Here is a 57671-nt window from a genome sequence, read left to right on the forward strand (position 1 = left end):
CTCGGCGCTGCTGGACACGCTGCCCGAGCTGGCCGCGACCGACGGATTCACCCGTGGCGAACCGGTGCGTGCCGCCGCCCACCATCTGGTGCGCACCGCCGCGCTCGCCGATCTGTCCCGCGCACAACGGGATAGCGCGCGCGCCGCGGCACTTGACCATGCCGCCGCGCGCGGTGTCGTCGCGGTCCACGAATGCGCGGGCCCGGAGATCGCCGGCCGCAACGACGTTCGCGAACTGCTCGAGTTCGAACACGGCGTCGAGGTCAGGGCCTATTGGGGCGAGGCGGTGCGCAGCGCCGAACAGGCCCGCGCCCTGATCGAAGAACTCGGCGTACATGCCCTCGGCGGCGACCTGTTCGTGGACGGGTCCTTCGGTTCGCACACCGCATGGTTGCGCACGCCCTATGCCGACGAGACCGGTTGCGGTCGAAGCTATCTCGACGCCGATGCGATCACCGACCACGTCCGTGCCTGCACCGTCGCCGGTATCCAGGCCGGATTCCACGTGATCGGCGACGCCGCCATGGACGCGGTCGTCGCCGGTGTCGAACGGGTGGCCGCCGAACTCGGCGGCCCCGCGGTCGCGGCGCTCGGGCACCGGGTCGAACACGCCGAGCTGATCGACGGTGAGCACATCGCGCAACTCGCGCGCTGGGGTGTGATCGCCAGTGTGCAACCGGGATTCGACGCGGCGTGGGGCGGACCGGACGGCATGTACGCCGCGCGCCTCGGCGCCGAGCGCGCCGCCGCGCTGAATCCGTTCGCCGCCATGGCTTCCGCGGGCGTCGCCTTGGCGATCGGTTCCGACGCTCCGGTCACCGCGCTGGATCCCTGGGCGGCGGTGCGGGCGGCGGCCAACCATCGCACGCCAGGACACGGTTTGTCCCCCCGCGCGGCCTTCGCCGCGGCCACCCGGGGCGCATGGCGTGCGGGCGGAGTCCGCGACGGGATGGCGGGCACCCTCGTGCCCGGCGCCCCCGCGTCCTATGCGATCTGGGACGCGGCCGAACTCGTCGTCGCCGCGGCCGCCGACTCGGTGCAGCGCTGGTCCACCGACCCGCGGTCGCGGGTACCCGGACTGCCCGCGCTGGGACCGGATGCGCCGCTGCCAACCTGCCTGCGCACCGTGCACCGGGGAGCGACGATCTATGCGAAGTGAGCGAGCGCTCGCCGGGCCGAGCGCGGCTCGCGACCGTCTCGTGCCCGGCATTCGGGTGCGCCGGGACATGCGTGATCGGCTCGCCGCGTGCTTGCCAGCGGCCCGACGCCGTCCGAGCTCGGGTCGCCACTCCAGCCGGGGTACGGGGAGTTCTCATGACGGGCTGCTCTCGGCCGCCGACCTTCCGCAGCGCCGTTCGATGCTCGGATATCGGATCGTGTCCGGGCGGATCGCGACCGGCTGGTTACCTGCCACCGCGCGTCCATGGGCCCGACCGGACCCCGCCACAGACCCCGGGCGCCCGGACTCGCGTGGGCCGAATGGGTGCTCGCCCACGGCCGAGGCTCGTTCTGCTGGGAGTCGCGGGGCGGCCGGACGACGGGAATCGAGCCTCCCTCCGACGATGGCCAGACGATCGAACTCGGGGGCGCAAGCGCTTGTGGGCGGCAACCGGCGCACTCGGGGTCTGCGCGACGGCGCACGTCTTCCGCGGGCGGTAACCAGGTTTCTCAGGTGTGATCGCGGGGCAGCTAGGTGCGAGCGCGGGGCGCCGACGGGTGCGTCGGCAGCGGGGGAGCCCAGGATGTGCCGTCTGTCCGTTGCGACGAAATCGTCGTGCGGCCGGACTCGCACGGTCTGGTGGCGCGCCAACGCGGAGGGGCATCCGGCCCCCGGATCATCGATATCGCGGCCGAGACGTCACGCCCGAAGGCGGACTTCCGCGCCGGTCCGAACGACTGCCGTAGAGAGGATTACGGTACGGCGGCGCACGGCGTGCGGCCGGCGGACGCCGTGCGATTCGCTCCCCGCCGCCCCACGGAACTCGGCCTGCCGAATGTCCGCCGAGGCGTGGCACCGTACGACCGCGAGTGGCGAAGTGGCACTGCGTGCCAGTGTGGAAGAGCCGGGCAGCGGCGGCGGATGCGCGGCCGATCGGCTGACGTTGCCGCCGTGGCGAATGCCTGCTGAGCACCGAATCACGGCGCCGCGGCAGTGCGATGCCGATCGGGTAACGGCGGGACTATTCCGTGCTGCCTGCTGGCATCCACTGTGGTGTGCGTCCGTCGCGTGCTGGGCGGAGCGGCAGCATTTTGCGGCCGGGCGGTTGGATCGCCCAGCGCGGTCGCGGGGCACCGGTTCGCTGATTGCGGCCGCGCGGTGCCGGTTTGCCCGGCGGAGGCCGGGCGCGGAGCCGAGATCGTGCAGGCGGCAGTTAACGATCCGATGGCGAGCGGCGATGAACGAGTGGACACCGGATGACTCGTTCACGGCAGAGGCGCGCGGTCTTCTGTGCCGCGCCTTCGCCGAGCCGGTCGTGCGGCGTGAACTCGCCACTCGGTCGATGCGGTTCGACCGGTGCGCCGAGGCTTCCGCGCGCATGCGGGCTTTGGCGGCCTTGATGTTCCATGTGACGAACGTCATCGCACCGAGCGCGAGGTACGTCGAGTGGCGGACCCGCGCTCGCTCGCGTCCGATGCCTGCGTCGGGTCGATCGGCGCGGTCAGGGGCCGACTGGCGGTGGCCGGTCCGATGGCGGACAGTGGCCGAGTGATGGTGCGAGAGCGGGTGCGCGAGGTGATGCGGCAGGTGTCCGCGGCGGTCCGCGGCCATCCCGTGGCGGCGCGTGCGGCGTCTGCGATCTGCGCGGGCCTGCTGCTGTTCGGCAGCTTTCCGCCTCGGCCGTGGTGGTTTCTCGCGCCGCTGGGCGTTGCGGCGCTGACCCTCACCGTACGCGGTGACGGTCGTCTGCGGGCGGGCTTCGGATACGGATTCCTGGCCGGGCTGGCATTTTTCGTCCCGCTGCTGCCGTGGACCGGCATCTATGTCGGGCCGGCGCCGTGGCTGGCGCTGTCCACCGCCTGTGCGCTGCACCTGGGCCTGTTCGGCCTGCTCGCCCGGCTCCTCGGCGCGCTGCCCGGCTGGCCGCTGTGGGTGGCCTCGGCCTGGACCGCGGCCGAGTGGGGCAGGTCCAGCTTCCCGTTCGGTGGATTTCCCTGGGGCCGTTTGGCCTTCGGTCAAGCAGACGGCTGGTTCTTGTCGCTGGCGGCGGTGGGCGGCGCCCCGCTGGTCGGGTTCGCCGTCGCGCTCACCGGAACCGGAGCGGCGGCGTTGGCCTGCCTGCTGTGGTCTTCTCGCGCCCCCGGTGACGGGCCTCGAACCGCCGATCCCGAGGCGGGCAGTCCCGGACCGGCCGCTGCGAGCGGGCGCACCCCCGTGACCCGACTCGGGTACGCCGCTGTGGCTTTCACCCTGCTCGTCATGCCGCTCGCCGGTCTGCTGCTCCGGTCCGCGCTACCAGATCCGGACAAAGGCGACAGAACGGTCACGGTCGCGGCGATCCAGGGCAGCGTGCCGCGTCTCGGGCTGGATTTCAACGCGCAGCGACGGGCCGTGCTGGACAACCACGTCCGGCGCACCGAAGAACTGGCCGCCGAGGTGGCCGCAGGCCGCGCGCCGCGCCCCGATGTGGTGATCTGGCCGGAGAACTCTTCGGACATCGACCCGTTGCGCAACGCCGACGCCGCCGCCCTGATCACCGCGGCCTCCGAGCGGATCGGCGCGCCCATCCTGGTCGGCGCGGTGCTGATCAACTCGGATCGCACCACGACCAACTCGGTGATGGTGTGGAACGGCGCCGCGGGCCCCGGTGAACGGCACGACAAGAAGATCATCCAGCCGTTCGGCGAATATCTGCCGATGCGGAGTTTCTTCCGGCTTTTCTCCGAATACGCCGATCGTGCGGGGTATTTCGTGCCGGGGAATGGTGACGGTGTGGTACGGGCAGCGGGTATCGACATCGGTGTCGCAACGTGCTATGAAGTGGCCTTCGACCGGTCGTTCGAAGACGCGATGCGAGCCGGTGCCCAACTGCTCACGGTACCGACGAACAACGCGACCTTCGGCGACAGCGAGATGACCTATCAGCAGCTGGCCATGTCCCGCATCCGTGCCGTCGAGCACGGCAGAGCGCTGGTTGTCGCGGCCACGTCGGGTGTCAGCGCCATTATCGCCGCCGACGGCAGCGTGCGGCAGGAAACCGCGTTATTCGTCCCAGCCGCTCTGGTCGCGGAGCTTCCGCTGCGCGACGACACCACTCTCGCAACACGAATAGGCCCTGCGCCGGAGCGGATTTTCGTTATTCTGACGGCGGCCGCCGCGCTGGTCGCGGTCATCCGGCGACGATCGGCGCGCACGGACGCGCGAACCGGCCGTCGAGCCGTCGGCGGCCGATAGCTGCCGAATCTCGATAAACGAACATTCGGTATGTTCTTGCCCCCTCCGCCCCGAAAGTAAAGGTGCGGAATTGAGTTGCGCACTGTTCGCTTGACAACGGGAGTGATCTGCGGCCTACCATCGAACAGTCTGGTCAGGACCCGTTTTGCTTCGGTTCGACCCAGTTGAGTCGCAATGTTTGCGGAAATGTAACCAACCAAAGTGGCCTTCTGCCAAGGACGTTGGATGTGAAACAAATCCAAAACGTCGGCAATCCGGCTGATGCGACGCTCCGAATCATAGGGCGTGGATCACGTCCTCCGGCTGGCGCGCGTGCGCTTGCTGGAGCGGTGCTCGGGGAGTTGCGTCAACAGCGGCAGAACGGAGTGATTGATGAGTTCATTGGCCACGGATCGCGTCGACCAATGTTCATCCGGCGAATTTTCGGCACAACCGTTTGCTCTGTCACCCGCGCAGACAGCTCTCTGGTACGCGCAGCGCATTCGTCCCGACGTACCGTTGACGATCTCCCAGTACGTGGAGATCCACGGTGACCTGGACGAGGGACGGCTGCTGTACGCGATCGAGCGTTTCGGTGCCGAGACCCAGGTGGGTCAGGTTCGCCTGGTGGAGGAGGATGGCACTCCGTATCAGATCGTGGATCCGGTCCACCGGCCGGGCTGGGTCCGCATCGATCTGCGCGGCGAGACCGATCCGTACGCCGCGGCGCTGCGCTGGATGCACGAGCACACGAGTGCGCCGATCGACCTGGAACGCGATCCGCTGACCTCCAACGCCGTCCTGCGGATCGGCGACTCCGACTACATCTGGTATTCGTACGCCCACCACATCGTCATCGACGGCTATGGCGCGATGAACGCGCTCACCCGTACCGCGGAGATCTACTCCGCGCTGGAGAACAAGACCGAGCCGGTCGCCTCGCGGGCGACGCCGCTGGCCGAGATCTACGCCGACGAGGCGCGCTACCACGACTCGAGCCGCTTCCAGAACGATCGCGAGTACTGGCTCGGGCAGCTCTCGGGTGTGGGCGAGCCGGTTAGCCTGGGCGGCGCCCGGCTCGGCGCGGCCACCCACGACGCGGGCCGCAGGCTGGCCACCGCCGTGCTGGACGACGCACAGCATGCCGCGATCGACGCGGCGACCAGCGCGTGGAACACCACCGACTCGGCGATGTTCGTCGCGGCGCTGGCCGCCTACGTGCGGTCGGTGACGGGCAACTCCGACGTGGTGCTGAGCCTGCCGGTGTCGGCGCGCACCACGGTGTCGCTGCGCCGCTCGGCGGGCGTGATCTCCAACGTCGTGCCGATCCGGCTGAAGTTCGACGAGACGACCACGATCGGCGACTTGGTGAAGGCGGCCGAGCTGCAGATCACCGGGGCCTTGCGTCATCAGCGCTACCGGCACGACGACATCCGGCGCGACAGCGGCTACTCCCGCGACGCCCGCGGCTTCTTCGGCCCGATGGTCAACCTGATGCTGTTCCACGACGAGCTGCGTTTCGGCAGCCTGGTCGGCTCCATGCACGTGCTGGCCACCGGCCCGGTGGAGGACCTCTCGGTCAACGTCTACAACGGCGCGGGCGGGCGCTTACACATCGACTTCGAAGCCAACCCCCGCCTCTACGGTGAGGCGGAGGTCAGCGTGCATCACGCGCGCTACCTGGACTTCCTCGGGCGGTTCCTGGCGGCCGAGGCGACGACGCCCGCCGAATCGCTGGCCGCGATCACCGGCGCCGAGCGGGAGTGGGTGGTGGACGGCTGGAACGCCACCGAGGCGCCCCGGCAAGACGGCACGCTGGCGAGCCTGTTCGCCGAGCGGGTCGCGGCCGACCCGCACGCGGTCGCGCTGGAATTCGGCGACGAGGCGCTGACCTACGCCGAACTCGACGCGCGCGCCAACCGCCTGGCCCGGCTGCTCATCGAGCGCGGCGCCGGGCCCGACACGACGGTCGGCCTGTGCCTGCGCCGCAGCATCGAGCTGGTGGTCGGCATGTACGCGATCGTCAAGGCGGGCGCGGCCTACCTGCCGCTGGACCCCGAGCATCCCGCCGAACGGCTCGGGCAGATCGTGCGCCAGGCCCGGCCGCTGTGCGTGCTCACCGCCGCCGGCGACGAGGTCGAGCTGCCCGCGATCGCCACCCGGCTGGACATCGACACCGCGCACGTGGCGGAATTCGACGCCGCGCCGGTCACCGACGCCGACCGCAGGGCCGAATTGCGCCCCGACCATCTCGCCTATGTGATCTTCACCTCCGGATCGACCGGAACGCCCAAGGGCGTCGGCGTGCCGCACGCCGCGATCGTCAACCGCCTGCGCTGGATGCAGCACGAGTATCCCTTGGAGCGCGCCGACGCGGTGCTGCAGAAGACCCCCGCCACCTTCGACGTCTCGGTGTGGGAGTTCTTCTGGCCCTTGCAGATCGGGGCGCGCCTGGTCGTCGCCGCACCGGACGGCCACCGCGACCCGGCGTACCTCGCACGGATCATCGCCGAAAAAGGCATCACCACAGCGCATTTCGTGCCGTCCATGCTCTCGGTGTTCGTCACAGAGGCGGATCTGGGCGGCTGCGCGGGCCTGCACCGGGTGTTCTGCAGCGGCGAGGCGCTGCCCGCCGCGGCGGTGCGGGAGTTCTACGCGGCGTTACCCGCCGCCGAACTGCACAACCTGTACGGCCCGACCGAGGCCGCCGTGGACGTCACCTACTGGGCGTGCCCGCCCGACGCGAGCGCCGTGCCGATCGGCTCGCCGGTGTGGAACACCCAGACCTACGTGCTGGACGACCGATTGCAGCCCGTCCCGCCCGGCGTGGTCGGCGAATTGTACCTCGCCGGCGTGCAGCTGGCCCGTGGTTATCTGGGTCAGCCGCGGCTGACCGCGGACCGTTTCGTGGCCAACCCCTTCACCCCGGGCGCCCGCATGTATCGCACCGGTGACCTGGCGCGCTGGCAGATCGGCCGCTCCGCCGCCGAGCCGGGTGTGCTGGAATACCTGGGCCGCAGCGACTTCCAGGTCAAGATCCGTGGTCTGCGCATCGAGCTCGGTGAGGTCGAGGCCGCCCTGCTCGATGACCCGAAGATCGCTCGCGCGGTGTGCGTGGCACACACCGGACGCACCGGTGACGAGCTGGTCGCCTATGTGGTCGCGGCCAAGCACGAGGACGACGACGCCCGGCTGGACACGGCCGCGCTGCTCACCACCCTGCGCCACACGCTGCCCGGGTACATGGTGCCCTCCACGCTGATGGAACTCGACGAGCTACCACTGAGCGCCAACGGCAAGATCGATCGCAAGGCGCTGCCCGCCCCCGTGACCGGCGTGCGCTCGATCCGGCCGATCGCCGAACCGCGCACCGAGGTCGAGCGGGTACTGGCGGGCATTTTCGCCGAGGTCCTCGATACCGACGTCGGCATCGAGGACAACTTCTTCGACATGGGCGGCAATTCGCTCATCGCCGCGCGGGCGGTGGCCAGGATCAACGCCGCCCTCGGCACCGCGCTGACCATCCGGGACCTGTTCGAGGCCGCGACGATCGAGGCGCTCACCCAGCGTTTCGCGACGCAGACCGTCGACGCCTCCTCGCCCCGGCTGGTGCCCGCGGAGCGGCCCGAGCGAATTCCGCTGTCCCAGGCGCAACAGCGGCTGTGGATCCTGAACCGGTTCTCCGAACACGCCGCCGCGTACAACATGCCGCTGGCCGTCGAGGTGGAAGGGCCACTGGACGTGGCCGCGTTGCGCGCGGGCCTGGTCGACGTCATCGAGCGGCACGAGAGCCTGCGCACCACGTTTCCGGAGTCGCCGGAAGGGCCTTACCAGCTGATCCACCCGGCGCAGGCGATCCCGCTGACGCTCGACCCCATCGACGCCGCGGCCGACGACGTGGCCGGATTGGCGACCGAGTTCGCCGGCTACGGCTTCGACCTGCGCAGTCAGGCGCCCATCCGGGTGGCGCTCTACCGCACCGGTCCGCAGCGGCACGTCTTCCTCATCGTCCTGCATCACATCTGCGGTGACGGATGGTCCATCGCGCCGTTGGCCAAAGACCTGATGACGGCGGTGGCGGCGCGCGCGAAGGGTGTCGCGCCGCAGTGGACCCAGCTGCCCGTGCAGTATGCCGACTTCGCGCTCTGGCAGCGCGAATTACTCGGCGAGGAAACGGATCCGGCCAGTGCGCTCAGCCGCCAGCTGACGCACTGGCGCTCGGCGCTGGCCGGGCTTCCCGAGCAGCTCGACCTACCACTGGACCGCCCGCGCCCGCTGCACAGATCGACCGTCGGCGGCCGGGTGGAGTTCACCATTCCCGCCGAGATCCGCCGCGCCGCAATCGAACTCGCGGCCAGCCGGGGCGTGAGCATGTTCATGGTGCTGCACGCGGCGCTGGCGACGCTGCTGTCGCGGCTGTGCGCGAGCGGTGACGTCGCGATCGGCACCCCGATCGCCGGACGTTCCGATCCGGCGCTCGACGATCTCGTCGGCATGTTCGTCAACACGCTCGTGCTGCGCACCGCGGTCGACCCGGCGGCCGGCTTCGACCGGATGCTCGACGTGGTGCGGGAGACCGATCTCAACGCCTTCGCCAACGCCGACGTGCCGTTCGAGCGGCTGGTCGACGTGGTCAACCCGGAGCGTTCCCCGGCGCGCCACCCGCTGTTCCAGGTGATGCTGTCCTACGACCACGCACCGGATCTGCGGATCGATCTGCCCGGTGTGCGCGCCGAGGTGTTGCCGATCGCCTCGGACGTGGCCAAGTTCGACTTGCAGTTGGTCGTCCACGACGACTCGGGCGACGGACCGCTGTCGGCCGAATTCGGCTACACCACGGATCTTTTCGATCAGTCCACGATCCAGTCGTTCGCCCGGCGGTTCATCGCGGTGCTGGCAGGCGGCGTGGCGGCCCCCGAACTGCCGGTGGGCGACCTGCCGATCCTCGACCGCAGGGAGACCGAGAACCTGGTGCCGATCGCGGGCGCACCCGCCGAGCCGCCGATCACGCTGGCCACCTTGCTGACCGCCACCGCGCGCCGGTTACCGGAGGCGGTGGCGGTGCGCTACCTCGGCGCCGACACCACCTACCGCGAACTCGACGAGCGATCGAACGCGCTGGCGCGCGCCCTCATCGAGCACGGCGCAGGTCCCGAGACGGTCGTCGCTATCGCGTTGCCGCGCGGTCTGGACGCGATCACCGCGGTATGGGCGGTCGCCAAAACCGGTGCGGCGTATGTGCCGATCGATCCGAGCTACCCGGGTGCGCGGATCGCGCACATGATCGGCGACTCCGGCGCGATGCTCGGTCTGACCGACCCCGAATGCCTCGCCGCCATGCCCGCCTGGCCCGCCGCGCGGGGCAAACACCGCAAGGCCCAGGTCGACTGGCTGGTACTCGGCTCGGACCAGTTGACCGCCGAACTGGCGGGCCTTTCCGCGGAGCCGATCACCGACGACGAGCGCCATCACCCGATGCGGGTGAGCCACCCGGCATACCTCATCTACACCTCCGGCTCCACCGGTACACCCAAGGCGGTGGTGGTCACCCACGCGGGCATCGCCTCGCTCGCCGGTGAGCAGAACTATCTGTTCGGTATCACGGATGCGGCGCGCACGCTGCACTTCTCCTCGCCCAGCTTCGACGCGTCGGTGCTGGAGATGCTGCTCGGCTTCGCCGCGGGCGCCACGATGGTGATCGCCCCCCGGGGCATGTACGGCGGCGCCGAGCTGGCCACACTGCTGCGCGAGGAGCGAGTCACCCACGCCTTCGTCACCCCCGCCGCGCTGGCCACCGTGCCGAACGAGGGGCTCGACGAGCTGGAGACGGTCATCGTCGGCGGTGACGCCTGCTCGGAGGAACTCGTCGAGACCTGGACCACCGGGCACCGCATGCACAACATGTACGGTCCCTCGGAGGCCACCGTCGCGGCCACCGCGAGCGGTCCGATGGCGGCGGGCGGTCCGGTGCCGCTCGGTATGCCCGTCCGGGGCATGCGACTGTTCGTGCTGGACGGTCGTCTGCATCCGGTGCCGCCGGGGACACCGGGTGAGCTGTACGTGTCCGGCCCCGGCGTGGCCCGCGGCTACCACGGGCGTGTCGGCCTGACCGCGCAGCGGTTCGTGGCCAACCCGCACGGCAGGCGCGGCGAGCGGATGTACCGCACGGGCGACTTGGTCGTCATGCAGCGGTCGGGGCAGCTGCGGTTCCTCGGACGCGCGGACGACCAGATCAAGATCCGCGGGTTCCGCATCGAACTGCGCGAGATCGACAACGTGCTGCGGATGCATCCCGGCGTCCGGTTCGCGCTGACGGTGGTGCACACCGACGAGCGCGGCCAGGTGCGGCTCGCGGCGTATGTAACAGCCGACCGGCCGGTCGAGCCGCAGGACGTGCTGGAGACCGCGCGCCGGCGGTTGCCCGGTTACATGGTGCCCGCGGCGGTGGCCGTGCTCGACGAGATCCCGGTCACCCCGGCGGGCAAGCTGGACCGAAAGGCGTTGCCGGAGCCGGTGTTCGCCGCCGCCGGGTCGTCTCGCGCGCCCGGCACCGAGCTGGAGCGGAGCGTGGCGGGCGTGTTCGGCGGGGTACTCGGCCGCGCGGTCGCCGGAGCCGAGGACAGCTTCTTCGACCTCGGCGGCAACTCGCTGCTGGCCACCCGCCTCGCCGCCGCGCTGCACGCGGAGTTCGGTGTCGAGCTGCCGGTGCGGTCGATCTTCGAAGCGCCCACGGTCGCCGGGGTCGCCGCGCAACTGGATCGAGCGCCCCGGACGCGGCGGCCGGCGCTGGCGGTGCAGACCCCGCGTCCGGGACGTATCCCATTGTCGCTGCCGCAGCAGCGTTTGTGGTTCCTCAACCGATATGCGCCCGAATCGAGTGCCTACAACATCGCTTTCGTGATCCGCGTCGCCGGTGAGCTGGACGTGCCCGCACTGCGGGAAGCGCTCGCCGACGTGGTGCGGCGGCACGAAGTGCTGCGCACCGTCTTCCCGGAGGACGCGGACGGCCCTCAGCAGGTGGTGCTGCCGGTCGAGCGCGCCTTGCCGGAGCCGGCGGTGACCGACATCGATGACTCCGGCGCGAAGGCCGCGCTGGAGGCGTTGGCGCACAGCGGCTTCGATCTCACCACGCAGACGCCGGTGCGTCTGTCGCTGCTGCGCACCGCGCCGGGGCGGCACCTGCTCGGTGTGGTGGTGCATCACATCGCCGCCGACGGCTGGTCGCTCGGCCCGCTGACCAGGGATCTGGCCGCCGCTTACGCCGCACGCCACGAGGGCGGCGCGCCGTCGTGGACACCGCTTCCGGTGCAGTACGCCGACTTCGGCCTGTGGCAGCGTGCCTGCCTCGGCTCGGAAACCGATCCGGACAGCGCGGCGGCGACCCAGCTGGCGTATTGGCGCACCGCACTGGCGGACATCCCCGACCAGTTGCCGCTGCCCTACGATCGGCCGCGCCCGCTCGAGCCCACCCAGCAGGCCGGGACCGTGCGCTTCACGGTGCCGGAGCACGTGCGGCGCGGGCTCGCCGGGTTGGCCCGCGATCAGGGCGTCAGCAAGTTCATGGTGCTGCGATCGGCGTTCGCGGTGCTGCTGCGCTGCGTCACCGGCGGTCGCGACATCGTGATCGGCACCCCGGTGGCGGGCCGTAACGACACCAAGCTCGACGAGCTCGTCGGCATGTTCGTGAACACGTTGGTGCTGCGTTCGGATGTGCATCCGGATCGCAGCTTCGCCGACTTGTTGCGCACCGACCGGGACACCGAACTGGCCGCCATGGCGCATGCCGACATCCCGTTCGAGCGCATCGTGGAGGAATTCGGTTCCGAGGCACGCTCCTCGGGCCGTCACCCGCTGTTCCAGGTGGCGCTGAGCGTGCAGGACGGCCCGGCGCCGGCGCTGGAACTGCCCGGCCTCGCGCTGCGCGCGGAGCCGTTGGACATCGCGCTGGCGAAATTCGACCTGGAGCTGCGCGTCTCGAACGACGCCGTCGATCCGGGCCCGATCCCGGGCGAGCCGGACAGCATCTTCGAATTCGTCTACGCCACCGAGCTTTTCGACGCACGGACGATCGAGACGCTGGCCGACCGGTTCCTGCGCGTGCTCACCGCCGTCACCGGCGATCCGCGCGTGCTGGTCCGCGACGTCGACGCGCGCACCGATCACGAGCGCCGTACCCTCGCCCCGGCGCGTGGCGGGCAGGCGGCCCCGCCGTCCACTCTGGCGGCGTACTTCACCGCCACCGCGCAGCGGTATCCGCACAACACGGCGCTCTGCGCGGGCACGACCTCGCTCACCTACTCCGAACTCGACCGGCGCTCGAATCAGCTGGCGCGCGCGCTGATCGCGCGCGGACTCGGTCCCGGCACCCGCGTGGCGCTCGGACTCGCCCGCTCGATCGACTCGGTGGTGGCGATGCTGGCCGCGGCGAAGTCCGGCGCGGCGTTCGTGCCGGTCGACCCGAAGTACCCCGCCGACCGCATCCAGCACATGCTCGCCGACTCCGGTTGCGCGACCGGTGTCACCGTGTCGGCGCATGTGCGACAGCTGCGCGCGGGCGCCCCCGCGCAGCGCCACACCGAGTGGTTGCTGCTGGACCGCCCCGAGTTCGCCGCCGAACTCGACGGACACGACGACGCGCCGATCCACGACCACGAGCGCTCACGCACCATCCAGGTCGCCGATCTGGCCTATCTGGTCTACACCTCGGGATCCACCGGAACGCCCAAGGGCGTCGCGGTGACCCACAGTGGCCTGTCCAACCTGGCCGACGAGATCCGCGACCGCATCGGTGTGGACGAGCACTCGCGCACACTGCATTTCGCGACGCCGAGTTTCGACGCGGCGATCCTCGATCTGCTGATCGCGCTGGGCGCCGGTGCGGCGATGGTGATCTGCCCGACCGACATCTACGGCGGCGACGAACTGGCCGAGCTGATGGAGCGCGAACGGGTGTCGCACGGCTTCATGACCCCGGCCGCGCTGGCCACGATCGACCACGAACGCTGGCCGCTGCCGCACGTGCGGGCCCTCATGGTCGGCGGCGAGGCGGTGGCGCCGGATCTGGTGGCGCGCTGGGCGCCGGGACGCGTGATGGCCGATGTGTACGGGCCCACCGAGACCACGGTCGTCATCACGATCTCCGGTCCGATGCGCGCGGGCGAGCCGATCACCATCGGCAGCCTGGTGCGTGGCGCCCAGGGAGTGGTGCTCGACGAGCGGTTGCGTCCGGTGCCCGTCGGCGTCCCCGGCGAGTTGTACCTCGCGGGGCACGGCGTCGCCCGCGGTTACTTCGACCGCTTCGGGCTCACCGCCACACGATTCGTCGCCGACCCGCACGGCCCGGCGGGCGCCAGGATGTACCGGACCGGTGACGTGGTGCGCTGGACCGCCGCGGGCGAACTGGTCTACCTCGGCCGCACCGACCACCAGGTGAAGCTGCGCGGTTTCCGGGTGGAACTCGGCGAGATCACCGCCGTGCTCGGCGAACACCCGTCCGTGCGGTTCGCGCACACCGAGGTGCGCCGCATCGCGGGCGCGGACCGGATCGTCGCCTACGTCCAGCCGGCCGACCGCGCGGCCGGGGTGGACACCGACGAGCTGCGCGCCTGCGTCGCTCGCCGACTGCCCGCGCACATGGTGCCCGCCGGTATCACGGTGCTGGACGCCATCCCGCTGACGCCGGTCGGGAAGCTGGATATCAGCGCCCTGCCGGACCCGCACTTCGCGGACTCGACCGGTCGCGAGCCACGGACCGACACCGAGCGCCTGGTCGCCGCGGTGATGGGCGAGCTGGTCGCCGCGGACGACGTGCGCGCCGACGACAGCTTCTTCGACGTCGGCGGAAACTCGCTGCTGGCGACGCAGCTCGTCGCGCGGCTGGCCGCGGCGACGAACGTGCGGCTGGCCGTGCGCACCGTGTTCGCCACGCCGACGGTCGCCGGGCTCGCCGAGCTGCTGGACGCGGGCACCGAGGCCGAGGTGGACCGGCCCGCCCTGGTGCGCCGGGAGCGCCCGGAGCGTATCCCGCTGTCGGCCGCGCAGCGGCGGCTGTGGTTCCTCAACCGCTTCAACGCGGGCGGCACGTCGACCGGGGGGCAGTCCGGCGGCGCCTACAACATCCCGCTCGTACTGCGCATGACCGGCAGCCTGAACGTCGACGCGCTGGTCGACGCGCTGCACGCCGTGCAGGCCAGGCACGAAACCCTGCGCACGGTGTTCCCGGAGACCGACGGCGCACCCGCCCAGGTCGTGCTCGACCCGTCCGAGTCGGCGATCCCGCTGACGCGGGTGACGGTGCGGCCCGACGAGCTCGACGCCGTCGTACGGCGTTTCGCCGCAACGGGATTCGATCTGGCCGCCACCGTGCCGATCCGCGCGGCGCTGCTGTCGGTGTCGACCGCGAGCGACTCGGCGGCACCCGCCGAGCACGTTCTCGTCGTGGTCGTGCACCACATCGCGATGGACGGCTGGTCGCTGGAGCCGATGGCTACCGACGTCGCCGTCGCCTACCGCGCCGCGTGCGCGGGCGGCGCGCCGGAATGGGCCGAGCTCGAGGTCCAGTACGCCGACTACACATTGTGGCAGCAGGACGTGCTCGGCAGCGAGGACGACCCGGACGCCGCGGTGCGCAAGCAGCTGGACTATTGGCGGGACACCCTGGACGGGCTTCCCGAGCTGCTGACCGTACCGGCCGACCGGCCGCGTCCGCCCACCCCGTCCTACCGGGGCGGCACCGTGGAGTGCGCGGTGGACCCGGTCACCCACCGCGAACTGCAGACGATCGCGGGCAGTAACAACGTCAGCCTGTTCATGGTCCTGCACGCCGCGCTGGCGGTGCTGCTGCACCGGATGACCGCGACCGACGACATCACCGTCGGCACCCCGATCGCGGGCCGCGGGCACCCGGCGCTGGACCGGCTTGTCGGCATGTTCGTCAACACGCTGGTGCTGCGTACCCGGATCGACCCGGGCGCCCGGTTCACCGACCTGCTGCACGCGGTGCGCGAAACCGACCTCGACGCCTTCGCCCACGCGGACCTGCCGTTCGAGCGCCTGGTGGAGGTGCTCAACCCGGCCAGGTCCCAGGCGCACCATCCGATGTTCCAGGTGATGCTCTCGGTCCGCAACGAGCCGGTCGGCGGTCTCGACCTGCCGGGGCTGCGCATCGAGGCCGCTGATATCGACACCGGGGTCGCCAAGTTCGATCTCCAGTTCACCCTCACCGAAACGCAGACCGCGCAACGCGATCCGGCGGGCATCACCGTCGCGGTGAACTATGCGATGGATCTGTTCGACGAGCCGACCGCGCAGCGGCTCGGCAAGCGCCTCACCCGGCTGCTCGCCGCGATCGCCGCGAGCCCGACCACCGCCGTGGGCGACCTGGAACTGCTCGACCCCGCCGAATGGTCGGGGCTGGCCCCGGTGCGCGGTGCGAAGCCGGACCGGCCGATCACCTTCCCCGAGGTGTTCGAGCAGGCGGCCGCCGTCGATCGCGCCGCCGTCGCCCTGGTCTCCGACGGTACGGAGGTGACCTACGACGCGCTGGATCGCTGGACGAACCGGCTGGCGCGGGTGCTCATCGAGCGCGGCGTCGGCCCGGAAACGCTGGTGGCGCTGGGTATTCCGCGCTCGATCGAGTCGGTGGCGACGGTACTGGCGGTGGCCAAGGCCGGTGCGGCGTTCGTCCCGGTCGACCCGTTGTACCCGCAGCAGCGCATCGCGCACATGCTGTCGGATTCCGGTGCCGCGCTCGGCATCACGCTGGCGGGCTACCGCGCCGAGCTGCCCGAGGGCGCGGAGTGGATCGTGCTCGATGATCCGGCGTTCCGCAGGCTGGTGCTGGACGCGCCGGACGCGCCGATCGCCGACACCGAGCGTCTCGCGACGTTGCGGATCGACAACCCGGCCTACGTGATCTACACCTCCGGTTCGACCGGCACCCCGAAGGGCGTGATGGTCACGCACGGCGGCTTGTCGAACTTCGCCGCCGAGACCGCCCACCGGTTCGACGTCCAGCCGGGCTGCCGCGTCCTGCACTTCGCCACGCCGAGCTTCGACGCCGCGATGCTCGATCTGCTGCTGTCCCTCGGCGGCGCGGCGACCCTGGTGATCACGCCCACCGGCGTGGTCGGCGGCGACGAGCTGCGACAGGTCTTCGCCGGGGAGCGGATCACCCACGCGTTCATCACCACCTCCGCTCTCGGCACGGTCGACCCCACCGGCCTCACCGAGTTGCAGCACGTGCTGGTCGGCGGCGAGGCCCTGCCGCCGGACCTGGTGACCAGATGGGCGCCCGGCCGCAACCTGTACAACGTGTACGGCCCGACCGAGACCACCATCGTGACCGTCATCTCGCAGCCGATGACGCCGGGCGAGCCGATCACCATCGGCGGACCCATCCGCGGCGTCAACGCGGCGATCCTCGACGCGCGACTGCATCCGGCTCCGATCGGAGTGACCGGCGAGCTGCACCTCGCGGGTGACGCGCTGGCCCGCGGCTATCTGAACCGTCCCGGCCTCACCGCTCAGCGGTTCGTCGCCAATCCGTTCGGCAAGCCGGGGGAGCGGATGTACCGCACCGGTGATCTGGTGCGCTGGTGGGCCGGGTCGCGGGAGCACGGGTCCTCGGCGGACGGTGCGCAGGAGATCCAGTACGTCGGCCGCACCGATCATCAGGTCAAGATCCGCGGTTTCCGTATCGAACTCGGCGAGATCGACGCCGCGCTCGCCCGCCACGGCGCGGTGGCGTTCTCCACCACCATCGGGCATCGCACCCCGGCGGGCGCGACGGCGTTGGTGTCGTACGTGAAACCGCGCGACGGCGTGTCGCTCACGGCGGCGGAGCTGACCGGGCACGTGGCCGGGCTGGTGCCGAACTACATGGTGCCGCAGTCGATCATGCTGCTCGACGACGTACCGCTGAACCCGGTGGGCAAGCTGGACCGGGCTAAGCTGCCGGAGCCGGTGTTCACCGCGGGCGAGGGCTACCGCGCGCCGTCCACCCCGACGGAGGAGGCCCTGTGCGCCGCCTTCGCCGAGGTGCTCGGCGTGGAATCGGTGGGCGTGGACGACGGGTTCTTCGAACTCGGCGGCAACTCACTGCTGGCCACGAAAGTGGTTGCGCACGTGCGCGAGACCGGCATCGACCTGCCGGTGCAATTGATGTTCGGCGACGCGACGCCCGCGGCCATCGCCGCGCGGCTGGACGGGACGGGCGCGTCCTCGGCCGCCGCGGTGGCGGCGATGCTGGCGCCGGTGCTGCCGATCCGCCCGAGCACCGCGACGAGTCAGGCGCCACTGTTCTGTGTGCATCCGGCGATCGGACTGGCCTGGTGCTATTCGGGATTGCTCGCACACCTCCCGGCGGACCGGCCGGTGTACGGGTTGCAGGCTCCGCACGTGGCAGGGGAGGACGGCTACGGGTCGATCGATGAGGCCGCGAGCCGCTACGTGGCCGCGATCAAGGAGATCCAGCCGGAGGGACCCTACCACTTGCTCGGCTGGTCGCTCGGCGGGCTGATCGCCCAGGAGATGGCGGTACAGCTGCAAGAGGGCGGCGACGAGGTCGCGCTGCTGTCGATGATGGACAGCTACCGGCTGTCCGACGACTTGCTCGAACACGCCACCCCGAGCATCGCCGAGATCGTCGGTGAGTTCGGCAGCGACGAACTCGACGCGGAGATCGATCCGGAGATGAGCCTGCGGGACGCGGCCGAGTTGCTGCGCGCCCGGTCCGGGCCGTTCGCGGCGCTGACCGTGGAGCATCTGGAGCGGCTCTACGCGGGCTACGACAACGGCACCGTGCTCGCGCACAGCTTCCGGCCTCGCGCCTTCGACGGCGACCTGCTGTTCTTCACCGCGGGCGACGACCCGGTCAACCGGGCCGACCCGGATCGGCGCGCCGAGGCCTGGCAGCCGTTCGTCACCGGCGCCGTCCACGACCACGAGCTGCGCTGCGCGCACTCCGCGATGACCACGCCGGAAGCGCTGGCGGTGATCGGGCCGGTGCTGCGGAGGTGGCTGGAGACGAAGGAGACGCGCAGGTGAGTTTGGCGGTGGAGGTCACCGGCCTGGTGAAGAACTACGGCCGGGCCCGCGTGCTGGACGAGGTGGACCTATCGATCCCCACCGGTACCGTGATGGGCCTGCTCGGTCCCAACGGCGCGGGGAAGACGACGACCGTGCGGATCGTCACCACGTTGCTGAAGCCGTCCGCCGGTTCGGTGCGGGTGGCGGGCATCGACGTGCTGCACGATCCCGCGGCGGCGCGCAAACGGATCGGCTTGTCCGGCCAGTACGCCGCCGTCGACGCCAACTTGTCCGGCTACGAGAACCTGCGCATGGTCGCCCGGCTGTACGGGATGTCCCCGCGACAGGCCACCGCCAGGGCCGACGAACTGCTCGGCGCCCTCGGGCTGGAATACGCCGCGCACCGCAGGGCGGGCACCTACTCCGGCGGCATGGCCCGGCGGCTCGACCTCGCGGGTGCGCTGGTCGCGCGGCCCCCCGTGGTGGTGCTGGACGAGCCGACCACCGGCTTGGACCCGCGCGGCAGGCTGGACATGTGGCGGGTGATCGGCGACCTCGTCGACGACGGCACCACGGTGCTGCTGACCACGCAGTATCTGGAGGAGGCCGACCTGCTGGCCGACCGCATCACGGTCATCGACCACGGGCGGGTCATCGCCCGCGGCTCGGCCGACGAGCTGAAGACCTCGATCGGCGGTGACCGGCTCACCGTCACCCTGGCCGCCGGGCAGGCCGCCGAGCCCGCGCTGGCGGTGCTCACGCAGGTCGGCGTGGGCGATCCCGGGCACGAGCCGGGCACCGACGAGGTGTCGGTGGTGGTCGGCGACGGCTCGCGCACCATGGTGGAGGCCCTGCGCAGGCTCGATGACGCGGGCGTCTGCGTGGTCGACGCGAACGTGCACCGGCCCAGCCTCGACGACGTATTCCTTTCCCTCACCGGCAAGCCCGGCGGCGCGCCCGCCGCGGAACCGGAGACCGACGATGTACAAGAGGAGATCATGTCGTGAGCGCGGCCATGGTGGGGGAGGCAGCCCCGAAGGCGGAGCGGAAGCCGAAAGCAGCGGCGGCACAGCCGGATTCCGGTCCCAGGCTGCGGCTGTTCCGGGACAGCGCGATCGTCGCGCACCGCAATCTGCTGACCATCCTGCGCGTGCCCACCCTGCTGGTGACCGCCACGATCCAGCCGCTGATGTTCGTGTTCCTGTTCGCCTACATCTTCGGTGCCTCGCTGGGCGGCGGCCAGTACCGGGAGTTCCTGCTCGCGGGCATCTTCACGCAGACGGTCGCGTTCAACGCCGCGTTCACCACGGTCGGTCTCGCCGGGGACCTGCAGAAGGGCATCATCGACCGGATGCGGGCGCTGCCGATGTCCCGGCTCGCCGTGCTGATGGGCCGCACGCTGTCGGACCTGGTGGTGAACATCCTCAGCCTGGCCGTGATGGTCGGATGCGGGTATGTCGTCGGCTGGCGCATCCACGGCAGTCTCAGCGACGCCGCGTTGGCGTTCGGGGTGATCCTGCTGTTCGCGTTCGCGATGTCCTGGGTCGGCGCGCTGACCGGCTTGCTGTCACCGACCGTCGAGGTGGCGCAGAGCGCGGGGCTGATCTGGCTGTTCCCGCTGACGTTCATCTCCTCGGCGTTCATCTCCGCCGAGACCCTGCCCGGCCCGCTGCGCACGATCGCCGAGTGGAATCCGATCACCGCGGTGTCGGCCGCGGGGCGCAAACTGTTCGTCAACGACTCGCCGCCCAGTTTCGTCCCGCCTACCGGCTGGGCGGCCGATCACTGCGTCGAATACGCGGTGGCCTGCTCGGTGGCGATTCTCGTGCTGGCCGTGCCGCTGGCGTTGCTGCGCTACCGCAAGGTGGCCAGCCACTGACCGGCGTGCGTGGCACGAACAGCGAACGGCCGCCGCATCGAACGATGCGGCGGCCGTGTCGGTGTGCGCGGACCGTCAGGCGCGGCGGCGGGTCTTGAGCAATTCGAGGCGCTCCTTGAGCAACTCCTCGAGCTCGTCCTTGCTGCGGCGCTCCAGCAGCATGTCCCAGTGCGTGCGCGGCGGCTTGACCTTCTTGGCCTCCTGGGTGGTGCCCTCGATCAGCACGCCCTCCTGGCCGTTGCGGCACAGCCAAGTGGGCGGGATCTCGGCGTCGTCGGCGAACGGAACGTCGAATTCCTCGCCGTTGTCGGTCCGGTAGCGGGCGATCCGACGCGGAGCCAGGTCGTGGTCGCGATCGGTCTCGTAGCTCACCGCTCCGAGCCGGCTGCCTCGGAGTACGCGATCTGCCATGGTGTGCCTCTCCCTGTGTGCTCGAGTCTTCGTGCGCTGCCACGGTGTCCGCACGAGTGCGCGGGGCACTCGGTGGACCTTGATGTACAACGATCGGGCCTGCGCCGATAGTTCCCGACGCGGCCGCGGCGAACCGTTCCATTGTAGTGCCCTCGGCGCGCCGAGCTCGCCACGCCCGGCGCGGGACGATTCGCCGGGGTCGCTGAATGGATCGCCGAGGGCGAGCTATTAGTGTTCTGCGTCATGTCGCGCCGCTTGTCCTGCCAGTGGTGTGGGCGGGAGATCGTGGAATCGGAGGCCGGCCGTCGTCGCCGGTACTGCCGTCAGTCCTGTCGTCAACGCGCCTACGAACACCGCAACAGCTTGAAGGGAACCGGGATTCCCGACGACGCCGTGGTGCTCAGCGCCCAGGAGGCCGCCGACCTGGCCGATCGCTGGTTCGCCGCCCGCTGCGCCGCCGAGGACGTCGCCATCGCCATCGAGGAGGGCGCCACGCCCGAGGAGCTGGCGGCGCTGGGCAAGACCCTCGTCGAGCTCACCCGCGACGCGGAACGTCTGCGCTGACCGGGTCCGCGGCGTCACTATGCGCGGCGGCTCCCCGGTGCCGCAGGTACACCGCGCCGAGCAGCGCGGTGACGATCGCGGCGAGCCCGCAGGCCGCGAGCCAGGTGGCCATGTCCGGGTGGACCAGGGACTGTGCGCGCATCGCCTGCCAGAAGACGAGCGTCAGCAGACCGGCATACCCGGCCGCGAGCACGCCGACGACGGCCGCGCGGGTGCGCTCCGGGCGCAGCCAGCGGTAGCGCGGAGCCAGCCAGGCCAGCAGGACGGCCACCAGCAGCAGCACCTGGATGCCGTGCAGGCCGACGAAGTGCGGAACGCGTAGGTCACCGCCGACGGTGCTCCAGTGGGTGAGCGGCATGCCGCCCATGGCGTCGCGTGGGCCGAGATCGCTCGCGTCGGGCACGACCGTGTGTCCGGCGGCCAGCTCGACGATCCGCCCGTCGCTGTCGCGGACGAGCTGCTTGCCGGTGAAGCCCATCAGGTAACCCAGCGCCATGCCCGCGACGGACAGCGCCAGACCGGCATGGATCGCCCGTGCCGTCGGCCGGTCCACCAACCGCTGCCAGGCGAGGATCGACACGATGAGCAGGTTGGCGAGGAAAAGGCCGGGCACGCCGGAGGCGAAGACCATCTGCCCGATCGAGTTCACCGGATCGTCCTCGGTGTTGAAGTGGCTGAACGTGCCGCGTGCGGCCTGCAACACGATGAAGCCGACGTCGACGAAGCCGGTGACGGCGAACACCGTCCCCAGCCACCAGGTGATGCGGCTTCCCTTGTGCGGCAACGACAGCAGCCAGGCCAGGGTGAGGCTGTAGAGGAAGAACGCCAGGCCGAACTTCATCGGCTTGAGCCATACCGATTCGCCGAGCAGCGTGCGGTCGTCGACCAGCATCGCCGCGAGCGCGAAGACGACGAGCGCGCCCATCGCGGCGACGTTTCCCAGCAGCGGCCGATGCAGTCGCGCACGCGTCGCGGGCTTCGTGCGTCCGCGCCGCCGCCGTGCCGACGGCCCGTCCTGCGGCGTGGCGACGAAATGTGTTGTGGACATGGACCGAACGTAGGAATCGCCGCCATCGGCGGTCGTCCCGCCGCAGCGCTATTCGCGTCTAGTACCACGGTATCGGGCGCAAATGCGGCCGATACCGCAGAGCCGTCCACGGTCGCCGAGGTTCAGATCTGCTACTGCGGCAGTGCGTGCGGCCCCGAAAGTGGTCGGGCCGCGAACGCGTCGTTGCGTTCGCGGCCCGTGGCAGGCGACGGCTCTGTCGCCGAGTCTGTTCGCGAGCCCCTCATGTCTCGCGATCGGGATCAGTCTTCCGGAGCGAATCCGACGTCGATGCCGCGCTCGGCCAGCCAGGGCCGCGGGTCGATCGGTTCGCCGCCGGGCAGGTGGACTTCGTAGTGCAGGTGCGGACCGGTGGAGTAGCCGCGGTTGCCGACGGTCGCGATGACGTCGCCCGCGCGCACCGGCTGGCCGACCTCGGCGAGGATGTCGTTGACGTGGCCGTAGACGCCGACGGTGCCGTCGTCCTGCTGCACACGCACCCACAGGCCGAAGCCGGAGGCGGGACCGGCCTCGATCACCACGCCGTCGGTGACCGTGGCGATCGGTGCGCCGAGCGGGTCGCCGAAGTCGAGCCCCGCGTGCATCGCGCCCCAGCGCGTGCCGAAGTTCGAGGTGAGCACGCCGGCGACCGGCCGGACGGTCTTCGGGCGGGTGAATTCCTGCGCGATGCGGTTCGGGTCCCACGGCGCGGGCCCGGGGTCGGACTGCGGAGGTTGCGTCTCGTGCTGGGTGAAGGTGGCGAACTGGGCCATCCCCTCGGCGGGGCGGATCTCGCCGGAGGCGATCTTGCCCGCGACGAGGCGGGCCGAAGCGTCGGTTTCCTGGTCCTGTTGGGCAGCGGCGAGGATACCGACCGACGCGGTGACGATCGCGGAGGCGGCGACCACGCGGGTGGCGGCGCGATGGCGGCGGAACCGGGTCACGCCGCGACGGATCTGTAACGGAAAGGTCACGGGCATGAACCGAACGTACGACAGCGGCGCGCCCGTTCTGCAATCCTGTGGCTACCGTCACGGGTCTATAAACGCCCAGCTCGTCGGTCACGGAGAGGTAACGGTTCACTCTCGTTTCCGTATTCGACCTGGTTCTTTGCCGCATTACCCAGCTGTTGACCAGCGAAACCTCAGTTGATCACACTGTGTGAGTGGCGACTAATGGAGTTCGTGCCCTGACCGCGCTGGCGGACCCGACTCGCCGCGCGATCTTCGAGGCCTTGCCGCAGGCTGCGCGCTCGGTCGGCGAGCTCGCCGAAGAAATCGGCGTGAGCAGCTCGGCGGTCTCCCAGCATCTGCGGGTGCTGCGCGAAGCACGGCTGGTCATGATGCACCCGGAAGGCAACCGCAGGCTGTACTCCTTGGACCCGCGCGGCCTCGCGGATGCCCGCGACTACCTCGAGCAGTTCTGGCCGAGTGCGATCGCCGCGTATTCCGCGGCGCTGCGCACCGCCGCGACGGCGACCGCGTGACTCGGTGGCCAGCGCCCGCGTGACCGTCGTCCCTGGGTGGCGTCGGGAGACGGAGTGGGAGCGTCAGCCGACGCGCCGATAGGCCGTCTTGCGTCGGTCGGCGCCCGTGCCGGGCCAGTTGCGCTTGCTCAGCTGTTTGTCGACGGCGGTGATGACCTCGGTGACGCCGATCTGCAACAGGCCGGGGTCTGGGGTGTCGGCGTCCGGATCGCCGACCTGGCCGGCCCACAGTACGGCGTGCCGGCCCAGGAGGTGCGAAGGCGGACCGGCCCACCGTGGCGGCGTGGGACCGAACAGCAGGACCGTGCGGGTGCCGAAGGCGGTGGCCAGGTGTGCGACGCCGGTGTCCCCGCAGATCACCAAGGCGGCCTCGGCGACGGTGGCGGCCAGATCGATGAGGTTCTGCTCCCCGGCGAGCACCCGGCCCACGGGTAGCCCCGCGCGTGCGGCGATGCCCAGCGCGAGTTCGCGCTCGTTCTCGTCGCCGGTGAGGACCACTTCGCGGCCGAGTACCAGCAGGTGGCGGACGACGGCGGCGAAACGGTCCGGTGGCCAGCGGCGGGCCGGTGCGCCCGCGCCGACATGCACGACCACGCAGTCGCGCCTGCTGGTCGTCGACACCGGCGGCACCAGTCCGAGGTTGCGGCGATCCGCCCCGATGCCGTCGTATTCCAGCAGGTGACACCAGCGGTCCACCTCGTGCATGTCGGGATCCCACTCGGGGCCGGACAGCTCGGGGAAGGCGGCGTTGCGAAAGGTGAGGATGCGGCCGGGTTCGATTTTGGCCAGCGTGACGATGCTTTCGGCGCTCGCGCCGTGCAGGTTGACCGCCAATTCGGGTGGCGGCGCGTCCCAGCGGAGACCACTGGGCTCGGCGGTCGGCACCAGGGCGTCGACCGACGCGATCAGATCGACGATCGGCTTGAGCCGCTGCGGGGCCGCCAGGACGAGGCGGTCGCGCGGTTTGGCCCGGCGCAGCGCACGTAAAGCCGGGACCGCGGTGAGTAGATCACCCAGCCCACGCGCCTGCAACACGAGCAGAACCGCCACCCTCTTCTCCTAGCCACCCGAGTCTCACCGAACCCCGACCCACCCGTTCACCCCAGGGGCGCCAACGAAGAGTCACTTTAGGAGTAACTACCCGACCGATCCGGCGGCGAAACGTGAACGCCGGGCAACGCCGCGGTACCGGCTGGGCAAGCGCGCCAGAAACCTCATGGCAAATGCGCAGTAAACACCCGAAGATGGGCTATAGCATCAACGCATGACGACAAACAGCGTGGTAGAGGGCCCTATGCAGTCTCTTGCCCGCAGGGCGTGGCAGACCATCCTGGTCACCGGCATCCTGGCGGTGATCCTCGGCGCCCTGATCCTGGCCTGGCCGGATATCACCCTGCAGGCCGCGGGCATCATCTTCGGCGTCTACCTGGTGGTCACCGGCTTCCTCCAGTTGATGGCAGCCTTCGGCGCGCCGACCGGCACCGGTCTGCGGGTGCTGTCGTTCGTCATCGGTCTGCTGTCCATCGTGATCGGCGTCTTCTGCTTCCGCGACGAACTGGCCTCGATCCTGCTGCTGGGTCTCTGGATCGGGATCGGCTGGCTGTTCCGCGGGGTCGCGCTGCTGGTCGCCGCCCTCTCCGAGCCGGGGACGCCGGGGCGCTGGTGGCAGGTGTTCTTCGGCCTCGTGACCGCCATCGCGGGTGTTGTGCTGATCGTCTGGCCGGCGCGGTCGGTGGCCACCCTGGCCGTGCTGGCGGGGGTGTGGCTGATCATCATCGGCATCATGGAAATCATCGTGGCGTTCGGAGTTCGCCACGAGGCGAAGGTGGCGCGCACCGCACCCGCTGTCGCCTGATCACGAACCCGCGCGGCCGTGCGCCACGGCGCCGGTTCGCGCGACGCGGTGTCTCCGGGCGCCTGAACACCACGGTTCCGTCACGTGGGAACTCGTGACAGAATCACAGGCGCATTTTCACAGACGTCGGCTTCGGGGTTGGCCGACATCGAAAAGAACTGGAGGCACGAATGATTCGTACTGCTGGGATTGTCGGTGCGCTGGCCCTGGCAGGGGCCGCGGCCCTGCTGTCGGCGGGAACGGCGCAGGCCGCGGTCGGCATCGTGACGATCAACGGGGAACAGCGGGTGGATCCGGTGGGCTGCCTGAACACCGACGGCACCTTCTACACCACCTTCCAGATCACCGTCGTCAACAGCACCGATCGTGCCATCACACTGCACTCCGGGCGGGACTGCACCGGCTCCGTGATCGGTGAGCTGCCCGCCGAGAGGATCGGCTACCTGCCCAAGGGCGGCAGCGTTTCGGTCAGCTGACGCCGAACGCCAGTCGCCGTAGGCGAAACCGGCCGGGTCGCGATCCGAGCAGGGTGTCGAGCATCGACGCCACTGGGATCCGTCCCGGCCGGAAACCGTTCTGGGGTGGTGCTGATCCGGAGCCCCGGACCGGCACCACTTTCCGCTCAGCGTGTGCGTGGCCAATCGCCGGAGCTCGGCACCCCGGACTCCACGGCTCCCCGCACCGAAATCGGCGCCGCGACAGCCGAGCGGCGACGGCCGCGTGGATCCCACGCCATCGCCATCGCCGCGCCGCCCAACAAGACGACCACGATCATCGCCACAACGCACCAAACCAACACCGCCATTGCCTCCCTGACATCCCCCATCCGGCTGACAGACTGCGTTGGCTTACCAAGGCGGACAGTTGTTTTCGATTCGCGCACAGTATTCCCCTGGTTGGTGGCGCGCGCGAGTCGGCGGCGCGGCGCTCATCATCCGGAGCGCCGGACGAAGCTCGCCACCGGTCTCGACGCGGTCGGCGCACCAGCGTGAACGCGGGTTCTTTCCCGTGCGACGGCGCCCGGCGCGGTCGCAGGAGGAGACCGAGATCACGGACGCGCCACTGCCGGACGCTGGACCGGCCGAGCTCGGTCCTGCCCGCACACCCGTTCGCCGGCTCCGGGTGGCGTGCTCCGAGGCGCTCAGCTGCCTGAGCGGGCAGACAGACCGGGATTCTGGAATAGGGCGACGCCGGGGTCATAGGCGGTCCCTGGAGCTGCGTGGCCCCAGGGGCCGTAGACCGCCTCGAGCGGATGGTACTGCTCGGGGATCTCGGGTCGAGATGTCGCGGCGCAGTGTTCGGGCGGAACGCGATCGCTACGTCTCGGGGAGAGGTCGCCGAGCCAGATCTGACCGCCGATGGCGGCGGCGCACGGCTGCCTTCGGGGAGAGTGCCGGACGATTCAACATTGTCTTACGTAGATATGCGCATCTAAATATCTAACCCCGCCCTCGGATACCTGCGAGGCCCCCCGGGAGTAACACTCCAGCTACACCGACGGGGGAGGGAGTGCATCGGATACTGCTGCCCCTCAGTGGATCTCGGGGATGCCGACGGCTCGGCAGCCCTGGGTGAACGGCGCTATCCTTGGCCTGATCGTCGGGCTGGAAGTCGCGTGCGCGGAACGCCACACATGTTGACATCGACTGCTGTTGACAACATATGATGTCAATACTTTGTGAGCCTCGGCTCGCCGCGTCGACACCGTGGCAGCCGGAGGCGGGCAGGCACTCGACCACTTCAGCGACGATCGCGGCAAGGGAGCTACCGATGAGGGCCAAACCACCCGCCCTGGGATATCTCCGCAAGGACATCTCAGGTGTGTCCCAGGACTGGGACGAAGCGCAGATGCGGAGTTTGGCGAAACGCCTGGGTTATGAGTTGTGCAAAACCGTGACCTTCGGCGCCGGTACCGACGCGCCGGTGGATCGCCTGATCGACGCCGCACGGAATTTCGGTGTCGACGCGGTCATCGCCCCGGGTCTGCAGCACTTCGGCAATACGGTGCCCGGTGAACTCGTAGAGGTTTGCGACCTGATCACGGTCACGCCGCAGGAAACCTACTCCCGCTCGGCGCTCTCCCGGGTCTGGGCATAGTTCGTCCCTGGCAAGCTCCGCGCAGCCGCGACTTCCCGTTCTGACGGAGCTCCGTCAGAACGTTTCGCGCACCGGCCATTCGGCTACGATCGGGCCCCGTGGCTGACACAGTGGTGTGGGCGGGGCAGCAGTCCCTCGGGGATGTCGATACCGGGAAGCGCGCGAATCGTAGGGACCGGGTGCGTCTGATCGCGGTGGTCACCGGACTGATCGGCGCCTTGCTCGCCGTGGCCGTGCCGTTCCTCCCGGTCCGGATGGACGCCGCAGCCATTGCCTGGCCCGAAGCGGGGGTGGTGCACAGTGTGGCGGCGCCGCTGGTGTCCTACGCGCCGACTCGGCTGTCCGCGCGCGTTCCTTACGCTGCGTTGACCACTCTGGCCGATACCGGTGGTGTCGCCGTCTCGACGGTGCCGCGACAGTCGGCGGATATGGAGCGGTACGGATTTGTTGTCAAAGTCGTTCCGGACACCACTGATCGGCCTGGGCGGGTCGACGTGGTCTCCCGCAGCACGCTGCTCTGGTCCGCGCCCCTGGAGTTGGTCCGTGGGCAGTCCGGCACGCTGGCGATCGAGGTGTCGGCAGGGCGGACGGCGGTGTCGGGCACAGATGATCCGGGCAGCGTGACCGATTCCGACGTGCGTCCGCAGGTCGTCGGTGTCTTCACCGACTTGACCGGGGCGGCGCCGCAGGGATTGCGGGTGGATATCGCGGTCGATTCCCGGTTTTCGACCTCGCCGACGCTTCTGAAGCTGACCGTCACCGTGCTGTGCCTGCTCGTGACGTCGGCCTCGCTATTGGCACTGCACCGCTTGGACCGCACGGACGGCCGGTCCACGCGGCGATTCCTGCCGGCTCGGTGGTGGCGGCTTCGTCCTGCCGACTGGTTGGTCTTCGCGGTATTGCTGCTCTGGCATTTCATCGGGGCCAACACCTCCGATGACGGCTACATCCTCGGAATGGCCCGCGGCTCGCGCAGTTCCGGGTACATGTCGAACTACTACCGCTGGTTCAGCGTCGACGAGGGGCCGTTCTACACGCCCTACACCGACGTGATCGCATGGATGTCGCACCTGTCGACGGCGAGTGCGTGGGTGCGGTCGCCGACTCTCGTCGTCGCGGTGATCACCTGGTGGGTCGTCAGCCGCGAGATCATTCCCCGGCTGGGTGTCGCGGTGCGCAACGACAAGGTCGTGACATGGACGGCCGCGCTGGTGTTCCTGGCGTTCTGGTTGCCCTACAACAACGGGCTGCGCGCCGAACCCTTCGTCGCGGCCGGTGTCGTGCTCACCTGGGTGTCGATCGAGCGGGCGATCGCGACTCGCCGATTACTGCCCGTGGCGGCGGCGATCATCATCGCCGCGCTGACCTTGACCGTGGCGCCGTCGGGCCTGATCTGTGTCGGCGCCCTGCTGGCGGGGGCGCGCAGCCTCGTCTCGGTGGTCGTGCACCGTGCGCGCTCGGTCGGCTACCCGGCGCAATTGCTGCCGTTGCTCGCTTCGGGCACCGTGGTTCTGGCGGTGGTCTTCGCGGACCGGACACTGGCCGCCGTCCTCGAAATGTCCTATGTCCACGGACGTATCGGCCCCGGCGAGTCCTGGTTCCTCGAGTTCCTGCGCTACCAGTATCTGCTGCAGCTGAACTCCGACGGTTGGCTCTCCCGGCGTTTCGGCATGTTCGTGATGGTGCTCGGATTGATCGTGTGTGTGGTGACCATGCTGCGGCGTGGGGGACACATCCCCGGAACCGCGGTCGGGCCGTCGCGGCGCATCGTGGGCATCACCGTCGCCGCGATGGCGCTGATGATGTTCTCTCCGACCAAATGGACACACCAGTTCGGAGTGTTCGCCGGTCTCGCCACCTGTATCGCGGCGCTCACCGCGGTCGCGATCAGTCCTGGTGTCATGCGACCGCTGCGCAACCGCGCCTTGTTCGCGTCGGCTGTCTTCTTCGCGCTGGCTTTGACTTTCGTCGGCGCGAACGGCTACTGGTACGTGTCCGCTTGGGGGATTCCGTGGTGGGACAAGCCGCCGACCATCGCGGGCAAGGGTTTGTCCAGTTTCGCTGCCGGATTGTCGTTCCTCGCGTTGGCCGCCGCGGCGTGGTTCCATATCCGGCCGCAAGCCGGGCCGCGCGGCGATTCGATAGCTGCCCGCCCGGCCCGGGTCCCGGTGCTGACGGTGGTCGCGGCAGTGATGGTGCTCTTTCTGGTCGGATCGTTCGTCAAAGCGACTGTCGCGCAATATCCTTCGTATTCGGTCGCGAAATCCAATCTGGCGACCGCCTTCTCCGGCGGCTGCGGAATGGCCGACGACGTGCTCGTGGAGACGGACCCCAATTCCTCGATGTTGCAGCCGGTTTCCGGTGACATCGGCACCGCGCTGGCAGGGGACGATTCCGCCGGGTTCAGCCCGAGCGGGGTGGCGCCGGTCCTCACCTCCGACGAGGTGGAATCCACGACCGGCCGGGCGAATTCGGTCTCCGACGACCGGGACGAACTCCGCGACGCCGCCAGATCGGCCGGGTCGGAGTCGGATACCTCGAGCGGTAGCGGAATCAACGGCAGTAGCGTCGCCCTGCCCTTCGGCCTCGATCCGGCCACCACGCCCGTGCTCGGCAGCTACCGCGACGGGCCACAGGCACCGGCTTCTCTGACCACCGGGTGGTACCGGCTGCCCGCCGTCGTCGGCGGCAGTCGCGGCCCGATCATCGCCATCGCGGTAGCCGGTCGGATCCGTTCCGTCGACTCCGACGGGATCGCGCACCCGGGGCAGCACCTCGAACTCGAATACGGTCGCACCGAACCCGATGACCGCGTCATCCCGATGGGCCGCTTGCTTCCGATCGACATCGGCCCATCTCCCATGTGGCGCAATTTGCGGGTGCCGCTCGATCACCTTCCCGCTGAAGCCGACGTCGTCCGGATCGTCGCCGATGACAACGCCCTCGACAAAAATCAGTGGCTCGCGGTGACACCGCCCCGAGTCCCGCAGACCAGAACACTGAACACCGTCGTGGGCTCGACGACCCCTGTCCTCCTCGACTGGGCGGTCGGGCTGCATTTTCCCTGCCAGAAACACCTGCCCACCCGCGCCGGAGTCGCCGACCTTCCCGGGTACCGAATATTGCCCGACCGCAACGGTGCGACGATCACCAACCTCTGGCAAGGCCACGACGGCGGCGGTCCACTCGGCTGGACGCAACTCCTGTTCACCGCCCGCAGCCTGCCGTCCTATCTGAACAACGACTGGGACCGTGACTGGGGCTCGATCGAGCAGTTCATCCCCCACGACCTCGACACCCGACCTGCCCGGGTCGGGATCGAACCCGTCCAACGCTGGGGCACGTGGACGCCCGGACACATCATCACGTCGTATTAGGCGGAGAATATCGTCAAGCCACGGCACGATCGCCGTCACCGGCGGGACGTTGCGGTCGGTCGAATGGATCGATGAAACGGGCAGAGCGCTGCCGGGCGCATCGGCACCCGATCATCGAACCTGGACCAGCACCGAACCACTCGGCTACGGCCACACCTACACCGCCACAGCGGTCGCTCACGGCGAAACCGGCGACGTCACCGCGACGGCAACCTGCACCACGGTGGCACCGCGACAGCTCATCGACGTCTCCCTGCGCTCTGCCGATCTCGTCGATCTGGCTGACAATGACACCTATGGAGTCGGTTTCGTGCTCGTCGCCCATTTCGACGAACCCGTCGATCGGGCAGCCGCGCAACGCCACCTGAAAATCACCACCCAGCCGTCCGTCAACGGTGCCTGGTACTGGCTCGACGATCAGAACGCACACTGGCGGCCGGAGCACTATCACGCTCCGGGAACCCGGATCACGGTCGCGGCCGAACTCTTCGGCCGCGACCTCGGCGAGGGCCGCTACGGCCTGCGTGACCAGCGGGTTTCGGTGATCATCGGGCCCGCGCACGTCGCGATCGCCGACGACGACACCAAATGGCGATGCCCGGCATCCCATGGGCGCACCCCTTGCGGTACTAGGCGAGACCTGCGGTGGACAGGGCGGCCGCGAGGCCGGTGTTGTGGCAGCCGACCCAGTCCAGGTATCCGTCCGGTCGGACGAGCGCGGCTGTCGCTCCTGCCCACTCCGGCCGGTCCTGGATCGGGACTGCTCGCGCGAGCGGCAGATTCGCGACCGGCTTCAGGGCGCCGGTTAGATCGAGCAGTACGTGGCGTGCGTCGGTGAGGGTAGTGAAGAGCGTGCGACCGTCGGTCAGCGGCAGGTCGGGGGCGTGGTGGCCGGTGAGGTGGTGCGTGCCGGGTGCGGCCGGGTAGGTCACCGACAGTCCGGATAGTTGTTCGCCGAGCGTGCGAGCGAATTCGGGTCGGTCGGTGATCATCGCGGACAAGAGAGCGCGTAACTGCCTGCCGTCCGGTGAGAAGGCGGTCATCAGTGCTGCCTGGGCTTGTGTGCTGCGCAGCGCTCGAGAACCGACGGGATGTCGCTCGGTGTGGTAGGTATCGAGCAGACCTTCGGGTGCTCGCCCTGACACGGTGGCGGCAAGCTTCCAGCCGAGGTTCATCGCGTCCGCGAGGCCGAGATTCATTCCGACCCCACCGGCCGGCATGTGCTGGTGTGCCGCGTCACCGGCGAGCAACACCCTGCCGGTTCGGTAGCATTCGGCTTGCCGGGCGGCATTGCCGAAGCGCGACAACCACTTCGGCGAGTGCATTGCCCAGTCCGTCCCGACGATTGCGATGGTCTTCGCCCGCAGTTCGTCAAGTGTGAGGGCGCCGGGCCAGTCGGTCCGCAGATCCTGGGGAGTGATACCGATCAGGCGGTATGAGCCACCGGGTAGTCGCACACTCATGAGCAGGCCCGACTCGGTCCATTCGGTGAGGACAGGCTGGGGCGGTGGGTCGGCGAGTTCGACGTCGCCGAGCCAACCCAGCATGGTCGACTCGTCGCCCGGATAGGCGATGCCCGCGGCCTGCCGGACCGTGCTGCGGACCCCGTCACACCCCACGACCCATTCGGCCTCGATGTCGGCCCCCTCATCGACGTGCACCGTGATCGACTCGCCCCGTACGGTCAATCCGGCTACCCGCTGCCCGCGCCTGATATCGGCTCCGGCCGCACGAGCGTGTGCTTCCAAAAGTTGTTCGGTCCGTATCTGCGGCAGTGACAGCGTGAATTGGTACGAAGTGTCCAGCAGCCGGAAGTCCAGCCGGGTATCCAGCGCGGCGAAGTGTCCGCTCGGGATCCGGCTCCCTTCAGCGAGAAAATGATGCACGAGGGCTCGAGACGCCAGCATCTCGAGGGTGCGCGGATGGATGGCCAGCGCTTTGGAATTCGGGTCCGGCTCTGTACGTGCCTCTAACACCAGCACTTCGACGCCGCCCAAGCGCAATTCCGCGGCCAACCACAGCCCGACCGGGCCCGCGCCGACTACAACGACTTGGCGATGCCTCACGCCCGCCTCCTCTCACAAGTCATCACAAGGGGGTAGAAGTTCAGGCCTCGTGGTGAAATCGGCTGCCGAGTTCGGTGCCGAGGCGTTCGGAATCGATGAGGCGGTGTATCGGTGCGACGAGCGCCGGGGCGATGCATCCGATCGTGGCCAGTAGGCGTGTTTCGATGGGGGCGACGACGATTTCATCGATGTTGTCGCGAATTGCTCGGATGACAGCGTGGGAAACTTGCTGTGGTGTGGCCGTGCGCATTCCCGGTGGGACTCGGCTACCGCTGTCGGCGAACATTCCGGCGTCGCGGACGAACCCGGGTTCGACGATGGATACGCCGATCTCGGCGTCGCGAAGATCGTGCCGCAGGGCCAGCGCGAAGCCGCGCAGGCCGAATTTGGTCGCGTTGTACAAGCTGACCCGCGGTGCGGGCAGCAGGCCGGCGACCGACCCCATGAATACGATGTGACCCGCTCGCCGCCTACTCATCTGCTCGGCCAGATTGCGGGCGAGCAACATCGGCGCCCGCAGATTGACATCGAGGACACGGCCGAGATCGGTGTCGGAGAAATCGAGAATATGCCCGCCTGCCGGTAGACCGGCGTTGGCGATGAGAACATCCACTGGTCCGGCCTGGGCGAGCAGGCGCGACAGGTCCTCGAGGTTCGACAGATCGGCGGGAATTACGGCTGCGTCCAGTTCGGCGGCGAGCGCGCACAGAGCTTCGGGACGACGGCCGGTCAGCACGAGTTCGGCACCGCGGGAGGCGAGTTCACGCGCCACCGCGTGCCCGAGACCACCGGTGGCGCCGGTGAGCAGCACTCTGGCGGAGGCCAGTTCGACAGGGGACATGATCGGTTCCTTTCGTACCGTCGGCGACGTCGACGATCGGCTCGATCGAGGTGGCAGGGACTTCGGCGCCACGCGGTGAGGGCATTCCGTACTCGGCGCCTTATGGGCCGGTTCAGCGACCGGCTCGATAGGCACGGAGGAAGGCGCGGACGCCGGATGTCACACTGGCGTCGATGGCGCCGGGCTCGGCGTCGATAGCGCCCCAGAAAGTCCGATCGTTGGCCTCACCGGCGGCGAGGAGGACGAAGTGAGCGGCTGCGCTTTCGGGGTCTTCGAGGTCGAGCAATCCCCGCGCGGCGAGATCCGAAAACCTCCGGGCCAGAGCGGCATGAACCGTCCGTGGGCCGGTGTCGAGCCATGCCTCGAGTATCGCGCCCGGAATATGGTCTGCTTCGGCACGGATCTGGCGGACAAGGGCGAAGTGGTCCTCGTCGCCGCCGACGACGAAGGTGCGGCCCAGGGCAATGAGAGCGGCCTCGATATCCACGATATCGCTCAAATGGTGTTCGATCGCAGCACATCGACTGGCCCGCGCACGCCCCGCGCTTTCGATGATCACTGCGGTGAACAGCTGCTTCTTATCTGTGAAGTGCTTGTAGATCGTGCGGGTCGACACCGCGGATTCGCGGGCGATGACATCGATGGAGGCGCGGGTATAACCGTCGCGACAGAACACCGCGCGGGCGCCCCGCAAGATGGAAGCCCGTTTCTCCGGCCGCAACTGGCGAACCACGGCCACGTCCGCACTCGTCATGATCGGTTCGCCGAACTGCCCGAACATGCTGTCACGTCGATCTGCCCTCGTTGTGCGATCGGTCCTTCGGCGACGAACATCGGCATTCCTCCTGCTTTTTGCGCCGCCGCCGCATCAGCAGCCGAGCCGCCCCAAAAGTACAACGATCACTTTACCCAACGGTCCGGTGCACCGCCAGACCCGCTGGATGAGAAACCATGTACGACAGCTTCTCCCGCCTCCTTGTCGGTCCAGTTGACGGTCTTCTTCATGGATTCAGTGGTGTCGTTGACCACGCCACTGCCCATCGGATGCTACGGAGCCGCAGTACATGTGCAGCGTGCGCGGCAGTCCCCGCATAGCCGCAGCGCCGGTGCACGTCGCAGGCATGCGGGGCTCGAGATGGTTGAGCCAACAATCCGAGAGCGCGCCGAGTACGTCCTTGGGGTGGAATGTGTCGGGGGTCTACAGCTCGGGGCCGTTTCCGCTGTACGCTGTCGGGCCCTACACCCAGCTCAGTTACCCTTTCACCCCCAGCGGTCAGCGCACGACGACAGGATGCATGAATTGGGGTCCCGGTCTCGTCGGGGTGGTCACCAACGCATACGCGGAGATCTATCGCCGCTGAGAGATCCCGGAGCTCGGGTGACCGGTTGCCGACCGAGCGAAGGCGATGGGGCAACCGGCGCGGATAGGCTGGCGGTATGTCGGACACGGTGACATCCAACGGATATTCGGTCGCGCTCGTGCTGGGCGGGGGTGGGCCGGTCGGCCTTGCGTGGTTGGCGGGGTTCGCCACTGGGTTGCGGGACAACGGCATCGACTTGGCGCTGGCGGACCGGTTCGTGGGCACGTCGGCCGGGGCGGTCGTCGGCGCGGTCCTGGCCGACGGTGGTGATCCGGCGCGATTGCTGCGGCCGCCGTCGACATCGACGCCGGTGCAGGCGGATCCGGTGCGGATGGGGGAGATATTCGCCGTCCTGCGCGCTCCGGGACAGGAACCGGCCCAGGCGCGTCGCCGGGCGGGGGAACTGGCGCTGGCCGCCCAGGTCGGTGATCCGGACGAGCACATCGCGCGCATGGGCGGGCTGGCCGGTGTGGCGCAGTGGCCCGCACGCGACTTGCTCGTCACCGCGATCGACATCACCACCGGCGAGCTACAGGTGTGGACCCGGGACGGCGCGGCGTCGTTGCCCGAGGCGCTCGCGTCGAGCACGGCGGTGCCGGGCGTCTTCCCGCCGATTCCGATCGACGGACATCACTACATCGACGGTGGGTTGCGTTCACCGGTCAACGCTGACCTGGCCGCGGGCGCGGACGTCGTGGTGATCGTCGAGCCTTTGGCGCACATCTTCCCGCGTATCGCCAGTGACCGCGAATTGGGTTCGGCCACAGAGATTTCCATAGTTCCCGACGACGAGGCCATCGCCGCAATCGGGCTCGATCTGTTCGCCGCGGCCGCGCTGGCCCCCGCGTATGCGGCCGGTGTGCGCCAGTCCGCCGATGCCGCGCCGCGACTGAAGGACGTCTGGTCCGACCGCTGACCGACCCGCTGCCGCGCGCCGGTACCCCTCGGTGCCGCGTCCACTCCGCTACGACCCGGCTTCGTCCGGCGCGTACCCCAGGATGGCCTTGGTCTCCAGGTAGTCGTGGAAACCGAATTCGCCCCACTCGCGCCCGTTTCCGCTCCTGCGGTAGCCGCCGAAGGGCGCGTGGAAGTCGAAGGCGTCGTTGATGGTGATCCAACCCGAGCGGATGCGGCGGGCTACGGCGCGGGCCTGCTCCAGATCGGCGCCCGCGACGTTGCCCGCGAGTCCGTATTCGGTGTCGTTGGCGATGTCGACGGCGTGGTCGAGGCTGTCGTAGCCGAGGATGGCCAGGACCGGGCCGAAGATCTCCTCGCGGGCTATGGTCATGTCGTTGGTGACGTTCGCGAACACGGTGGGCTGCACGTAGTAGCCGTTGGCGAGTCCGTCGGGGCGGCCGGTGCCGCCCACCACCAGCGTGGCTCCCTCATCGATGCCCTTCTGGATGAGGGCCTGGATCTTGTCGAACTGCGATCCGGAGACCACGGGGCCCAGCGCCACGTCCCCGGCGGGGTCGCCCACGGTGAGCTGGGCGGCGGCCCGGCGGGCGATGTCGACGGCCTCGTCCATGCGGGCGCGGGGAACCAGCATGCGCGACAGCGCGCTGCAGGTCTGGCCGGAGTTCATCATCATCGGGCCGATCGCGGCGGCGACGTTCGTCGCGAAGTCCGCGTCGTCGAGCACGACGTTCGCGCTTTTGCCACCCAGTTCCTGCGTCACCCGCTTGACACTGGGGGCGGCATTGCGCGCGATCTCGATACCCGCGCGGGTGGAGCCGGTGAAGGAGATCAGATCCACGTCCGGATGCGCCGACAGCGGTACGCCGACGCTCGGACCGTCGCCCTGCACGAGGTTGAAGACGCCGGCGGGAACGCCTGCGGCGTCGAGGATCTCGGCGAAGATCTGCCCGGTGAAAGGCGAGCGCTCCGATGGCTTGAGCACCGTGGTGCAGCCGGTGGCGATGGCGGGAAACGCCTTCACGGCGATCAGGCTCATCGGCCAGTTCCACGGTGTGATGAGGCCGCAGACGCCGATGGGTTCCTTGACGATCAGGGTGGCGCCGCGCCGCTCTTCGAAGACGAAGTTCTGCAGGACTTCGATGGCGGTCGCCAGGTGCCCGGCCCCGAGGTCGACTTGGAAGCCGCCTGCCAGCGTGCTCGGTGCGCCCATCTCCTCGGTCAGCGCCGCGGCGAGATCGCCCGCGCGCTTACCGTATCCCACGCCGATCGCGCGCAGCAGCTCGATCCGCTCGGCCACCGGGGAGGCCGACCAGGCGGGAAACGCTTCGCGGGCGGCTACGACCGCGCGGTCCACGTCCGCGGCCGACCCGTTGGCGACGGTGCCGCACACCTCTTCGGTCGCCGGGTTCACGACCTCGAAAGACTGCGCCTCGGCCGGGTAGACCCAGGCGCCGCCGATGTAGAACTTGGAATACTCACGCATGACTACTGTGTCCCTTCGGCATACCAGGTGCGGAACTCGTCGTAACTCGGCATCTCCTCGGAGTTCGCCTTCGGGTCGACGGCCACGTGGATGACGCCCGGTCTGCCGCTGGCGTACGCCCGTTTGACGGCGGGGGCGATGTCCTCGTCGCGGTCGACGTATTCGCCGTAGCAGCCGAAGCCCTCGGCGACTTTGTCCAGGCGGGTGTCGGTGCTCCAGTGCGTACCCGTCTCCAGCGAGCCGGGCCCGAACAGGCCCTTGTAGACGCCGACTTCCAGGCCCCAGGCGTAGTCGACGGCGACCACACAGACCAGCGGCAGGTTCAGCCGCGCCGCGGTCTCCAACTCGCCGATGTGGAACAGGAACGACGAATCGCCGGTGACCAGCATGACCGGCCGCTTCCTGCCCTCGGCCACCGAGGCGCCGACGGCGTACGGCAGCCCGGTGCCGAGATGGCCGAAGTTCTGGTTCCAGATCACGTCGTGCGGCTTGGCCTGCGAGTAGGTCCAGCCGAAGATCGTGGTGGCGCCGCCGTCGCGGACCATGATGCCGTCGGAGGGGAACACCTTGGTCGCCTCGACGATCAGCCGCGCGGGATGCACCGGAGACCGGCCCGACGGCGCCGTTTCGGACAGTTCGGCCAGGCGGGCGGCGTCCTGCTCGATCCAGCTCGCCAGCTCGGGCGCCGGCGTGCGCGGTGTGTCCTTCAGCGCGTCGACCAGCTGCGGGACGATCGCGCGCAGGTCGCCGACGAGCGGGACGTCGATCGGCCGGTTGACCCCGATAGCCTCCGGATTCTGTTCCACCAGAACCCATTTGCGGTTCGCCTCGCCCGCCACCCAGTGCCGCCCGACCCCGTAGTGGACGGGCTCACCGAGTTCGGTGCCGATAGCCAGGCACAGATCCGATTTCACCACCGCGTCGATGGACGACGGTGAGAAGCCGTAGGCGAAGGTGCGGTCCTCGAGTCCCTCGATATACGAAGTGCCGCCCGAGGTCTGGATGACCGGGCAGGCCATCAGCTCGGCGAGCGCGCGCACCGACTCCCCGGCGCGCGCGGTGTGCACGCCGTGCCCGACCAGCAGTACCGGTTGTCGCGCCGCGCGGATCAGTCGCGCGGCCTCCTCGATCCGGTCCTGCCCCGCGGTCTGTCCGACGAGGCGATACCGGCTGGGCGGCAATGGTTCCGGTACGTCGAGTTCCTCTTGGATGATGTGCTTGGGCCACTCGATGTAGACCGGTCCGGGGGTTCCGGTGAGCGCCCGGCGCAAACCCTCGCGAATGATCTCGTCGGTCTGGTCGGCGTATTCGATGCTGGCGCTGTACTTCACCGACGGCGCGAAGAGTTCGGCCTGCTTGACGAACTGGATCCGCCCGCGCCGCACCCGCTGCTCGGTGATCCGGGCGCGCTGCCCGCCGAGGAAGATCACCGGCGAGTTCTCGACCTTCGCGCACATCATCGCGCCCGCCAGGTTGGCGACACCGGGGCCGAGCGTGCCGATGCAGACCGCGGCCTTGCCGGTCATCCGCGACACGGCCTCGGCCATGAATCCGGCCGATTCCTCGTGATGCGGTGCGACGACGTTCCAGCCGCGTTGCTCGGCGAGGTGGAACATGTGCACGAAATTCGGATCGGGAATGCCGAATATCGTGTTGATGCCCTCGGCTTCGAAGAGCTGAAGGATACGTTCGTAGACCTTAACGGGCATGCTGTCCTGCCTCCGTGGCTAGCTCGAAACTCTTCCTGATGTGATCGCTGTGCCCCGCGGGGACGGCAGGCAGAATCCAAGAGCCGGTCGTATCGCGAATGGCGTCGATCTGCTCGCCGATCTCTTCGACCGTCCACGAGGGGCGGTAGACCCCCGGGGTCTCGGCGATATAGGCCCGCGCCACGCGCCCGGCGACCGACACCAGCATCTCGCCGGTGATCGAGCAGGACTCGTGGGCGAGCCAGCCGACGGTCGGCGCGGTCAGTTCCGGCCCCATGGGCGGGTAGGACGAGGTGTCCAGTCCGTCGGCCAGCCTCGTCACCGCGGCGGGCACGATGACGTTGCCCAGGATGCCGAATTCGGCTCCCTCCAGGGCGATCACGTTCGACAGGCCGATCATGCCCGCCTTCGACACGGCGTAGTTGGCTACGCCCTTGTTGCCGTACAGCCCGCCGATCGACGAGGTGAGCACCACGCGGCCGTAGCCGGCGTCGGCCATGACCGGGAACGCGGGCCGGACGACGTGGAAGGCGCCGCGCAGGTGCACGTCGAGCACCGCGTCGAAATCCTCGTAGCTCAGCTCCCGCAGCGAACCGTATCGGACGTTGCCCGCGTTGTGCACGAGGATGTCCAGGCGGCCGTAATGGTCGAGCGCCGCGTCGATGATCGCGCGCCCGCCCTCGGCCGTGGCCACCGACTCGGTGCAGACGACGGCGGCGCCGCCGGCCGCCTCGATCTCGGCGACCACCTCCGCGGCCGGGTCCGCCTCGACGCTGTCGCCGCGCACGCTGCTGCCGAGGTCGTTGACCACCACCTTGGCGCCCTTCGAGGCGAGCAGCAGGGCGTACGCGCGGCCCAACCCCCGCCCGGCGCCGGTGATCACGGCTACGCGATCGTCGAATCTGAGTTCTCGCAAGGTGGTCGGTCCTCTCACAGGTGCGTCGCGGTGATCGGGGACTGGTCAGGCACCCAGGACGAGACCCGTCAACCGGCCTTCTTCGCGCCAGCTCCGCAGCAGATCCTCGAGCACGTAGAAGCCGCCCCAGAAGGGATCACCGAGGAACGACCGCCCGTTCGGTTCGCCCTCGCTGTTGTAGTAGCCGGGGGTGCATTCGCGGACGAAGTTGCTGTTGTCGAACGAATTCGCCCGGATGGTCGCGATCCACGCCTCCTCGGCCTCGGCGCTGGGTTCCACCGTGGTGGCGCCCCGGGCCGAGGCCTGCTGGATGATGTAGGCGATGTGATCGGCCTGCTGCTCGAACATCCGAGTGGTGGACGCGGTCACCCCGCCCTGGACGAACCCGGTGGCGAAGTGGTTCGGGAAGCCGTGCGACATGATCCCGTGCAAAGTACGGAACCCCTCGTTCCAGTGCTCGTACAGCGACCGGCCGCCCCGCCCGGCGAACGGCTGGATGGCGAGCCTGCGGTCGATGTCGCTGCTGATCTCGAAGCCGCTGGCGAAAACGATGCAGTCGACTTCGTATTCGACACCGTGCGCGACGATGCCCTTCTCCGTGATGCGCTCTACCCCCTTGGTGTCCGAGACATCGATGAGCGTGACGTTCGGGCGGTTGAAGGCCTGCAGATAGTTGTCGCTGAAGCCCGGCCGTTTGCACAGGTGCCGGTAGTACGGCTTGAGCGCCTCGGCCGTCGCCTTGTCCGCCACGATCTGGTCGACCCGGCGGCGCACCCGCTCCATCGCGCGGTAGTCCTCGGCCTCCTTGAGTTCCATGACCTTCATGGGATTTGTCGCCAGTTCGGCCCAGCCGCCGGTGGCGTCCAGGTGGGCGGCCACATTGCGGGCGACCTCGGTCCAGCCGTCGCAGATCAGATCCGGCTCCCCCGGGGAGTAGAACGCGTAGGCGGCGTTGTGGAAGTTGCGCTGCCGCTCCTCCCGCCAGCCCGGCCGCAGCGACTTCACCCATTCCGGATCGGTCGCCGTGTTGCCGCGCTCGAAGATGTAGGACGGCGTGCGTTGGAACACGTACAGGTGTTCGGCGCCTTCGGCCAGATGCGGGATCGTCCCGATGCCGCTGGCGCCGGTGCCGATGATGGCCACCTTCTTGTCGCCGAGCCTGTCCAGCCCGCCCTTCAGCGTGCCGCCGGTGTACTCGTAGTCCCAGCGCGCGGTGTGGAAAGTGTGGCCCTCGAACCGCGTGATGCCGGGGATACCGGGCAGCTTCGGCCGGTTGTACGGCCCCTGGCACATCACGATGAACCGGGCGCGGATGTCGTCGCCCCGGTTGGTCGCGATCCGCCACCGTTCGATCCGCTCGTCCCATTCCAGCGAGCGGATCAGCGTGTGGAAGACCGCCTTCTCGTACAAGCCGAAGTGCTTGCCGATGCGCTGGGCGTGTTCGTAGCACTCGTCGCCGAAGGAGAACTTCTCTTTCGGCATGTAGCCGGTCTCTTCGAGCAACGGCAGATAGCAGTAGCTGTCCGAGTCGACCTGGATGCCGGGGTAGCGATTCCAGTACCACACCCCGCCGAAGTCGCCGCCCAATTCGATGATCCGGAAATCTTCCACGCCGGCCTGCTGCAACCGGTGCGCGGTGATGAGACCCGCGAAACCGCCGCCGAGGATCGCCACCTCGATCTCGCCGGTCATCGCGTCGCGCGGCTCGACCGGCGTGTACGGATCTTCCTCGTAGTAGTCCGCGAATTCGCCCTCGGTCAGCAGGTACTGTCTCTGTCCCTCGGGACGCAGGCGCTTGTCACGTTCGGCGAGATATCTCGCGCGGAGGGCATCCCGATCGACATCGGGCGTAACCGTGGGCTTGCACTCGTGCATTCGAATTCCTGGATCTCTAACTCGGGTCATTGGGGGCGGACCGGTGGGTCCCGCCCGTTCAGGTCAGATCGCGCGGCGCGCCGGTACCCATGTACGCGGCGAGGTTGTGGTGCAGATTCACCACGCTGCGTTCGCGATACGGGTTGGGTTTCGGCCCGGAGAAGCCCCGGCTCTTCATGCCCTGCTGGACAGCGGCCATATTGGCGAAGTCCTGCGGTAGGACGGTCCGCCACCCGGGATCGCCGACGGGGGTGTATTCCCACTCGGTTCGCGGCTCCTCGCCGGGTGGGAAGAGTTCGAACACGGCGGCCTCGAAGAGGCACTTGTCCGGGTCGTAGCCGTAGGGCCGGAACCGGTAGCACAACATGTTGTTCAGTGCGTGGCCGATCTGGAAGTTGGGGAAGATCTGCCACGCGGTACCGGCACGGGCGACGATGTCGGGGTCTACCTTCGGCCAGACCACGCCGCGCGCCTCGTCCTCCGACCGGGCGGTGTCGAGCCAGTAGCGCAGCACTTCGTTGGCCGGAGTGCCCTCGGGCAGTTCGTCCACCAGCCGGTTGGCGACGTCGACCAGCGTGCGCGTGGTGTTGGTATTGGCGTTCTCCCAGGTGAAGTTCTGGAGTGTGGCGGTGGAGACGCGCGCGTCGGGACCGCTGCCGACGCGCACCTTGGCCTGGTTCTCCTCCATGCCCTTGGGTGCGTCGTAGCCGATGTTGCTGTGCTTGCCCTGCGCCCGCGACCACCCGAGGAAACTGCCGAAGTTCATGAACTCCGGGTGGGTGTAGGGCACGTGGTAGGTCTCCATGAACGCCTCGAAGGCGACCTTCCAGTTGCAGTCGAAAGTCAGCCACCGCCGCCAGCGATAGCGCATGTTCTCCAGTTCGAAGTGTTCGAGCAGGCCGGCCGCGGGCTCGAGGTACTCCCGGAGCGGTTCGGCGTCGGGGTCCATGTTGATCCAGATCCAGCCGCCCCACGTGTCGACCTTGACGTGGTTCAGTCCGTCGTTGCGTTCGGTGAGCCCGCAGACCCAGTCCTCGCGCTCGGCCGCGAAGGTATTGCGGCCCTCCAGGTCGTAGCGCCACCCGTGGAAACCGCAGACGAACTGTTTGCGACTGCCCCGGGCGTCGTGCGCGCCGTCCGGTGTATCGATCAGTTTGCGGCCGCGATGCGCGCACACGTTGTGGTAAGCCCGGATGGTGTCCGGTGCGGTGCGCACCACGATGATCGAGTCGTCGAGGATCTCGTAGGTGAGGAAGTCGCCGACTCGGGGAATCTCCTCGACGCGTTCGACCTGCTGCCACACCTTGGCCCAGAGCTTGTCGCCCTCGGCGCGTGCGTATTCCTCGGAGATGTACGCCTCGACGCCGATCGTCATCGGCGCAGACAACGGTTCGTCGGTAGCGGAATCCGTTGTCTCGGTCGTCGTTTCGCTCATGACATGCTCCTGGTCACAACTGTGGGTGCGTCAGCGGGTGATCGATGCGCGGAAGTTCTCGTCCTTGAGGAACAGCGAGGTGTGGTCCTCGCCGAGATGGGTCCACCTGAGGTTCAGGCCGCCGTCCACGAGCAGGGTCTGGCCCGTGACGTAGGTCGACAGATCCGACAACAGGAACAGGATCGGCCCCGCCTGCTCCTCCGGACGCCCGCGTCTGCCCATGGCGATGGCGCGGCGGTCCCGCTGGGGATCGTCGTCGACGTAGGTGCCGGAGGCGGGTGTCTCGGTGACACCCGGCGCGATGGCGTTCACCCGGATGCCGTCCTGGGCCAGCTCCACCGCCAGGGTCCTGGTCGCCGCCACCAGCGCCGCCTTCGCGGTGCCGTAGGCGATATGGAACGGAGCGGTGTTCATGCCGCTGATCGAGGAGAGCGATACCAGCGAACCGGGCCTGCCCTGCGACTTCAGCTCGGCGGCCACCGCCTGGCTCATGAAGAACATCGTCTCCAAGTTCTGCGCGAACAACGCGCGCCAGTCCTCCCTGGTCACCCGGGTCGCGGGCATCCAGGTGCGCACCGCGGCGCCGCCCGCCACATTGACCAGCCCGTGCAGCTCGCCGGGCGCCGCGCGGGCGTGCTCGAGTACGGTCGCGACACCCTCCTCGGTACCGACGTCGGCCGCGACGGACACCACGGAAAGACCTTCCGCGGCCAGCGGTTCGACGTGTTCGGCGAGGTTGTCCTTCGAGCGGCTCACCCCGATCACGGTGGCGCCGGCCCTGGCGATCAGGCGCGTCACCGCGGTGCCGATACCGCCACCGCCCGCGCCGGCGACGATGACGACGCGTCCGGTCAGTCCGAAGAAGTCGTGTGCGAGGCCGTCGTTGGTCATCGTCGGATCAGGCCTTCCCGCGCAGTGCGAGCACACTGCCCTCGGCGTCGGCGGACAGGTAGACCGTGCCGTCCGGTCCGGCCGCGATGCCCGCGAACGGGCCCATGGGCCCGGAGAACGGCGGAGTCCCGCGCAGCGGTTTGGCGACCACCCCGGGCGGCGCGCCGACCGGAAGATTCGCGGCGAGCGTCTGCCGGGCCTTGGTCTCCAGATCGACGCCGATCAACGCTTTGAGTCCGACGTCGAGGATGAGCAATTGCTTGCCGCGCACCAGGATTCCCTGCGGCGTCTCCAGTCCGTCCACCACCGTGTCCACTCCGCCGCCGCTGATCGAGACGATCCGCCCGGCCCCGGATTCGGAGACCAGGGCGGTGCCGTCCGGGCCGAATGCCACACCCATCGGGGCGTTCAGCCCGGAGGCCAGCACTTCGACCTGCCCGGACCGGATCGAAAGCACACGGCCCGCGCCCAGTTCCGCGGCCACGATCGTCCTGTCGGCGGTTGCCGCCACCCCGTAGAGCTGATCGAACCCGTCGGCGACGACCTCGGGCTCTTCGTCGGTGCCCGGTCGGTAATACGAGATCTGCCCGGTGGAGGTGGCGCACAGGAACTCGCCCGGGCCGACCGCGCTAACGCCGCGCACGTAGCCGGGATTTCCTGCGCTGAAAAGTGATGCGACCGTGTGTAATTCGCCGTTACGCAGCACGTAGAAGAAGGTGCCGTCGGCGACGTAGAGATCGCCGTCGTGGCCGACCGTCAGATCCAGCGGCCACAGCAGCCCGCCTTCCAGAATGGACCGGGTCTGTCCGCCGGTGAGAATCTCGGTGATCTCGCCGGAGAAGTGGGAGACGAACAGCCGGTTGCCGACGAAGGTGCAGTTGTCCAGGCCGGGGTCCAGGCTCGCCAGCACCTGACGGTCACCGGTACGCGGATCGATCCGCAGCACCTCACCGGTCTGCACCTGGGTGGAGACGAGGAAGCCCGCGGAGTCGAACTTGACCGAGTCGGGCACGCCGAGATCACCCACGACCCGTTCGGGCGCACCGCCGTCGGGATCGATGCGCCAGATGTCGTTGGTCCCCATCACCGGGTAGTAGAGGAGACCGTCGGGGCCGACCTCCATGGCGTTGGGCATCGGCACGTTGTCCTGCAGAACGCGCGGCGCGCTGCCGTCCAGCGGCAGTTCCATGAGGCGACCGCCGATCCGGCATTCGTTGACGAACAATCGGCCGTTGTGCACGGTGATGCCGTTGGCGCCGGGAAGATCGTCGCGGATCACCCGGGTGCGGCCGTCGGTGCCGCGCATGCTGACGCGCGCGTCCATGTACTCGGTGGCGATGAGATTGCCCTCGGGATCGAAGGCGAGGTCGTCGGGGGCGACGATGTCGCCGCCCTTGGCGCTGACGGTCTCGAGGTCGCCGGTGGCGACGTCGAGTGCGCTGATCTGGCTGCCGGCCACCTGGGCCACGTAGATTCGCCCGTCGGTACCCGTACGTAGGCCGTTCGCACCGAACAGTCGGCTCGGCGGGGTGAGCTGTCGGACGCTCCACCCCTCGGCGAGGGTTATCGGTGTGGTGGTGCGGTAGCGCGCCCCTCGAGTCAAGGCGGGGCCTCCCATGCGATGAGAAAGTCGATGTTCCAGATGTGGCACAGCCCGGCCCGGCGGCCCGGGGCGACGGGAATCCGGCCCCCATATCCGGCGGGCCGATGTGTCGTGGGCCACGCTACTTCAATCCTCACAAGGATAGCAATACTTGATCTGTTGGCTACCGTTGAGTAGGTTGCGGTCGACAGTTGTCGAGCGCTGAATGCGAACATCTGGGCGGCGCCAGGAGCGTGGACCGCTGCGACCGAACGGAGTGAGTATCAGGTCCAATAGCGCCGGTTAGCGGCAGGTTTGATTAGATATCGGCACTTGCTTGCGAGATTGATCCTGCGGAGGGCGCTATGCGGACGGCTGGAGCTCATGTGTCGTTCGAGAAGGCGCTCACCCAGCCACTCGGAAATCCAATTTCACACTGTGAAAACGCCATTATCGTACGCTGACTCCGCTCGGCGGAGCAACGCGTAACCCAAGCGCCTCTGCTGGGTGCAGGGCGGCGTGACGTGCGCAGACGCGGTGGATCGATGAACTCAGATCCGCGAGCGGAGGCCGGAGTGGATGGCCAGCCGCGCCCCGGCGGACGAGGCGTTCACCACGCCGTCGTCGAAGCGCTGCAGCACCAGTGTCTGGGTGGCGGCGAGATGGGTCCGGTACAGGCGTTCGGCTTCGGCTGCCCGCCCCTCCGCGATCTCCCTGGTGATGCGGCGGTGGGTGCGCAGCGCTTCGGCCGACTCGGCGTCGGATGGGTATTCCCCGCGCCGGGTCAACGCCTCCGCCCACGCCTCTTCCTGTGCCGACCACAGGGTGACCAGCGTGCTCACGACGTAGCGAATGGTCAGATTCGGGGTGAACGAGACGATGAGATCGTGGAATTCGCGGGCGGTGTGGGTGAAGGCGACGCCGTCGTCGATGAGTTCGGCCGACTTCTCCACGTTCTCCGTGAGCGCGGGGACGACGGTCTCGGCGCGGTCGGGCCGCTCGGCGCAGGCGGCCGCGCACAGCGGTTCCAGCGTGCGCAGGCCCGCGGCGAGATCGCCGAGGGTGACGCGCGCGCCTTGCAGCGCCAGGCCCAGGTGATACGCGGCCGACGTTTCGTCGGGGCGGTGCACTTCGGCGCCGCCCACATTGCCCCGGCGGACGGTGACGAGGCCCTCGGTCTCCAGGATGCGCAGCGCCTCGCGGATCGAGGGGTAGCTCACCCCGAAGTCCTGGACCAGCTGATCCTGGGTGGGGAGCCGGTAGTTCTCGTCACCGGCCAGGATGCGGGTGCGCAGCTCTGCGGCGACGGTCTCCGCGATGCGACGCTGCGGGACCCGGCCGCGCTTGGCGGCTGTCATGCGGTCCGCCTCTGGTTGGTCCTCACCCGGCACGCCTTTCCGTCATGGCGGCAGTGTAATCACCGCCAGATGACCATACAAATATTGCTATCCTTATGAGGATTGAAGTACTGTGCGCCACATGGACTTCACTATGGGTGAGGCCGCCAGCCGGCTCCGGGGTGAGCTGCGGCGGCTGATTGCCGAAGAGGTCCCCGCCGACTATCTCGGCGCGTTCACCGACGATCCGGCCGATCTGGCTGTGGCCCAGCGTTTCTGCCGGGTGCTCGCCGAACAGGGCCTGCTGTGCGCGGCTTGGCCCGCGGAGTTCGGTGGCCGTGGCGCCTCGGTGTGGGAGCAGACCGTGGTTCGCGAGGAGATGTGGGCGCACCACGAACCGCGCGGTGCGCAGTACATGGGCGTCAACTGGGTGGGCCCGACGATCATGCGGCACGGCACGGCCGAACAGCAACGCAAGCACCTGCCGCCGATCGCGCGCGGTGCGGCGATCTGGTGCCAGGGATTCAGCGAGCCGGACTCCGGGTCCGATCTCGCCTCGCTGCGGACCACCGCCCGCCGTGATGGCGACGGCTGGCGTATTTCCGGCCAGAAGATCTGGACCTCGTACGCGACCATGGCGCAGTGGTGCTTCCTGCTCGCGCGCACCGCGACTCGGGCGCGCAAACAGCAGGGGCTCACCGTGTTCCTGGTGCCGATGTCGGATCCGGGAATCGAGGTCCGGCCGATCCGGTCCATGCTCGGGCCGCACCATCTCAACGAGGTCTTCTTCGACGGGGTGCGCGTGACCGAAGCCGACGTGCTCGGTCAGGTCGACGAGGGGTGGTCGGTGGTGCAAGAGGTGCTGGCGTTCGAACGCGTCGGCATCGCCCGCTATGCGCGCTGTGAGCGGCTGCTGCAGGCCGCGCCGGACATTCTGGGACAGCGGTGGGACACGGTGCCCGCCGAGCTGCGCGGCCGCTGGGCCCGCATGCTCACCCGGGCACGGCGGGCGCGGCTGCTGGCGTACCAGGTGATCGCGCTGCAGAGCGCCGGGCGGGTCGCCCCCGGCGACGCCGCGGCCTACCGGATCGCGGTGACCCGGCTCGACCAGGAAAGCGCGAGCGTGCTGGCCGAACTCGCCGCGTTCGCGGGCTCGCGGGAGGAGACCCAGTGCCGGTTCCGGCGCGCGGTGGACGACCATTGGCGCTACGCGAACGCCGCGACGGTGGCCTCCGGCAGTATCGAGATGCAGAAGATTCTGCTGGCGCGCTCCATGCTGAGCGGGCCCCGCCGGGCGGGAGAAGCGGCATGACCGCCGCACCGTTCCCGGCGGATGGGCGGGCGATGACCATCGAACTCTGCGCCGAGGCACGGGAATACGGCGTGCAGGCGCTGCGCGCGCTGCGTGCGGCGGGTGGCGACGAACTGGTGCGGTGGGCCGAGCGTGAGCCCGCGCGGCGGGCGCTCGTCGCGCCGGTGCTGGGCGAACTCGGCGCCTGGGAGCTGGAGCCGCGGCGTGATCCGGTCGAGCTGGAAGCGGCTGCGGCGCTGTGCCGCAGCGCCGGCTACTGGGCCACGCCCTACCCGGTCGCGGAGCGGCTGGCCCGCCCGGTCGACTTGGACGTCGACGGGCTGGTGGTGGTGTCGGATGACGAGCCCGCCGCGGCGGTCGCGGATCTCGACCTGCGCTGGGCGGCGGTGACCTTGGACGGTGCCAGAGGGTCGGTGGTGGTGCGACGGTCCGGTGTGTCCGCGCGTGAGTCGGCGTTCGTGGCGCGATTGGAGGTGTCGCCGGTGGACACCGACGGCGCGGCCGATCTGGCGCTCGCGCTGGTACTGCCGTGCTGGACCCTGCTCGGCATGCTCGATCGCGCGGTGGAACTCGCCCGCGCCCACGTGCTGGTGCGCGAGCAGTTCGGCAAGCCGCTGGCCGAGTTCCAATCGGTGCAGTTCCAATTGACCGACGCCGAGGTGGAACGGCGCGGGGTGGACATGCTCGCCCGCTACGCGCTGTGGAGCATCCAGGCCGATCGCGGCGAGGCGCTGATCGACGCGCTGGCCCTGCGCGCCGCGGCGCTGGAAGCGGCCGAGGCCGTGTTCCGCGTGGCCCACCAGCTGCACGGCGCCCTCGGCTTCTGCGATGAGTCGCCACTGTCCTGGCTGTCGCGCTACAGCCTGCCGTCGCGCAGGCTGCCACTCGGCCTGGTCGCCACCGAGGATCTGCTCGCGCGGCTGGCCGGCCGCCGTGGCCTGACAGGTTTGTTCTCCGAGCCGGGGGAAGGGTGACGCCATGCGCTACGACCTGCCCGACGCGCTGACCGTCGCCTCCGAGGGGCCGGTCCGCATCGTCGTCATCGACCGCCCCGACGAGCTCAACGCGGTGAACGCCGAGTTGCACCGAGCGCTGGCGCAGGTGTGGCGGCAACTGGCCGCGGACCGGGAGGCCAGAGTGGTGATCCTCACCGGCTCCGGCCGGGCCTTCAGCGCGGGCGGCGATCTGGACTGGATCACCTCCTTCCTGGACGACACGGTCGCGCGGGACGAGAGCATCCGCGAAGGCGCTCAGATCATCGAGGAGATGCTGCGCTTTCCGCTGCCGGTGATCGCCGCGGTGAACGGTGCCGCGATGGGGCTCGGCGCCAGCCTGGCGGTGCTGTGCGACGTCGTGCTGATGTCGGATAGCGCCTACCTGGCCGACCCGCACGTCGCCGTCGGGCTGGTCGCCGGGGACGGCGGCGCCGCGTTCTGGCCGCTGCTCACCCCGATCCTGCGGACGCGGGAATTCCTGTACACCGGTGACCGGATCGATGCCGCCACCGCCGTCGAGGTCGGACTGGCGTCGCGGGTCGTCGCCGCGGACGAATTGCTTGTCGAGGCACGGAAACTGGCCGTCCGGTTGGCCGCCCTGCCGCCGGAGGCGCTGCGCAGCACGAAACGGGTCGTGAACATGTACCTTTCCCAAGCGCTCGGCGGTCCGATGCAGGCCGGTTTCGCCGCCGAGGTGGTCACCATGCAGTCACCGGAGCACCGGGACCGGCTGCTGGCGTTGCGACAGCGGGCACGGGCACGGTGACCGGGGACGTCCTCGACGAGTTCCGCGGCGAGGTCCGGGACTGGTGCCGCACGCACGTGCCTGCCGATTGGCGGCAGGCGCAGACCGGCCCGACGGACGCGGAATTCGTACGCTTCCAGCGTGATTGGTTCCAGCAGCTGCGCCGCGCCGGATACGCGGTGCCGCACTGGCCGCGCGAATACGGCGGTGGCATGTCCGTCCCGGAACAGATCGTGCTGTACCAGGAACTCGCCGCGCACGACGCTCCGCGACTGGTGCTGGCCTTCGTGGCCGTTCACCACGCGGCCGCGACGCTGCTCGCGGCGGGCACCGAGGAGCAGCGGCGACGGCATCTCCCGGCGATCCTGGACGGCGAGATCTGGGTGCAGGGTTTCTCCGAGCCCGGCGCCGGGTCCGATCTGGCGGCGTTGCAGACCAGCGCCCGCCGCGATGGCGACGGCTATGTCGTGACCGGGCAGAAGGTGTGGGCCAGCGGTGCGCAGTACGCGGACTGGTGCCTGCTGCTGGCTCGCACCGACCAGGCCGCCCCGAAGCGGCGCGGGATCTCCTACTTCCTGTTGGACATGCGCAGCCCCGGCATCGAGGTGCGCCCGATCCGGCAGGCCACCGGGGAATCGCACTTCTGCGAGATATTCCTGGACGAGGTGCGGATCCCGGCCGACGGGCTGGTCGGCGCGGAGAACGCGGGCTGGCAGGTGGCGCAGCAGACGCTCGGCGCCGAACGCGGCCTCACCATGCTGGAACTGTCCGAACGGCTCGGCAACGCCGGATTCCGCCTGCTGGTCGAGGCGTGCGAGCGAGCCGATCTCGATGGCGTGCGGCCGATCGACGACGCGCTGGTGGCCGACCGGCTGGCCGCGCTCGACATCGAGATCGCCGGATTGCGCGCATTGTGCCGAGACCTGGTGGAGCGGCACGACGCGGGCCGCGCGGGTCCGGCCGACGCTTCGGTCGTGAAGTTGTACTACAGCGAATTGTTGCAGCGGATGACGGATTTCGGCACGGAGGTCGGGGGAGTGGCCGCGCACACGATGCTGCGCAAACCGATGTCCGGCGGCTGGGAGTCGGGGGCCTGGGTGCTCGACTTCATCGGCTCCTGGGAATGGACCATTCCGGGCGGGACCAGCGAGATCCAGCGCACCATCATCGCGGAGCGCGGACTCGGCCTGCCCAGGGAACCGGCGGGAACCTGATGAGCGACGAATACGCCGAGATCCACGCCGAAATGCGAGCGGTGGCCCGCGACCTGCTCGGCAAAGCCGATTCCGAGTCTGTGGCCGACTGGTCGCTGATCGCCCGCTCCGGGTGGCTCGGCCTGGAAGCGCCCGCGGAATTCGATGGCGCCGACGCCACTTTCGCCGAAGTCGCGGTGATTCTCCAGGAGATGGGCCGAGCGGTCGCGCGCAGTGCCTACCCTTCGGTCGCGGTGCTCGCCGTCGGCGCACTCGGCCTGCTGGAGCCTCATCCACAACGAGACGAATTGTTTCGCGGCACGGTCGCGGGCGCGGTGGTGCCGGTTGTCGCGCTCACGGGGGAGGAGCGGGTCGGCGTCGTGCCGCGCGGCGCGGGTCTCGCGCACGCCGATCTCGCGCACGCCGATCTCGCGCACGCCGATCTCGCGCCGTTCCGGCTCGTGCCGGAGACCGGCGGCCTGCGTCTGCACGGTGACGTCGAATTCGTGCTCGACGCACCCGGCGCGGACCGGTTGCTCGTACCCGCCCGCGATCCCGGCGGCGAGATCGTGATCGCGGCAGTCGAATCGGGTGCGCCCGGGACAGCCGTCACCGCGCGACCGGTGGTCGACGCGACCCGCAGTCTCGGGCGCGTGAGCGCCGACGGCGTCGCGGTGGCGCCGTCGGCGGTGTGGCGATTCCGCGGGGACGGAGAGCGCGCCCTGCGGCGGTTGTACGACCGGGCCGCGGTCGCGACGGCCTGCGACAGCCTGGGGCTGAGCGAGGCCATGCTCGCGGCCACCGTCGACTACGCCAAGGTGCGCGAGCAGTTCGGCCGTCCGATCGGTTCCTTCCAGGCTGTCAAACACGCTTGCGCGGACATGCTGGTGCAGGTCTCGGTGGCTCGGCAGCTGGTGGCGGCCGCCGTGCGAGCCCAGGTGACGTGGGCACCGGACGCGGGCGACGCGGCGTCGATGGCCAAGGCGTTCAGCACCGACACGGCGGTGCGGGTGGCGGGAAAGGCCATGCAACTGCACGGCGGCATGGGCTACACCTGGGAAAGCGGAATCCACGCATACCTCAAGCGGGCCACGCTCGATCGTTCCCTCTTCGGTACGCCGGCCGAGCATCGGAAACGACTGGCCCGGCGGTACGCCTCGGCGTAGTGCGCGCCGGGGTGTGCGGCCGGGCAGCCTTTCGCGGGCGCCCGGATGCCGAGTCAGTCCCCCGGAGCCTCGGTGAAGCGCTGGAGGTACAGCGGCTCGCCCAGCTTCTCCATCAGATCGAGTTCGGTCTCCAGGTAGTCGACGTGCTGCTCCTCGTCTTCGAGGATGTGCTCGAAGATGCGAGCCGAGGTCACGTCGCCGCGCGAACGCATCAACTCGATGCCCCGGCGGAGCCGTTCGACCGCTTCCAACTCGATTTGCAGGTCGGCCCGCAGTTGCTCCGGAACGCTCTGTCCGATGCGCAGCGGGTTGAGCTTCTGGTAGTTGGGCAGCCCTTCCAGGAACAGAATCCGGTCGGTGAGCAGCTCGGCATGTTTCATCTCATCGATGGATTCGTGCCGAGTGTGCCGCGCCAGCTTGGTGAAGCCCCAGTTCTCCTGCATCTTGGCGTGCAGGAAGTACTGGTTGATCGCCGTGAGTTCGGCCGTCAGTTGCTCGTTGAGCAACGCCACGATGTCCTTGTCGCCGTCCATAGCAGCGATCGTGGCACAAAATGTGCCCAGCGCGGCAGAGACCGCCTGGTGTGTCGGATCAGGCGGCCGAGGGCTGTGCCCCGGTCGTCGCGCGGGCACGGCCGATCACCTCGGCCAATCGCGCCGTGCAACTGCCGCAGCCGGGCTTCCAGCCGCAGGCGTTCTTCACTTGGCGGACACTGTCGGCCCCGGCCGCAACGCAGGTGTGCACGTCACCTTCGGACAGCGCGTTACAGATGCACACGTACATGGAGCCTCACAGCCAGGGATCACCGTTACACTGAGGTTAGCCTCGACTAACGAGGTAAGCCTCCCCTAATGTATAGCAGCTCGACTCGCCGGTGTGAAGTCCGGCCCGCCGGGCGCGTGCGAAGACTCTTGTTCACCCGATCGACGCCCGCGCGTCACGCGGGCCGGTCGCCGGATTTCTAGGGTCGGGTGCATGCGCATTGTGTGCCGGTCGGTGGTTGTCGCGGTGGCCGTGCTGCTGTCCGGGTGCGGGGACGGGACGTCGTCGCAATCCGATTACGCCCAGCGATTGGACGGCTTGTGTGCTGCGCAAAGGGATTTCGTCCGCACACTGCCGGATCTGCAGCGCCGGGAGGCGCTGAGCATCGAGCAGGTGCGCCGACGCGCGGACGAACGCGCCGCCGTCTTCCGCTCGAGCGTCGCGAGCCTGCGGCCGCCCCTGGCATCGGCGCAGGATCATCAGAGCCTCGTCGCGACTCTCGATGCGGCGCCGAGCGGGCCCGAGGCGGGTCCGGCGGAGTTGCGGCCCTACCTGGAATCCCTGGGAAAGATCTATGCCCGGCTCGGCGCGCGTCAGTGCGAGCAATCCGGGCAAGAGGCCATTGCCGGTCTCCCAGTCCGATGACTGTCCGGTAGTCGTTACAGATCTGAAGTTCGGTGGAACTTCAGATCTGTAACGACTACCGGACGGGATTCGAAAGTCCAACCTCGGAATCCTGTAAAATTGCAGGTCATGGCCGTATCGCGAACTTCAGCAGCACCCCGGGCGCCAAATCAGCTGGCGATCTTTGGCTGGTAGCGCCGGACCGGACGCTACCTGCGTTCCGGTCACACGGCATTCGCCGCCGTCGACGCTGTACAGTTCAGGTCCAGCCCAGCCGCCGCACACGTTGGCGCCGCCTATTCGGCATGGCTACCATAGGACGCGATGCATATCGACTTGATGCTCCGTTCACTGGATGGGCTGTCTGTGGGGGATGCGTTGGGTGCGGAATTCCCCATCATGGGCCGGTCGATTCCGGATCTTCGGGCAAGCAATCTCCCTGCCCGACGGTGGGGGTGGACCGACGACACCGAAATGGCCTGTACCGTGGTTGCAGAACTCTCCAGTCACGGTGGGATCGACCAGGATCGGCTTGCCGCCGCCTTTGCACAACGGTTCGACCCGAACCGTGACTACGGCTTCCTAGCGGTCGACACATTGCGTCAAATCCGGAATGGCGTGCACTGGCGGGAGGCGGCCGGAGCCGTGTTCGATCACCAGGGTTCCTGTGGCAACGGTGCGGCCATGCGGGTCGCCCCGCTGGGTGCCTTTTACGCTGGCGATCCGGAAAAGATTGCCGCCGAAGCGGTCCGGTCGGCGCAGGTGACGCATCTGCATCCCGAAGGGGTCCTCGGTGCGGTCGCGGTGGCGCTCGCGGCCGGTCAGGCAGCTCACGCCCGTCTGATCAGGAGTCGGCCCACATCATGGGAATTCATTACCGGCGTCCTCGATCGCCTCGCCGACGGTGACACGAGCCGACTGATTCGCCATGCTCGCACCCTGCTCGGAGCCTCCGCGAAGGAGGCCGCGGATGAACTCGGCAACGGATCTCTGGTCACCGCGCAGAACACGGTCCCGTTCACAATATGGGTCGCGGCAACGCATTTGGACGACTACCCGGCCGCGATCACCACGTGCATTGCGGCAGACGGAGATATCGACACCACCAGCGCCATCGTCGGCGGGATCGTCGCCGCCTACACCGGCACCAGCAGCGCCCATCCGATCGTCGGAGTGCCGCAGACCTGGCTTGCCGCGCGAGAACCGTTGCCTGACTGGTTCAACCCGAGCCGCCGAACACGACGACGCCAAAACTCTGCATCCAGCCGCGTTCGAAGATGGTTATCCAGCGCGTCGTGAGAACAACCAGCCGGTCGACCTCGCTGCTCAGCGGCAGTTACCCCTTGATCACGGCCTGGCCGGACACCCGGAAACGCGGCATTACGGTGTGCTGTAGCCGTGTAGTAGGTAGCGGGGCGATGACCGTGGGTATCGAGCAATACCGCGAGATGTTCAGCGAGGAGATCCCGGTACGCGCCCCTGATAGCGAAGTAAAGCCATTGTCTTTGCGGGGGAGCATGAACGGCCACGGCGATTGGTGTGTGCGACTGAGTGATGGCGGCGCCGGGGAGTGGGAAGGAGACGGCCACGATGTATTCGATGCATTCGCGGTGGTGCGTAGCGAGCATGAGTCTCGTGGGTTCCACTTCCTGGTCGTAGGGGCGAGACCGGTGCGCTTGACCAAGGCACTGATCACTCACGGCGACTTGAGCGCGCTGATCACCGTATCGACAGGAAGATCAATGTGTTTCTGGTCACCCCGACGAAAACCAAGACTGCTGATCCCGCCATTCCCCAACTGAGCAGCTCTCGACCGGACGAGTCGGTCTTCCGAAAGATGAGCAGCCCCGGAGCGCGAGTCAGTCCCTGGCTCCGGGCTGCTCATGCAGTTGGTGACCGCACTGTATGCCACCCACCGGCTTTGGGAAACGGCTCAGTTTGGCCCCGATTGCTGCGCTGGTCGTCGACCCCGTCTGACCGGACCGGTTATCGCTACCCCGCACGGCCTTGGCCGTGCTCGTCTGGCCACGCCGCCGACAGCGGCACCAGCCTTGCGCGACCAGCTGACGCTGGCGCCCTCAGCGCGATCTGGCGCTCGAACCTTCGGCTGCTGGTGCCGTCATTGCGGCCGGTTGCCGAGCGCGTCGAACACTAAGCGCCCGGCAGCGTTGTACCATCCGCCATCCGGGCCCTCCGTGTAGACGACTTGGCCGTTCGCATCGCGCCATGTGCCGTCTTCGAGGGTCCAGCCCTGGAACTCGGTTCCTGACAGGTCATCGGAGAACCGGCCGCCGAGCCCGCCGACATTCCCATCGCTGGACGGACTGGCCGCACGGAGTTCGGTGTTGAATGCCTCAAGCTGGCGGCGGGTGTGTTCGATTTCCTCGTCGTTGGGCCTCTTCGCTGCGGCTTCGGTGTTGCTGTAGAAGAGTTTGCCTCCGAATTTTTCCGGCATGGATTCCTACTCCTAGATTTCCGACATTTGGATGATGATCCTGCCCGTCGCGGGGTCGCGGAACTTGTTGTGCACGAAGAATTCTGTGTTCGAGGGGAACAGGACCTCATCGGGAGTTCCGTACTCGCCGTATACTCGCCCGTTCTTGCTGATGATCTGCATTTCGACCTTGGCGTTCTGTACGAACACGTCATCGACTCCGCTCGGCTTGTTGGACGTTGAGGTGAACCCCAGTTCCGTTGTCGGTTTGCCCGGTTCGTAACGGGCGAGCTGTTCGGGCGTCAGGTTGGTATGCCGCAACACCGGACCCTCGTGCGCGGGCAGCTTGGACAGCGCCGCATTCAGGTCATCGACGTATCTTTGCTGCTCTGGGGTGAGGGGATCGCCACGCCGCAACAGCTCGGTAAGATTGTTGCTTCGGCTGTCGGCCGGGCCGAGTTCAAGCACGTGGCGATCGCGCGCGGTGAGGTCACTCACCCAGCTCGTAGGCTTGGGCCGCGCCCTGTTCTTGGCGCCCAGGTCCAGCAGTCGCTGCATCTCCTGGCGATGTCGGGAGAAATCGGGCACCGCGGAGAATCCGCGCCCGAGCCCGCGTAACTTGAACACCTCGACCAGTGGCCTGATCTTCGGCCCATAACGAGCAACGATGTGCGCGACCCGCCCGGCAGCGATTGCGGCACCGCCCGCGGCGGCGGCACCGAAGGTCACCAGCGACGCGGCAATCGTGATCGTGGCGCTGATCGCGATTTCGATTGCGGTTTCCTTGGCCAACTGGTCAAGGAAACCGGCGATCTTGTCCCGCATCTCCGCCAGCGCGTCACGGTGCTCGGTTGTCGACGCGGCCAGTTCACCGAACCCGGTCACCACATCGGCAGCCGCCGCGCGCAACGC

The 57671-nt window shown here is 68.8% G+C and carries 39 protein-coding genes and 1 pseudogene (2 of these 40 running past the window's edge); 21 read left to right on the forward strand and 19 right to left on the reverse strand.

Going from position 1 to position 57671, the window contains the following annotated elements; translation table 11 throughout:
* From LTT66_RS27500 to LTT66_RS27520, 5 genes are all read left to right on the forward strand, one after another.
* A protein-coding gene (locus LTT66_RS27500; protein WP_233061387.1) for an amidohydrolase crosses the window boundary here: on the forward strand, positions 1-1159 show its 3' portion. It extends 440 nt beyond the left edge of the window; the window shows 1159 of its 1599 coding nt (coding positions 441-1599); its start codon lies off the left edge, out of view; its stop codon occupies positions 1157-1159.
* A 1551-nt stretch (positions 1160-2710) separates the two neighbouring features.
* On the forward strand, positions 2711-4393 hold the full coding sequence (gene lnt, locus LTT66_RS27505; protein WP_408638872.1) for an apolipoprotein N-acyltransferase: 1683 nt from the start codon (positions 2711-2713) through the stop codon (positions 4391-4393).
* 372 nt (positions 4394-4765) lie between these two features.
* Entirely contained in the window at positions 4766-18418 is a 13653-nt protein-coding gene (locus tag LTT66_RS27510; RefSeq protein WP_233061389.1) for an amino acid adenylation domain-containing protein, read from the forward strand.
* Positions 18415-19407, forward strand: coding sequence for an ATP-binding cassette domain-containing protein (locus LTT66_RS27515; RefSeq protein ID WP_233061391.1), 993 nt, complete (start codon positions 18415-18417; stop codon positions 19405-19407). The genes LTT66_RS27510 and LTT66_RS27515 overlap by 4 nt, the downstream gene beginning before the upstream one ends.
* 89 nt (positions 19408-19496) lie before the next feature.
* Complete coding sequence (locus LTT66_RS27520) at positions 19497-20279, forward strand: ABC transporter permease (RefSeq protein WP_181723704.1); 783 nt, start codon at positions 19497-19499, stop codon at positions 20277-20279.
* A gap of 75 nt (positions 20280-20354) precedes the next feature.
* On the opposite strand, the gene LTT66_RS27525 is transcribed toward LTT66_RS27520, so the two are convergent.
* On the reverse strand, positions 20355-20690 hold the full coding sequence (locus LTT66_RS27525; protein ID WP_054813153.1) for an RNA polymerase-binding protein RbpA: 336 nt from the start codon (positions 20688-20690) through the stop codon (positions 20355-20357).
* A gap of 243 nt (positions 20691-20933) precedes the next feature.
* Between LTT66_RS27525 and LTT66_RS27530 the strand changes: the two genes are divergently transcribed.
* Entirely contained in the window at positions 20934-21254 is a 321-nt protein-coding gene (locus tag LTT66_RS27530; protein ID WP_181723669.1) for a hypothetical protein, read from the forward strand.
* Here LTT66_RS27530 and LTT66_RS27535 read toward each other — a convergent pair.
* Positions 21226-22302, reverse strand: coding sequence for a hypothetical protein (locus tag LTT66_RS27535; protein ID WP_233061393.1), 1077 nt, complete (start codon positions 22300-22302; stop codon positions 21226-21228). The two genes, LTT66_RS27530 and LTT66_RS27535, sit on opposite strands and share 29 nt — an antisense overlap.
* Positions 22303-22562: 260 nt before the next feature.
* Positions 22563-23279 (reverse strand): M23 family metallopeptidase, encoded by a 717-nt coding sequence (locus LTT66_RS27540; RefSeq protein WP_233061395.1) that lies wholly within the window; start codon positions 23277-23279, stop codon positions 22563-22565.
* A gap of 185 nt (positions 23280-23464) precedes the next feature.
* Here LTT66_RS27540 and LTT66_RS27545 point away from each other — a divergent pair, with 185 nt between their 5' ends.
* The gene (locus tag LTT66_RS27545) at positions 23465-23785 is read left to right on the forward strand and encodes an ArsR/SmtB family transcription factor (RefSeq protein WP_181723672.1); all 321 of its coding nucleotides are present in this window, start codon (positions 23465-23467) and stop codon (positions 23783-23785) included.
* A gap of 63 nt (positions 23786-23848) precedes the next feature.
* Here the strand turns inward: LTT66_RS27545 and LTT66_RS27550 are convergent, their stop codons facing one another.
* Positions 23849-24835 carry a glycosyltransferase family 9 protein gene (locus LTT66_RS27550; RefSeq protein WP_195067507.1) on the reverse strand — a complete coding sequence of 329 codons (987 nt, stop codon included), beginning with the start codon at positions 24833-24835 and terminating at the stop codon, positions 23849-23851.
* A gap of 214 nt (positions 24836-25049) precedes the next feature.
* Between LTT66_RS27550 and LTT66_RS27555 the strand changes: the two genes are divergently transcribed.
* From LTT66_RS27555 to LTT66_RS37500, 5 genes and pseudogenes are all read left to right on the forward strand, one after another.
* Positions 25050-25640 (forward strand): HdeD family acid-resistance protein, encoded by a 591-nt coding sequence (locus LTT66_RS27555; protein WP_181723674.1) that lies wholly within the window; start codon positions 25050-25052, stop codon positions 25638-25640.
* A gap of 170 nt (positions 25641-25810) precedes the next feature.
* Positions 25811-26116: a hypothetical protein gene (locus tag LTT66_RS27560; protein WP_233061397.1), complete on the forward strand. Its 306-nt coding sequence runs from the start codon at positions 25811-25813 to the stop codon at positions 26114-26116.
* A 1294-nt stretch (positions 26117-27410) separates the two neighbouring features.
* Positions 27411-27737: a hypothetical protein gene (locus LTT66_RS27565; protein WP_233061399.1), complete on the forward strand. Its 327-nt coding sequence runs from the start codon at positions 27411-27413 to the stop codon at positions 27735-27737.
* A gap of 98 nt (positions 27738-27835) precedes the next feature.
* A complete protein-coding gene (locus LTT66_RS27570; protein WP_233061401.1) occupies positions 27836-31114 on the forward strand; it encodes an arabinosyltransferase domain-containing protein in 3279 nt (1092 codons plus the stop codon).
* Between the two features lie 49 nt (positions 31115-31163).
* A pseudogene (locus LTT66_RS37500) lies at positions 31164-31547 on the forward strand (Ig-like domain-containing protein); the annotation flags it as partial.
* Positions 31548-31743: 196 nt separating this feature from the next.
* Here the strand turns inward: LTT66_RS37500 and LTT66_RS27580 are convergent.
* The 3 genes from LTT66_RS27580 to LTT66_RS27590 form a co-directional block, all read right to left on the reverse strand.
* The gene (locus LTT66_RS27580) at positions 31744-33180 is read right to left on the reverse strand and encodes an FAD-dependent monooxygenase (RefSeq protein WP_233061405.1); all 1437 of its coding nucleotides are present in this window, start codon (positions 33178-33180) and stop codon (positions 31744-31746) included.
* Between the two features lie 40 nt (positions 33181-33220).
* On the reverse strand, positions 33221-34021 hold the full coding sequence (locus LTT66_RS27585; protein ID WP_233061407.1) for an SDR family NAD(P)-dependent oxidoreductase: 801 nt from the start codon (positions 34019-34021) through the stop codon (positions 33221-33223).
* A 112-nt stretch (positions 34022-34133) separates the two neighbouring features.
* A complete protein-coding gene (locus LTT66_RS27590) occupies positions 34134-34802 on the reverse strand; it encodes a TetR/AcrR family transcriptional regulator (RefSeq protein ID WP_233061408.1) in 669 nt (222 codons plus the stop codon).
* Positions 34803-35458: 656 nt separating this feature from the next.
* Here LTT66_RS27590 and LTT66_RS27595 point away from each other — a divergent pair.
* Complete coding sequence (locus LTT66_RS27595) at positions 35459-36298, forward strand: patatin-like phospholipase family protein (RefSeq protein ID WP_233061410.1); 840 nt, start codon at positions 35459-35461, stop codon at positions 36296-36298.
* 48 nt (positions 36299-36346) lie between these two features.
* Here LTT66_RS27595 and LTT66_RS27600 read toward each other — a convergent pair whose 3' ends face one another.
* The 8 genes from LTT66_RS27600 to LTT66_RS27635 form a co-directional block, all read right to left on the reverse strand.
* Positions 36347-37783 (reverse strand): aldehyde dehydrogenase family protein, encoded by a 1437-nt coding sequence (locus LTT66_RS27600; protein ID WP_233061412.1) that lies wholly within the window; start codon positions 37781-37783, stop codon positions 36347-36349.
* 2 nt (positions 37784-37785) lie between these two features.
* Positions 37786-39492 (reverse strand): thiamine pyrophosphate-binding protein, encoded by a 1707-nt coding sequence (locus LTT66_RS27605; RefSeq protein WP_233061413.1) that lies wholly within the window; start codon positions 39490-39492, stop codon positions 37786-37788.
* Positions 39482-40408, reverse strand: a complete 927-nt coding sequence (locus tag LTT66_RS27610; protein ID WP_195149766.1) for an SDR family NAD(P)-dependent oxidoreductase — start codon at positions 40406-40408, stop codon at positions 39482-39484. Before LTT66_RS27610 ends, LTT66_RS27605 begins: the two co-directional genes overlap by 11 nt.
* Positions 40409-40453: 45 nt before the next feature.
* The gene (locus tag LTT66_RS27615; protein WP_233061415.1) at positions 40454-42283 is read right to left on the reverse strand and encodes a flavin-containing monooxygenase; all 1830 of its coding nucleotides are present in this window, start codon (positions 42281-42283) and stop codon (positions 40454-40456) included.
* Between the two features lie 58 nt (positions 42284-42341).
* Positions 42342-43718, reverse strand: coding sequence for an aromatic ring-hydroxylating oxygenase subunit alpha (locus tag LTT66_RS27620; RefSeq protein ID WP_233061417.1), 1377 nt, complete (start codon positions 43716-43718; stop codon positions 42342-42344).
* Between the two features lie 30 nt (positions 43719-43748).
* Positions 43749-44609 carry an SDR family NAD(P)-dependent oxidoreductase gene (locus LTT66_RS27625; RefSeq protein WP_233061419.1) on the reverse strand — a complete coding sequence of 287 codons (861 nt, stop codon included), beginning with the start codon at positions 44607-44609 and terminating at the stop codon, positions 43749-43751.
* Between the two features lie 7 nt (positions 44610-44616).
* The gene (locus tag LTT66_RS27630; protein WP_408638679.1) at positions 44617-46227 is read right to left on the reverse strand and encodes an SMP-30/gluconolactonase/LRE family protein; all 1611 of its coding nucleotides are present in this window, start codon (positions 46225-46227) and stop codon (positions 44617-44619) included.
* A gap of 515 nt (positions 46228-46742) precedes the next feature.
* A complete protein-coding gene (locus LTT66_RS27635; RefSeq protein WP_181723693.1) occupies positions 46743-47549 on the reverse strand; it encodes a FadR/GntR family transcriptional regulator in 807 nt (268 codons plus the stop codon).
* Positions 47550-47670: 121 nt separating this feature from the next.
* Here LTT66_RS27635 and LTT66_RS27640 point away from each other — a divergent pair, with 121 nt between their 5' ends.
* The 5 genes from LTT66_RS27640 to LTT66_RS27660 are packed head-to-tail and all read left to right on the forward strand — an operon-like array spanning position 47671 to position 52939.
* Positions 47671-48840 carry an acyl-CoA dehydrogenase family protein gene (locus tag LTT66_RS27640; RefSeq protein ID WP_233061423.1) on the forward strand — a complete coding sequence of 390 codons (1170 nt, stop codon included), beginning with the start codon at positions 47671-47673 and terminating at the stop codon, positions 48838-48840.
* A gap of 32 nt (positions 48841-48872) precedes the next feature.
* The gene (locus tag LTT66_RS27645; protein WP_233069418.1) at positions 48873-49814 is read left to right on the forward strand and encodes an acyl-CoA dehydrogenase family protein; all 942 of its coding nucleotides are present in this window, start codon (positions 48873-48875) and stop codon (positions 49812-49814) included.
* A gap of 4 nt (positions 49815-49818) precedes the next feature.
* Complete coding sequence (locus LTT66_RS27650) at positions 49819-50601, forward strand: enoyl-CoA hydratase/isomerase family protein (protein WP_233061424.1); 783 nt, start codon at positions 49819-49821, stop codon at positions 50599-50601.
* Complete coding sequence (locus LTT66_RS27655; RefSeq protein ID WP_233061425.1) at positions 50598-51794, forward strand: acyl-CoA dehydrogenase family protein; 1197 nt, start codon at positions 50598-50600, stop codon at positions 51792-51794. The genes LTT66_RS27650 and LTT66_RS27655 overlap by 4 nt, the downstream gene beginning before the upstream one ends.
* Complete coding sequence (locus tag LTT66_RS27660) at positions 51794-52939, forward strand: acyl-CoA dehydrogenase family protein (RefSeq protein ID WP_233061426.1); 1146 nt, start codon at positions 51794-51796, stop codon at positions 52937-52939. The genes LTT66_RS27655 and LTT66_RS27660 overlap by 1 nt, the downstream gene beginning before the upstream one ends.
* Before the next feature lie 53 nt (positions 52940-52992).
* Here the strand turns inward: LTT66_RS27660 and bfr are convergent, their stop codons facing one another.
* Positions 52993-53472 carry a bacterioferritin gene (bfr, locus tag LTT66_RS27665; protein WP_233061427.1) on the reverse strand — a complete coding sequence of 160 codons (480 nt, stop codon included), beginning with the start codon at positions 53470-53472 and terminating at the stop codon, positions 52993-52995.
* A 58-nt stretch (positions 53473-53530) separates the two neighbouring features.
* A complete protein-coding gene (locus LTT66_RS27670) occupies positions 53531-53722 on the reverse strand; it encodes a (2Fe-2S)-binding protein (RefSeq protein ID WP_083888136.1) in 192 nt (63 codons plus the stop codon).
* Positions 53723-53914: 192 nt separating this feature from the next.
* Between LTT66_RS27670 and LTT66_RS27675 the strand changes: the two genes are divergently transcribed.
* The 3 genes from LTT66_RS27675 (at position 53915) to LTT66_RS27685 (ending at position 56127) form a co-directional block, all read left to right on the forward strand.
* Entirely contained in the window at positions 53915-54346 is a 432-nt protein-coding gene (locus LTT66_RS27675; protein ID WP_233061428.1) for a hypothetical protein, read from the forward strand.
* 303 nt (positions 54347-54649) lie between these two features.
* Positions 54650-55624 (forward strand): ADP-ribosylglycohydrolase family protein, encoded by a 975-nt coding sequence (locus LTT66_RS27680; protein WP_233061429.1) that lies wholly within the window; start codon positions 54650-54652, stop codon positions 55622-55624.
* 119 nt (positions 55625-55743) lie between these two features.
* Positions 55744-56127 carry a hypothetical protein gene (locus tag LTT66_RS27685; RefSeq protein ID WP_233061430.1) on the forward strand — a complete coding sequence of 128 codons (384 nt, stop codon included), beginning with the start codon at positions 55744-55746 and terminating at the stop codon, positions 56125-56127.
* Positions 56128-56444: 317 nt separating this feature from the next.
* Here the strand turns inward: LTT66_RS27685 and LTT66_RS27690 are convergent, their stop codons facing one another.
* Both LTT66_RS27690 and LTT66_RS27695 read right to left on the reverse strand, forming a co-directional pair.
* On the reverse strand, positions 56445-56780 hold the full coding sequence (locus tag LTT66_RS27690; protein WP_233061431.1) for a hypothetical protein: 336 nt from the start codon (positions 56778-56780) through the stop codon (positions 56445-56447).
* 12 nt (positions 56781-56792) lie between these two features.
* A protein-coding gene (locus LTT66_RS27695) for a hypothetical protein (protein WP_233061432.1) crosses the window boundary here: on the reverse strand, positions 56793-57671 show its 3' portion. 453 nt of this gene lie beyond the right edge of the window; only the last 879 of its 1332 coding nucleotides appear in the window; its start codon lies off the right edge, out of view; the stop codon is at positions 56793-56795.

The sequence above is a fragment of the Nocardia gipuzkoensis genome (assembly GCF_021183645.1).
GTDB lineage: Bacteria > Actinomycetota > Actinomycetes > Mycobacteriales > Mycobacteriaceae > Nocardia > Nocardia abscessus.

Coding starts and splice junctions, on each gene's coding strand:
- LTT66_RS27605 (WP_233061413.1), bottom strand. CDS start 39,492: ATGCCCGTTAAGGTCTACGAACGTATCCTTCAGCTCTTCGAAGCCGAG.
- LTT66_RS27535 (WP_233061393.1), bottom strand. CDS start 22,302: ATGTCCACAACACATTTCGTCGCCACGCCGCAGGACGGGCCGTCGGCA.
- LTT66_RS27675 (WP_233061428.1), top strand. CDS start 53,915: ATGCGCATTGTGTGCCGGTCGGTGGTTGTCGCGGTGGCCGTGCTGCTG.
- LTT66_RS27650 (WP_233061424.1), top strand. CDS start 49,819: ATGCGCTACGACCTGCCCGACGCGCTGACCGTCGCCTCCGAGGGGCCG.
- LTT66_RS27540 (WP_233061395.1), bottom strand. CDS start 23,279: ATGCCCGTGACCTTTCCGTTACAGATCCGTCGCGGCGTGACCCGGTTC.
- LTT66_RS27645 (WP_233069418.1), top strand. CDS start 48,873: ATGACCATCGAACTCTGCGCCGAGGCACGGGAATACGGCGTGCAGGCG.
- LTT66_RS27690 (WP_233061431.1), bottom strand. CDS start 56,780: ATGCCGGAAAAATTCGGAGGCAAACTCTTCTACAGCAACACCGAAGCC.
- LTT66_RS27685 (WP_233061430.1), top strand. CDS start 55,744: ATGACCGTGGGTATCGAGCAATACCGCGAGATGTTCAGCGAGGAGATC.
- LTT66_RS27555 (WP_181723674.1), top strand. CDS start 25,050: ATGACGACAAACAGCGTGGTAGAGGGCCCTATGCAGTCTCTTGCCCGC.
- LTT66_RS27560 (WP_233061397.1), top strand. CDS start 25,811: ATGATTCGTACTGCTGGGATTGTCGGTGCGCTGGCCCTGGCAGGGGCC.
- LTT66_RS27525 (WP_054813153.1), bottom strand. CDS start 20,690: ATGGCAGATCGCGTACTCCGAGGCAGCCGGCTCGGAGCGGTGAGCTAC.
- LTT66_RS27620 (WP_233061417.1), bottom strand. CDS start 43,718: ATGAGCGAAACGACGACCGAGACAACGGATTCCGCTACCGACGAACCG.
- LTT66_RS27565 (WP_233061399.1), top strand. CDS start 27,411: ATGAGGGCCAAACCACCCGCCCTGGGATATCTCCGCAAGGACATCTCA.
- LTT66_RS27680 (WP_233061429.1), top strand. CDS start 54,650: ATGCATATCGACTTGATGCTCCGTTCACTGGATGGGCTGTCTGTGGGG.
- LTT66_RS27615 (WP_233061415.1), bottom strand. CDS start 42,283: ATGCACGAGTGCAAGCCCACGGTTACGCCCGATGTCGATCGGGATGCC.
- LTT66_RS27625 (WP_233061419.1), bottom strand. CDS start 44,609: ATGACCAACGACGGCCTCGCACACGACTTCTTCGGACTGACCGGACGC.
- LTT66_RS27595 (WP_233061410.1), top strand. CDS start 35,459: ATGTCGGACACGGTGACATCCAACGGATATTCGGTCGCGCTCGTGCTG.
- LTT66_RS27630 (WP_408638679.1), bottom strand. CDS start 46,227: ATGGGAGGCCCCGCCTTGACTCGAGGGGCGCGCTACCGCACCACCACA.
- LTT66_RS27640 (WP_233061423.1), top strand. CDS start 47,671: ATGGACTTCACTATGGGTGAGGCCGCCAGCCGGCTCCGGGGTGAGCTG.
- LTT66_RS27590 (WP_233061408.1), bottom strand. CDS start 34,802: ATGTTCGGGCAGTTCGGCGAACCGATCATGACGAGTGCGGACGTGGCC.
- lnt (WP_408638872.1), top strand. CDS start 2,711: ATGGTGCGAGAGCGGGTGCGCGAGGTGATGCGGCAGGTGTCCGCGGCG.
- LTT66_RS27670 (WP_083888136.1), bottom strand. CDS start 53,722: ATGTACGTGTGCATCTGTAACGCGCTGTCCGAAGGTGACGTGCACACC.
- LTT66_RS27585 (WP_233061407.1), bottom strand. CDS start 34,021: ATGTCCCCTGTCGAACTGGCCTCCGCCAGAGTGCTGCTCACCGGCGCC.
- LTT66_RS27510 (WP_233061389.1), top strand. CDS start 4,766: ATGAGTTCATTGGCCACGGATCGCGTCGACCAATGTTCATCCGGCGAA.
- LTT66_RS27660 (WP_233061426.1), top strand. CDS start 51,794: ATGAGCGACGAATACGCCGAGATCCACGCCGAAATGCGAGCGGTGGCC.
- LTT66_RS27635 (WP_181723693.1), bottom strand. CDS start 47,549: ATGACAGCCGCCAAGCGCGGCCGGGTCCCGCAGCGTCGCATCGCGGAG.
- LTT66_RS27530 (WP_181723669.1), top strand. CDS start 20,934: ATGTCGCGCCGCTTGTCCTGCCAGTGGTGTGGGCGGGAGATCGTGGAA.
- bfr (WP_233061427.1), bottom strand. CDS start 53,472: ATGGACGGCGACAAGGACATCGTGGCGTTGCTCAACGAGCAACTGACG.
- LTT66_RS27600 (WP_233061412.1), bottom strand. CDS start 37,783: ATGCGTGAGTATTCCAAGTTCTACATCGGCGGCGCCTGGGTCTACCCG.